We start from the raw sequence: 57,671 nt of genomic DNA, 5'->3' as shown, positions 1-57,671 counted from the left end.
TAGGAGGCAAGGGTGAGCAGACTAGTTCTTGAGATTTCAAACGAGGTTGCGGAGTCTCTTCAACTTCCACCTTCAGAACGCCTCTCTCGTGTGCAACGAGAATTAGCAATTCGATTATACCAAAAGGGATTGCTCTCTTTTGGAAAGGCGCGTGAGCTAGCACAAATGACAAAATGGGAGTTTCACTCGCTACTTGGAGATGAGGGAATCGAGCGTAGTTACGATTTAGAAGAACTAGAAAGTGACTTAAATACGTTGGAGCAGTTAGATTGAGAGCTATTAGCAACTCTTCTGTCTTGATTGCCCTGAGTAGCATTGGGCAACTATCTGTGTTAACACAGCGATTTCCAGACGGAATTCTGATTCCACGAGCAGTGTGGTGCGAAGTTGTGGAAACTGGAGCAGGGCGAACAGGAGCGGTAGAAGTTGCAGCAGGCTTAAACACTTGGCTGTCCATCCAAGAAGCGGAGAACAAGACGTTAATATCAGTGCTGCAACAAAATTTGGATCAAGGTGAAGCGGAGGCGATCACCTTATGGCTTGAGCAACCTTCAGAAGCTTTGTTGTTGGATGAGAAGAAAGCGCGACAAGTTGCACGACGCATGAATTTGCCGATACTGGGTACTTTAGGTCTCCTGATTTGGGCAAAACGGCAAGGAGTGATTTTTAACTTGCAAGAACAGCTTGATGCCTTGCAAACTGCGGCTAAGTTTCGCTTGAGTCAGCAGGTTTATAATGAGGCTCTGAGGCAAGTTAGGGAATTACAGTAAGCGTTTGTTGTCACCTCTGCATCGGACGCAATTCGCGATCGCAGTGACTGATGTGGCTTAAAGTCAGCAAAGGTGATCCCTTGACGGAGGTTACAGACAGGGTGAACTAAAATCCGGTCTCGCGATAATTAAAGACCCCAAATTTTGCGTAGTTGTCGTTGCTGCTCCCTGAGAATGCGCTCATATTGTTTGCGCGATCGCCTTTGATTGCGTTCTAATTCCCGTAGATAATAATTATACTGCGGTTGGGGTTTGAATATGTAATTGTAATTGGATGACCAGTTAATTTGGGAAGGGCGATAAATTGACGTTTGCTGCCATTGTTGTTGATTTCTGATCCATTGTCTTTGATGTTTTTTAAAGTTTTTTTGCCAATCTTTGTGACCGGATTTCGTCAGAGTTGGTAATGCCCCTATTTCATTTTCACATTCCGGTTGGCAAGTATTTTCCCTCGCATTAGCTGGTGTTGTTGTTGCGGAAATTACACCACCTAGGGCAAGGCAGGGAATTACAAATCCAGATAATTTATTGAATGTGTTAGAAGTGTTGATTGTTAGCATTTGTTTATGACTCAAACTCACCAATGAGACAGGATAATGATGGTTTGCACGACTGACAAATCACGTATAGACTCGATTGAACTTGAGAATAAACTTGATCAAGTAAGTGTTAATTAATAAACTCTACACAATGTTGGGAAGACGAAAAACCAGAAATTAACAGGAATTCCAAAATATACTGAGATAACCTGGAAACTGGGATATTAACCACTATCCTCGCAACCTCAAACTACGTAAAAACCCAGTTGAATCAGGGATTGAATGTAACCATAATAGTCTCAGGGCATACTTGGTGATAATCCACAATGTGCAGTTCATTTTCAGGCACAGTGGTTTTACGGTAACGGATTGGGATAGATTAATTGGTGTGCCACCTCGGCCAAATCTGTAAATTTGATTGTTGAAACAAGTTGATGGAGACAGCAATGAGTAAGGGTGTTCTCACCATAACGGATGCAGAATTTGAAACCGAAGTTTTAAAATCTGAACAGCCTGTATTAGTCTATTTTTGGGCATCATGGTGTGGTCCTTGCCAACTCATGTCCCCCCAGATCAATTCCATTGCCGATACCTATGCCGAAAAACTCAAAGTCGTCAAAATGGAAGTTGATCCTAATCCCGTCGCTGTTAAGCAATATCAAGTGGAAGGCGTACCAGCTTTACGACTTCTTCAGGGAGAAAAGGTTTTAGTTTCCTCTGAAGGCGCACTCACTAAAGATAAAATTATCAATTTGATTGCCCCCCATTTGGAGGGTTAATCAGGGATTTTTCTGATTGCAAGCGGAGGAGATGGGTAAAAAATAACATGTATACTTTGCACGCTGATATATTTCCTTTTTGGTTTGTTGATAGTTAATAGTAGAGAAATGGCAATGTGATGTCCCTTCCAGCGTTAACCATCTCAACAAAAAGCTGACCTATTGACAGATTAAAGTATACATACTTGATTTTGCGAATAATATTATTAGCTACCTGTATCCCCTCCGCCTTATATTTTCACTTTTGATTGAATACACCATTAAAAAAATGCAGTTTGCGCACCGTTTAGAACCCTTGCAGTCCAATGTTTTTGCCGATATGGATCGGGCTAAAGGATTGGCAAGAGCAGCAGGACAGCAAATCATTGATTTGTCTATGGGTTCTTCTGATTTGCCAGTGTCCAGTCATATAATTAACGCGATCGCCCAATCCCTATCAGACCCGACAACCCACGGTTATCTTCTGTTTAACGGTACGCAAGCCTTTCGTCAGGCGGTTGCCAATTGGTACGAACAAAGGTTTGGTATCCCTGTTGACCCGGAGACTGAAGTTTTACCCTTGATTGGTTCCCAGGAGGGTACAGCCCATTTACCCCTTGCCATCCTCAATCCGGGTGACTATGCCCTACTACTTGACCCTGGTTATCCCTCCCACGCTGGGGGAGTTTACCTCGCCAGTGGTTTAATTTATCCCATGCCACTGCGAGCAGAAAATAAATTTTTACCTGATTTAACGGAAATACCTGGGCAGGTATTAAATAAAGCGAGGATGATGGTATTGAGTTATCCCCATAATCCCACAACTGCGATCGCACCTCTGGAATTTTTCCAAACCGCCGTTGAATTTTGTCTACAACATAATATCGTACTTGTCCACGATTTTCCCTACGTAGACCTAGTATTTACTGGTGTCGCCCCATCCATCTTCCAAGCAGACCGGGACAAACAAACCTCGATAGAATTTTTTACCCTTTCCAAATCCTACAACATGGGTGGATTCCGAATTGGTTATGCCATCGGTAATGCAAAATTAATCACAGCCCTCAAACAGGTCAAAGCCACCGTTGACTTCAACCAATACCTCGGTATACTAAACGGTGCGATCGCTGCCCTCACCGGACCCCAAACGGGAGTTAGCCAATCTACAGCCATTTTCCGTCAACGTCGTGACGCATTCCTCAACGCTCTCCATCATCATGGTTGGAATCTACCCTCACCCCCAGCCACCATGTACGTCTGGTTTCCCTTACCATCAAAATGGTGCGATCGCTCCATCGAATTTTGCACCAACCTCGTCATAAAAACCGGTATCGCCGCTTCCCCCGGTGCAGGATTTGGCAAACACGGTGAAGGCTACGTTCGCTTTGCCCTCGTCCAACCACCCTCTGTTCTCGAACAAGCTGCTCACCAAATCAGCGAATTCCTCAAAACCCAATAAACAATGGTGGGTTAAGAACTAGCGTCCTCACCCACCCAACTGGTGTATATAATGTTTACATTTTGTATTGAAACCATAATCGTCGTAGAGACGTAGCGATGCTACGTCTCTACACAACGTAAAATTTTTAATTCATATTGTATTCAGCAGCGCCATAATTTATTGGGTCTTGTGAAAAGTGGAATAGTTGGGTAAAAACTATTCCCTACTTCCATCACGGACTGTTCCCTACCCTCACTCAAAGGCTTTTACAGCTAGGGCTGCGCTTCGCGAACAGCAGACCCTATTTAGAAACCCCTAATTTGAGAAACTGGGCTGTCACATGTAAACTTTCCTCAAATAAAGTTTCATGTCCCCAACGTTGCACCTGTTGACTTAACAAAGCTTCAGCTTTTTGTTCCGACAAAGATGTCACCTGCTGGAATAAACCCGCAGACTGGGCACCACCTTGGGTTTCCATGCGCATACAGCCACCGGTTTCTGAGCAAATCACCGTACTGCAATTCGCCTGGGAATTAGTCGAATTTAAACGTAATGCAGTCAAATCTCCAGGAATTTCCCCCGCATCACCCACGGGTACACCCACTAATTCCGCTTCAATCTGGCGTTGGTCTTTGGCGACAAAGCGGACACGGGTAATATCGTAATCACCGATTTCCCGCTCATAGGCAACCGGATGCCAATTCAAACGACTAGCCAACCAACCCAAATATAAAAACGCCTGGGCTGGATTACCCTTTTCGTAATCCAAATTTACCCGATCCACCTCCAATAAACCGGCTCGACGTTGGGGTGGGTCGTAAGCCTCGGCAGTTAATTCCTGCCAAGCAGCCAATCTGCGCCAATTCAAATCCGCCACCGGAATACCACTTTCCACTAAAGTCTGTAAATTAATTAAATCGCTTTCTGGTTCGTTGAAATTGCACGAATCCACAATCACGTTATTACAAACAGCCGCCAACCGCTTAAATAGGGGATTATTCGGATTGGGAGTCGCCTTCCACCATAAAAACTTCGGCAAACCACCAATCAACAAGGCTGGAACCATACCACCAATCCGTTCCAAAGCCGTTGCTGTACCAGTCAAGGTAATATATTCACAACAAATCAAAGTACTAGATTGTTGCTTTTGAATCGGACAATAGGCAGCAACTTGTGCCTTTACCCCTTCATCATCCCCCGCCATTGGCGATAGGGTGACAATTCGACAAGGGTTACGCAGGGCAATTTCGTCGGCAATTCGGGGACTTTTACTATCTGCACTCACATTAGTGGCAACCTTTCCCGCCGCTTTGAGTTTAGCAACTTCACCCCTTAACACCGTCACCGTATCCGGAGTTGCCTTACCCGTTTCAGGAATATGAAACGCTTTTTGAGCCTCCCGTAGGGCTGATTCTGTTTGTGGCCCGAGAATTCCATCAATTGGTCCAGTATAAAAACCTAGAGCCGCCAGCAATTGCTGGGTTTCTTCTGGCTCATAAACAATTAGGGTAAAAGTTGTTGCCCTAGTGGCAGCCGGAAGTGTACCTTCCTCACCTGCAATGCCATAACTTTGCCAAATTTGACTTAATTCAGCCTCAATATCGCTGAGAGAAATATCCTTGGGCGGTTGCAGTGAGTAAATCGTCGGAGCTTGGGAAACCATAATAATACGTCAATAATACAATACGTGAGTTTGCTGTGAAATCTTGTTAGTCAAAAAAATCAAATCCAATTTGGGGAGTAGGGAGAAGACAAACAGCAAAGAAGAAAAATAAATCTCTTTTTTTCTCCTGTTTCCGATCTCTTTTCCTAAAGTCTTCTCCACCGTCGTCCGTCTCGATTCAGTAATAACTCGGCTTCTACAGGTTCCCAAGTTCCAGCTTCATACTTAGGAATACTATTCGGATCGGCGGGCGCATCCCACACACTCAAGGCTGGGGTGACAACTTGCCATGCAGCTTCTACTTCGTCACCGCGTGTAAATAGGGTTTGATCCCCCATCATACAATCCAAAAACAAACGGTCGTAGGCATCTCCCGTAGCTTGAATCCCAAACGAACCATAGGTAAAGTCCATATCTACCGAACGGGTGCGAAATTCTGCTCCTGGCATTTTCACGTCGAACCGCAAGTTAATCCCTTCATTCGGTTGAATTCGCATGGCCAACACATTGGCATTTTTCTGTTGAGCCGCAGATTGGAACATCCTGGAGGGGACATCACGAAAATGGATGGAAATTTCGCTGACTTTTTTCGGCATTCGTTTCCCTGTCCGCAAATAAAACGGTACACCTTGCCAACGCCAGCTATCCACCATGAATTTCATGGCCACAAATGTCGGTGTTGTTGATTGGGGGTTAACACCAGGTTCTTCATGATACCCAGGAACTGGTTTCCCTTTCATCCATCCAGCGCTGTACTGTCCGCGAATTGCCGACAAATCTAGGTTATTTACATCTGCAAGTCTAGTTGCTTGTAATACTTTTACCTTCTCCGTGCGGATACTATCCGCGTCCATTGAGTTCGGTGGTTCCATCGCCGTCAAACAAAATAGCTGCATCAGGTGATTCTGCAACATATCCCGCAAAGCACCTGAAGTTTCGTAATATCCAGCCCGGTCTTCCACTCCCACTGTTTCGGCGACGGTAATTTGCACATGGTCAACGTAGCTGCGATTCCACAATGGTTCAAAAATCGCATTGGCAAACCGAAATACTAACAGGTTTTGAACGGTTTCCTTCCCTAGGTAGTGGTCAATCCGGTAAACTTGGTTCTCTTTACAGTATTTTTGCACCACCACGTTGAGGCTTTTCGCAGAGGCTAAATCTCGACCGAAGGGTTTTTCAATCACCAGACGATGTTTGTAGGGGTCTTCCAGCATCTTGGCTGTACCTAACTGACGAATTGCCTCTGGGAAGAAATTGGGAGCAACCGATAGGTAAAACATTCTATTTCCCCGCGTTCCCCGTTTTTCATCTAACTCAGCCAGGAAATTTTTGAGTTTTTGGTAATCTTCTGTGTTGTCGATGTTACCAGAACAGTAAAATAGACCTTGGCAAAAATCTTGCCACAGTTCTTCTGGGTGTACACCTCCGTGAACTTCTTCCATGCCTTTACGCATTTGTTCGCGGAAGTATTCGTGACTCCAATCACGACGAGCGACACCGACAATGGTTGTTTCGGGAGGGATGCGTCGTTCTTTGCGCAATTTATAGAGGGCGGGAACGAGTTTGCGCCAGGTCAGGTCTCCTGATGCGCCAAAAATCACGATTATTTGGGGTTCGGGCATCCCTTGTTGTTGTAAACCAACGCGTAGGGGATTTTCTAGCAAACTGACCATAACAATTATTTATTTGCGATACAAGGATTACATCTGGAAACTGAGTGAGTAAATTTACTGACTCAGGTTTGATCTACTGAAACTTGGGAAATGGGAATTGGGTAATCAACCGTTAACTATCAACTTTGGCAGTCAATTGGCAATTTGTATGCATAATTGCTCACATCAAGGGATAATTGCTGGCTGAGTTCTGTCAGATGCATTTTCTCAGAATGGCTTTCATCTCAATGTTAATGGTTGCCTTTTTCTCCGCATGGTGATGGGGACTACTAAGTAATCGGATTTATACTGGGAGTGGTTCGCTATGCAGCCTAACCCAAGGATATTTTCCATGTTTCCACCCTTTCATATTCAGGGAGGAATTTTACCTGTATTTCTCACGAGCGAATGGTAGGTCTGAAGTCAGGGCTTAATTATCTTTCTGTTCCCTACTCCTTGAAAGTTTTAGGAATTTGTGGGAAATCCGGGTTTACTGCTTCTAAATCTCTTCACTTTCTGAACTTTTTTAACTAGCTATGTCTAGTTCTTACCCCCAACTTGAACTTGGCGACATTTCCAATATCTTTAATGTCCGTTTTGAATAAATGATTCTACTTTGGCGACATCTTGCTTGCTACCAATAATTAACGGGGTGCGTTGATGAAGTTTTGTCGGCACTACATCTAAGATATTTGTATGCCCTGTGGTTGCCCTTCCCCCCGCTTGTTCGATGATGTAAGCGAGGGGCGCACTTTCATATAATAGACGTAGTTTCCCTTCGGGTTTTTGCCGGGTTCCAGGATAGAGAAAAACGCCTCCCTGTAGCAAAACGCGATGGATATCACTGACCATTGCTCCACTGTAACGGGCTGTGTATCCTTCGGTACGATGGACGTAACGGACATATTCGCGAATTGGTTCATCCCATTGCCAAAAGTTACCTTCATTGACGCTATAAATAGAGCCATGTTCTGGCATTTGGATGTTTTCTTCGGTGAGGATAAATTCTCCTAAACTGGGGTCAAGGGTGAAGGAATGAACTCCTCGACCAAGGGTGTAAACGAGCATGGTACTAGGTCCATATAAAATATACCCTGCACCGATTTGTTTGCGTCCTGGGGCTAGTAAATCCTGGGCTGTACCATCAATATCGTCACCTTCTTGGCGGCGAATGGCAAAAATTGATCCTAAACTCAGGTTGGTATCGGTGTTGGATGAGCCATCAATAGGGTCATAAAGAAGGGTATATCTACCAATTGGGCAGTTTTCTGGGATGTAGTAGGGTTTGTCCATTTCTTCGGATGCCAACCGACATACTAATCCGCTTTGTTCAAATACGGCAATAAATACATCATTGGCGTAAACATCCATTTTTTTTACGGATTCGCCTTGAACGTTAACCTCTCCAGTAAACCCTAGCACTCCTTCCATCAATCCCGCACGACTTAAATGACGGGATATTAATTTTCCTGCCAAGGCAATTCGATTCATTAAGGCGCTTAAATCTTGAGCATCACTAGCAAAACTTTGTAAGTGCTGGAGTACATGACGGGATAGGGTCATGCAATCCCTTTCTAGGCTTGGTCGTGTTTCGCGAATCGACTGTTGAGATGAATCGGACGTAGTGGTCATTATGTATTCCTCCGTCGCTATTGGCGCGAATGGTATTTTGTTCAGACTCGTGTGGCTGCGGTTCAATTCAACGTCGCTTCCCAATCGTCTGTTGCAGGTCGATGTGATTTTAGGTAAATTCTTTGACACCGTTTTGAGCCTGCCGACAGTAATAATCTGCTCATCTCTATCTTAGAAACCTAATCTCCCAACTTAAACGTGATTTTAGATAAACTAAAGAAATTAATCTGTAGCTTGTGTATGTTGCAATCCTAATTGCACGCAAAGCCGACACACCGCCATGACTATAATCATTGGCGACATGTCGGCGCTGCGGCTATTCAGTTTTTATAAATATTTCTTGCCTAAACTAGGCTTTATATTGTACTATAGCTTAATGCTATTCATCGAATGATTCTTGTTTTTTGACCCTGTTAATTCTTCGATTGCCACTTTCGTCCCGTGGTTTAGCTTTATTGACACGGATTTGTCTACCCATCCATTCTGCTCCATCTAATTCTGCGATCGCAACATCTTCGTGAGCTTCATCGCTTAAATCGACAAAGGCAAAACCACGCATTCTTCCAGATTCGCGGTCGGTGGGAAGTTCAACGCGAGTCACCTCACCATAATCAGTAAAAACTGCTTTCAGATCAGCTTCAGTCGCGCGGTAAGAGAGATTTCCAACGTAAATAGTCATGTGAATTGCATTAAATGTCAATTGAAGGCGATGATTTTGATTCGGCAAGAAACTTAGTTGCTTGTAATTGGTTGTTAATCAATTTAAGTAACTTTTGTTTCATGCAGTCTGTTTGACTCAGCCGAAACTGGTATCGCAATTAGCTCACAACTATTAAGTCGTATTTTTAATAGCTTAACTATCTAGTTAGGTTGAGCTTCGCATACATTCATAATCATAGCTGATGATGATGATTTTCAAGGTATGAGATTTTACAAAGGATAGGAAGTTGAAATCAGTGTCACTTATAGATTTAATATTCTTATCTTCAGTGGGAAATGTTGTATTTACAGCATAAATAATTTTACCGATTGGGAACTTCTATCGGCAGGAAAAGTCCTGAAGTTATTCACACGTATGGGATTTAGCTACTTAATATTTTGCTTTCCTTCAAGACAGAGATTTTACCTTGTAACTATATTTACTATGTACTTCCCTCAAGGGTAGACATAAGTAAAAAGTATGAAATGTGTCTTGGTGAAGAGGTTTATTTTATCTCTAATTAAAAAACATTTCAAAAATTCAGTTGCTTAAATGCCTTCAAGCAACACAGTCACGTTTATACTTTAAAAGACAAGTTTTTTTCGGTTATCGGGAGTATTCTCAGTAGATATACGTAGTCGTTACTAGTCAATCGAAATTGATTGTGGTCCACTACCTTTACCGTTATGGTGATCTTGGTTGTTGGAAGTAGAGTTAGTTGTCACTTTTTGACTTAACCAGGACTTAACAGGTTCATCTTTTAGACTTAAGCGTAATACACCGGAGACAAATCCACCCATAAATGAGGCTGGATGTTTAGTAAATTGCTGAAATAGGGGCTTTAGTTCATCTAAAAACATATTACCATCCTTGGCTAATATACAACTTTATACGCTGATATATTTCCTTTTTGGCTTTTTTGACAGCTGACCTTCAAACACTAACCATCTTAACAAAAAGCTCACCTATTGACAGTATAAAGTATATTTACCGACAATAAGATGGGTATAGAGCAATGTCCTTTAAGAACAGCTTGCTGATAGAATGGTAGGGCAGGCAGGATTGGTAGTCTGTCGGTCAAGATAAGTAAGACAGGGTAGACCTGCAACTGTATGTTTGAACACAGAATCTCCGTACTTCAGGATGAGGAGTATATCAACAGTCTATAATCTTTAATTGGAAAGTGAGTAGGGAAAAACCACTTCCATTGTTTCGGAAGTAAGTAGGACATGTAGGCTATTCACTACGCCTAATTATTATATAGCAATCCGATTTAAGTAGTGAAAATATAGTGTGCCGTTAACTGATGACTGGTGACTGTTAACCGTCAACTGTCAACCGGTAACAACCCTATATGTAAGATTTCACAAATTGTTTAACGTGAGTTCGATGATCTATAAAGCCTGAAACTTTTGTCCAGTATCATTCGTAGGAAATAAAAGTTTTTAAAAACCTCCAAGTATGATGTTGAGAAGAAAATCCTTAAACCTGGAATAAGTCAGTTATTGACTTTGTTCTCAACTAATGGATGAGGTTACTTTAAACCTTAAAGTTCAAAATCATTGATTCACAGGGGTTGTAGCGTTTACAATCCGTCAAATTCACGTTTATTTAGGACTGCGGTAGCTCTTTCAAGAAACTGAGTAGTTTTAGCTGTGTAGCAGTTTACCACCCTCTGGAGAAGAGTGGAGATAATGGCATTCATCTATTTATTTAACGTGAGTTCAACAGATTTTAGAGGCTAAAAGCCTTTTATATAAAGGATTATTTAAGCTAGAGCTGGTCGTAACTCTGAATCATTAGTTGATAATAAGGTCAATAATTATCAAAATTTACTGATTTTATTTTCAATCAGCTATTTCTTTTTCTTTTTAGGGGTTTTTGGTTTTTGATTCGTAATTCCAAATCCTTTAGTTGTTTTGTTGGCTTTTGTTTTTTCGGTGTCAGTTTGTGTCTGATTTTTTTGGGATGTTATATCTTCCTCTACGAATTTGATGGTGGGTTGGTGATGATTTGTTGTTTGAGGTGGAGATAATTCGATTATCGATTTTTCTGCTTGTGCTTCTTTGCTTTCTAAGGTTTCTGGTTGGGTTGCTTCGATTTCCTCAGCTATAGAAGATTCTGGTATTTCCCCATCTGTAGAAGATTCAGGTGTTGCTGCGATCGCAATTTCCCCATCTGTGGAAGATTCTGGTATTTCCTCACTTGTGGAAGATTCTGGTGTTGCTGCGATCGCTGTTTCCTCATCTGTAGAAGATTCTGGTATTTCCTCAGCTATAGAAGATTCAGGTGTTGATGCGATCGCAATTTCCTCATCTGTAGAAGATTCTGGTATTTCCTCACTTGTGGAAGATTCTGGTGTTGCTGCGATCGCAATTTCCTCATCTGTAGAAGATTCTGGTATTTCCTCACTTGTGGAAGATTCTGGTGTTGCTGCGATCGCGATTTCCTCATCTGTAGAAGATTCTGGTATTTCCTCAGCTATAGAAGATTCAGGTGTTGATGCGATCGCGATTTCCTCATCTGTGGAAGATTCTGGTATTTCCTCACTTGTGGAAGATTCTGGTGTTGCTGCGATCGCTGTTTCCTCATCGATGGAAGATTCTGCTATTTCCTCAGCGATAGAAGATTCGGGGGGTATTTTTGCTATTTGATAAAATTCCTCTAGATTTTCCCAGCTGAGTAATTCATCATCGGTATTAATTCCTAACTGACTACGCACTAATTCCCAGTCACCGATAATATCATCGGCAACACAGTGATTGTCAAAAGCGTGTTTAATAACCAACCCTGATTGAACTGCTTGCAAGTTGATTAATGAGGTGATTATAAAAGCATTTAATTCAGGGAGATAATCTAAACATTTTTGTAATTGCTGGACTAAAACAGCAGCTACCTTGGTTTCTTGGTCTGGATTTTGTCGAGCAATTTCTTCTAAACTGTTTAGGGCACTCAAACGGGGAAATAGCTGGTAAGCATTATTTCCTAAGTAATCCTGTAAAGGTAAAATTGCCTCCGCACCGATCATTCCATAAATTTTCGGTAATTCCTCATTTACCCACTCATTATCTTCAAGCTTGTGAAATAATTCCATTAGTGGTTCAATGGCAGCAGTTGCTTTTAGCTGACCGAGCGCTCGTCGAGCATGGATTGGTGCAGATGCTTCTAAATGCTCGATGGATAGATGATTTAAATCTTGATCGATGGCAATTTGAATTAAATCAGGAATATCCTCATCATTTAAGTGTAAATTAGTGCTATATTGGCTCCATGCGAACTCAGTCCCATGACATTCGCCAAGGCTGAGGAGTTTGGCTATTAGTGGTTGAGAAAGAGTACTATTGGCCATTTGATTTTGAATTATAAGTTACTTCAACAGAAGCACTCCTATGGGTGTATAAAGATTACCCTCGAACGATTTCTAAGGGTCGGATTGCTTCTATAAACGACGATCTACGCGCCGATGAATGATTTACACCCAACTATCAGGTATAACAGAATCTAGTCGGATTCTGCCAGGTTGACTGAAAATCTACATGTATTGAAATATCAATTTATCTGATGGTTGCGATATTTGTTTTTTATGGGCACAGATAGATTAATCGCGAGAAAATAGGAAATAGGGAGTGGTGGAGTCGTCATTTTTGGCTATGTCTAAAGGACATGGAGGACTGATTTACAGTTGCTCGAAGTTGACCACAAGCTGCATCTGCATCTAAACCTCGTGAATAGCGGACACTGACGGCGATGTGTTGTTGTTTAAGGATTTTGACAAAGTTATCGATGCGATCGCGTGATGGTCTTTGGTAATCGGCTTCACTAATTGGATTATAAGGTATTAAGTTCACGTGACTTTGGAATCCCCGTAAATGTTTGCTCAATTCGTGAGCATGTTCACTGAGGTCGTTCACACCTGCTAATAGAATATATTCAAAGGTGACTCTACGTCCGGTAATTTCTACGTATTCTCGACATTCGTTGAGTAAATCAGCAAGGGGGTAGGGACGAGCGCTAGGGATTAGTTGTTCGCGTATTGTTTGATTGGAAGCGTGTAAACTAACTGCAAGGGTGACTTGTAGGTGATGTTGGGCAAATTGACGAATTCTTCCCGGTATGCCTACTGTGGAAACGGTAATATTTCTCGCTCCAATACCAATATCCTGGTTTAGGGAACGAATTGCTGCTAACACCTGTTCCAGGTTGAGTAAGGGTTCTCCCATCCCCATAAACACGATGTGACTGACCCGACGTTGAAAGTCTTGTTGAACAGTTAAAACTTGATCAACAATTTCATGACGGGCTAAATTACGTTGAAATCCACCTTTTCCTGTTGCACAGAAGTCACAAGCCATTGGACAACCAACTTGGGTGGATACACACACTGTTAAGCGATTATCAATGGGTATACCTACGGTTTCGATGATTTGACCATCATCTAAACGCAATAGATATTTAATGGTTCCATCGGTTGCGATCGCTTTGTAATGGATATCCGCTCTACCAATTGGAACATGACTAAGTTGTTCACGCCAACTTTTGGGAAAAGCTGTAATTTCCGTCAACGACCTTACGCCTTTATAATAAATCCAATCATGTAACTGTTTACCCCGGTAACTGGGTTGTCCTTGGGTTTGCACCCAAGCGGTTAATTCTGGCAATGATGCGCCTAGTAAGGGTGGTAAATTTAATTTTGGCATCTGGGGATTTTGGATTTTGGATTTTGGATTGGGAATGGGGGAGGGGAGTGGGGATTTTGGATTTTAGATTTTGGATTGGGAATGGGGGAGGGGAGTGGGGATTTTGGATTGGGAATACGAGACCCGGATTTATTACAAGTAAGTTATAAGTCTTGAGTGACGGATTAATTTTCCTTCTACTCACTATTCCCTACTCCCCACTCCCTGTAAGTTTTAGAAATTTGTGAGAAATGTAGGGAGAGGGAGTGGGGATTTTGGATTGGGAATACAAGGGAGATATGGAGACAAGGTTGCTTTCCAGAAATACTCACGAAACTCGATCCAGTTTGATCAGGTATTTCTTGGTCACGATATAGGAAATTGCCTCCTTCTGAATCTGTGAGAAGCAACTATGGGTTTACAATGGGGAAGGAAAATTCCTGCTTTGATTACGGATGAGCTTGAAAACGCTTCTAAAACTTTCGTAGAGCGTCAAGCTTCCTTTGAAGGATATTTCTTCCTTGTTCTTTAATCCGTCAACATCAATTTTACAGAATACTTGAATTTGTGGGTAGAGGATGTTATTTCAAATTTCCGAGATACACCTTCTTGTCTTTTGCATCCTGCATCCTATCTCTGAGATTCTGAAATTGCTTGGGAATATGACTTATAAATTGCCGAGATATCTCATCCTTTTCCCCATCTCCTGTATTCTGTCTCCTGTATCCTACATTCTCAAAGATAATGAACTACTGGTTGATGAAGTCGGAACCAGATACCTATAGTATTACAGATTTACAACGACAACATCGAACTATTTGGGATGGTGTCCGCAATTATCAAGCGCGTAATTTTATGCGATTGATGCAACCTGGTGATTTGGCGTTTTTTTACCATTCCAATACCAATCCTCCTGGAATTGTTGGCTTGATGCGTATTGTAGAAAAAAATCTCCCTGACCCCACCCAATTTGACCCTAAAAGTGATTATTATGACCCTAAATCTACTCCCGACTCCCCTCGCTGGCAAACAGTTATGGTCGAGTTTGTTCAGATTTTCCCCCATATCTTGGAATTATCCCTACTCAAACAACAGTTCACAGAGGAGGAGTTAATGCTAGTCAAAAAAGGTAATCGACTGTCGGTGATGCCAATTATACCAATGGTTGCCCACAAAATTCTCGAACTGGTAAATCCCCAAACTAATTCTGAATAATTTTCCCATAAAGGTGGTAAATAAAAAGAGGGACAAGTCTGCTATACCTGCCGACTAATCCCATCTGCCGTTCCTTAAAGAGAGGAGAACACTAAATTTAAATATACAATTGATTGAGAATCTATGTCAACTATTGATGAGAAAAATTTTCGATAATTTCAGTGAATAGATTTTATGCTGTCGTCATCGACACAGAAGGAGTATGATGATGTTCTCGGTTAAATATTCTAATGAGGAGTGCGCAAAATTCTAGATTATGCCGCTACAATTAAAGGTCTATGTCCCCCCCCACCCCCTAATTCAGCATTGGCTTGCGGTTGCTCGTGATGCAGCAACTCCCTCAGTTTTATTTCGGAGTGCGATGACTGAGTTGGGACGGTGGTTAACCTATGAAGCTGTGCGTGAATGGTTGCCTACCTATGATGCGGTGGTTGAATCACCCTTGGGGCAATCTCCGGCGACTTTTGTGAATGCTGAGGTACCAATTGCGGTAATTCCGATTCTGAGGGCTGGTTTAGGGTTGCTGGAAGGGGCACAAACGTTGTTACCTTTGGCATCAGTTTACCATTTGGGTTTAGTGCGTGATGAATCGACTTTACAGCCATTATGCTATTTGAACAAGCTACCTGAACAATTTGCTCCCGGAACCAGGGTGTTGATAACCGATCCAATGTTGGCAACGGGTGGTTCAATGGTGGCAGCGATGTCAGAATTGACACAAAGGGGTGTAGACCCCAGTTTAACACGAATTGTCAGTGTCGTGGCTGCTCCTCCAGCTTTGCAAAAATTGAATAATGCCTTTCCTGGTTTGATAGTTTACACTGCGGCTATTGACGAGGTAGTCAACAACCAAGGGTTTATTGTTCCAGGTTTGGGTGATGCGGGCGATCGCACTTTTGGAACATGAGCTACCATGCAAGGGGTAGGAGACAGGATACAGGATATAAAACAGGGAGAAGATGGGGTCAAGGATACTGAAGTATTTACAGGATATAATGGTGATCTGAGCTTCCCTATCACCCCTCTTCCCTTTAAACCCCCTGTATTCTTGTCTGTTCAAATCCAAGTAGCTTGATACTGGAAGTTATGTTCAAGACCGAAAATTCGATTAATCGATCAAAATCGCAGCATTTTTAAGGCGGTAATTTTATGAGTCAACGTGATGGATTCGCTAGTGGTTTTTTTACTGGTGCTATTATCGGCGGTATTGTTGGTGGTGTATTAGGTGCGCTGGTGGCTTCGCGTCGAGATGGGGAACTGTCAAATGATGGGGATGGTCAACGAAATGGCCGTTCCTTGGATGGTAAACCAAGTGCTGGTAAACGCAAAACTGTCAAACTCAGCGATTCGGAAACAATGGAAATGGCTCGGCGATCGCTGGAGGATAAAATTGCTCAATTAAATGCCACAATAGATGAAGTACGGGAACAGCTGGGTAGTGTGAATGGAAATTCTAACCCCACAGTCAGCGATCGCATGTCTAATTAGTTGAGCTATGGTTCGGGTGGATCTTTATTTGCTAGGGTTGCTGGGTGTTAACTGTATCCTCTGGGAAAGCTAAAGTTTATGACTTGAGATAATTTCGATAAATATGTATTGTTTTTGGCCTTCTGATTGGGTACGGTGACTATCAACCCCCTAAAGTCGATAAATATCTCAAGGTAGGGAACAAGTAGATTAAACCTGTTTTTCTCTGGTATTGGCAGTTCTGGTAACACCCCAAGTGTGGTAATTCCCCGTTCCTGGATATGCCTCCTGATTTAAAATTAAATACAAGTCGCCAACGAAACACCTAAAAATATACCTCATCCATGAATTCAATCGTCCTATTAATCACAACCCTTTCAACCTTCATTCAACTTTATAGCGCTTTGTTAATTATTCGGATTTTGTTAACTTGGTTTCCGAATGTTAACTGGTATAATCAACCCTTTAGTGCCCTCAGCCAAATTACTGACCCCTACCTAAACATTTTTCGCTCGATTATCCCTCCTTTGGGTGGGATGGATTTCTCGCCTATTTTAGCGATTTTTGTGTTGAATATCGCGGGAAATTTGATTCGTAGTGCAGCTTTTGCTGTCGCTCCTTTCGGCTAAGTTTTTCGATAAATCCATAAATCAATAATTACCAACAAGCACGGTTTCAGCCGTGTTTATTTATGGCTGGTTGAAAAATAGTAAGGACGCAATATAGCAGTCCGGAATGATTCATGAGAAAACACCATATTCATTTAGCTTGGAGAAGTCAAAATTTTGACCATCACTTGCTAGCTCAAATAAAACCTTAACATTTGGTTTGTTTTAATCGAAGCTGTAACTAGTCACGGTCCAGTCAATTTAAAACGTCGCAATGAATTAAAAAAATTATTTCAATCCAGCCAAAAAGGATTAGTTTTTCTCACGGCTTTTCCTAATCGCAAACAAATGACCCGATATCTAGCGGAAATTGCTTGGGAAACAGAAGTTTGGGTTGCCGACCAACTTGATCACATGATTCATTTCAATGGAGAAAGATTTCTAAGTACCCATGAAATTCCAAACGGTAATCTCTAAACCTGCCAAAATTTAGAAGCAAATGCTAAATTTAAAATTAGATTAAAACCCACAGATATACCAAAGATATATCTGTAGGTCATAACTATAGTAATCGGATTTAAGTAGTGAAAAATCGCTTGCCGTTAACTGATGACCGTCAACCGTTAACAACCCTATATGTAAGATTTCACAAATTATTTAGGACTGCGGTAGTTACTCAGCAGTTGCTAATTCCCCTTCCGTACTACCCCGTGTCCGACGACGGGTTAAGGAATTAAATAACATTTGTCCAATTGCTTTAATCAGATTTCCTTCTAGTTCCTGGAACATCTTCATATTCATCCCAAAAGCTGCATTGGCTTCATCCACAATCCGGTCAGCCATTGCATCATCAATTGGTAATTCATCTAGGGTTTGTCGATATTGATTTTTAAAAGCTTTTTCATCGGGAATATCTGCAAACTCGTAAAATGCAGTTCCATTTCCATCGGTCAAATTCATTCCGGTGACAGCTATATTTCTTAGGATTTGTCCACCGGATAAGTCTCCTAAATAACGAGTGTAGGAGTGAGCTATCAGCAATTCCGGTTGAGTTGCAGCAATTTCGCGAATTCGTTGTACATAGGCTGCACCAGCAGGGGATAATTGAATTTGTTCGCGCCAATTAGAACCGTAATAGTAGGCTAAATCTTGTTCTAAACTGCGACCGCGATATAACTCTTTAAAATTGATTTGAGAAACAATTGGGTGGTGGCTGAGTTTTTCCATTTCCTCTTCCATCGCTGTGTAGACAAAGTAAAGATTTGCTACTAATTTGCGATAGGAGTTTTTCTCAACAACACCCTTTAAAAAGCATTTGACAAAACCAACATTTTCTGCCATTGTGTGCGCTTTTTTTGTACCCACACGTAATTTGCTTGCTAAATTGCTGCTCATGCTAAATTTCTCAACTGTAAAACCAGGCTAAGTAATTTTTAATTTTGAGGTGGGAGTTCTGTTGTTCAGGTTTTGACTTCCAAATACCGACACAGCCTCACCGGAAATAAACACTACTAAAAGGCTACAGTAAATCTATTTGCTAACAATTACCATCATTTATTGGAAAATTGCAACAATTTGTAATTTTTGACACTATTTTCTCAGCCTGTAGAACATAGAGTCCGTTTGTCAAGTCATTTTGACCTTAAAAATTAAGCAAATATCTTAAAATATTTTATTTTTTATGTAGATATGTAAACAAAGATAAGAGATTAGGTCATCTGATGTTGAATTTTGGATTACTTTGTGAAAAAGGCACGTAGTAATGCTGTAGCGCCTTATAGGAATCATAACCTATGGGATAGAACGGTAGGCACAGCGTTATCGTAGACTAGTTCTGGGGTCTATAGATTTTGGGGTGATTCCACGGATCAATCAGCTTGCTCTGGACTAATGTTTGTGGGAAGTTGCGCTAGGTGCATCTGTAAGAAAGGTTTGGTCAGGAATGGTAGCATTTAAGTGGGTACGCAAATTATTTGCGTCATTGTGAAGCAAAGCATGGATGGGTCTAGAGAAGCAATCCCAAGCGCTTGCATTTCTATTCCCCACTCCCTACTCCCTATTTATGAGTGAGTTAGTGAAAATGGTAAATTTGCTCCCAACTCAAGGAGAATCGAAGTTATATAGCTTTGATGAGTTCATTGCTTGGTATCCTCATGATGGTAAAAGGTATGAATTACACGATGGGATAATCATTGAAATGCCTAAACCAACTGGTATGCACTCTGATGTTGCAGGTTTTATCGCTGGTATTTTATTTATGGAAATTTTGCGCTTAAAACTACCTTTTTCGATTCCCAAAGAGTGTATAGTTGCCATTGAAAATTCGAGTTATGAACCGGATGTAATAGTGTTGGATAAAAATCAGGTTCAGCAGAATGAACCTCGGTGGCAAAAGGAATCAATTATTATCCGTGGCGATTCTATTCCTTTGATTATTGAGGTTGTTTTTACTAATTGGAGTGACGATTATGCACTCAAGATGGATGAATACGAATACCTGGGAATCAGGGAATATTGGATTGTTGATTATTTAGGTTTAGGTGGGAGAAAATTTATTGGCAACCCTAAGCGTCCTACTGTATCAGTTTACCAATTAATTAATGGTGAATATGAAGTTTCCCAATTTAGAAATGATGAGCGGATTATTTCTACTGTCTTTCCGGAATTGAATTTGACAGCACAGCAGATTTTTCTGGGAAGTTTATGGTCTTAGATTTGATGGTTTTGTTGGTTTTTAAAAACTAAGTAGTAATTCTCGCAGTCCGAGCGGGATTTGTAAAATGTTACATGTAGGTTTGTTGATTGTTAACGGTTGAGGGTCATCAGCACGCTATTTTTCACTACTTAAATCGGATTGCTATAATTATATAATATTCTTTTACATCCCTATAAAAAACCCACGCCAAGTCGCTTCATTCACAAAGGTTTTATGTTTCTGTTTATATCGCAATACAGTTCAGTTAGGCTTAGAAACCTGATTATTGGGTAGGTTGGGTTGAAGAATGTAGAGGTAAAGCCTCGTGGAATGCGTCCCCACGCGTAGCATAGGGACGAGATACAGCACTTTCGAGGTAAATGAGGTACACTTGTTATTAGTGCATCAAAAATTAAAATGAAACCCTACTCAATCGATTTACGAGAAAAAATAGTAAGTGCTTACGAAAAGGGTGATACATCAATTCGAGGAGTAGCTGTGCAGTTTGGTATAGCAAAAAGCTATGTGCAGAAGCTAATCAGGCAAAAAAGATTGGAAGGGCATCTAGAACCCAAAAAGCAAGGTGGAGCAATGAAGGGTAAGCTAGATGATTACGGTAGCGAATTAGCAGAAATGGTTCAAAGTTACCCGGATTTAACTTTATTGGAATATTGCGAGTATTTTGGAGAAAAATATAACATTTGGGTGTGTGCAAGTGTGATGTGTTGTGCATTGCAAAAACAAGAATTAACTCGAAAAAAAAGACTTTACGTAGCAGCCAAGCGAAAACAGAAAGAGTCCAAAAACTGAGATTAGAATATTGGGAGAAAGTAAAACACATAGACCCAGAAAACCTTGTGTTTATAGACGAAATGGGTGTTTTGCTTGGTTTGACTAGAACTCATGCTCGAAGCGATCGCGGGAGTAGAGCTTATGATTTTAAACCATATTACCGAGGTGCAAAAATAAGTGTAATTGGAGGAATTAGCTTCAAAAAAGTCTTAGCTGTGATGACTTTAAATGGCTCAATGAATGGAGAAGCTTATAAAGTTTTTGTAGAGCATTTTTTACTTCCACAATTATGGGTTGGTGCAGTCGTTGTAATGGATAATCTGCCAGCACATAAAGTCGAAGAGATTAAGCCTTTGATTGAATCTGTAGGAGCAAGTGTTCTTTATCTATCTCCTTATTCCCCTGAATTTAATCCAATTGAACATTGGTGGTCACAATTAAAAGCGTTCTTAAAACAGTTTTCTCCTAAAAGTGCATCTGTAGTTGATGGTTTAATTAAAATTGCACTGACATTAGTTGATCCAAAGCATCTAAAAAATTGGTTTACTAATTGTTGCTACTGTACCTCATAAACCTCGAATCTGCTGTATTCAATGTGTAGTAAATATACGAAAACTGTCCTCAAAGCCTTGAATATATGAGGATATGACAGCCAAATCGTAATTTATGAAAATCCACCGCATCCCAGACCCCCACCAATTTTACAAACATGTCCAGGATTACTTGTTGCGACAGGAAGCGACCCATAACCTGAATTTAGGGATATGCGATCGCTTAATTCGTAGTACTGACCAATACCCTTTAGATAACTATTTAGCTTCCATTGAAGATGACGATACCATTATTGGCGTGGTGATGAGAACACCCCCCTTTGGTTTGTTGTTGTCAACGATAACAAATCCCGATGCTATACCTTTAATTATTAGGGACGTGCATGATTACTATCAAACCTTACCAGGAGTCAATGCACCATCCCGTGAATCATTAGCATTTGCCCAAGCCTGGCGTAATTATACCGGTAATACCTATCAACCTAAAAGAGCTACCCGTATTTTGCAACTGACCAGAGTTGAAGCACCTAATTCTGTCCCTGGAGAATTATGTCTGGTTACGGAAGATGAAAGGGAACTACTCAAAACTTGGTACGAAGAGTTTTGTCGTGAAGCCTTGGGAGAAATAAATGTTGCATCTGATATTTGGGTGGTAAACCACTAAAGGTGCAATATATGTAAACTATCTCCCGGTTGGTATGGGAGCATAATTAATTGGTGCAGGTTCAGGAATCGGTTGGGGAGAATTCAGATTAACTTGGTTATTGTTTTGAGGATTAACCCCGTAGCTATCAAAATTTTGATAATTCGGGGAAACTGGATTTGGCTGTGGAATATTTGTCATCGGGTTTGAGTAATAGGTTTGGTTATTAATGGGGTTATTTTGATTGGGGAATGTTTGGGAGTCGCTAGAATAAGTGGTGTTATTGAAGTGGGTGTTACTAACTTGATTTAGGGTAGAATTATTCGTCAAGTTTGCTGGAGCAGTTGTGAATCCTGTTGCTGTTTTCCAGTTGGAATTTGAAGACTGATGGAGAGCTTGTTCTAGATAGGTTGGTGTTGTTGCTTTTCCGGTGAGTCGAGAGTATTGAGGATAGGCTGACGGATTTAATTCCGCTTCTAAGGGATTTACCGTAACTCGATCACCGGTGAATTGATTATTACTGCTTCTATTTATCCCTGTTTGGAGTGATTCTAATTTGAGGAGATTTTCTGCTTGCTTCAGGAATTGATTATCTACACTCACATTCACCGCTTTCCCCCCATCTCTGGGAATGGAACTAGTTTTCCTCTCTTGATTTTTTGACTCCTGTACTTTCCTATTCGTATTCTGACCACGTTGGTTGTTTTGAGCTTTTGCTGCATTTAGGGTCGGTAAAACAGCTTGCTCAAAGTCAAAAAACAATACCGGAAGATTATCTATATCAGCGGCGATCGCGCGTTCTTCTGGTGATAAGCGGGAATTGGTGTTTCCCGTTGTCTCCCTACCCCTGTTCCCCGTTAACACATCTGGATTAGCCCAAAATTCCCGAATTGCCAACCCCGTGATTGACAGAAAAATCGCTGTCCCCCAAAAAGCTGGACGTGTAAAGTTCAACATTCTAGCTTTAAAGTAGCGAAAATAGGCGGAAGAATAACGACGGTTAGGCATGACAATAGCACCATTTGTTTGAAAGTTAACCCCATCTACCCCCGATTGCATCTCGCAAATTTATTTACACTCGTCTCATCTTCTCTAGAAGCTGCCGGAGTCACATCAGTACTTACACGGGGATAAAAGTATCAAATAATCCGATAAACCTATCCTAACCTTGACTGTGCGATCGCGTCACCCTCTCGATCATGAAGCCTTGAATAATTTTTGAGCAGTGAATTGTATTAGTCTTTATCAGATAAGTAGGTGGGTGGTGAAAATTGTCGTTGCCGAATGATGGGTTACATTGTTGTTTTACGTTTAATTACACCTACCTACTTATTAGGACTTGTATTTCATTTCTGAATGTGGAGCTTCAAACTGTTCCACAAAAAAATTGTGACAATATGGCTAGTCCGATAAAATCAAAATGAATTCAATACCTAGATATTTCCCATGATGACAGATCAACAATTACTAGAACGTATAGTTGTTAACCCAAAAGTTCTCGCTGGAAAGCCTGTTATTAAAGGAACTCGATTAAGCGTTAAGTATATTCTCAATCTACTTGCTCATGGAGCAAGCAGTACAGAAATTCTCAGAGAATACAACGGGTTGAGTCCTGAAGATATTCAAGCTTGCATCCTATTTGCCAGTAAATCCCTCTCGAATATAACTTTTATGCCACTGCTAATTGAAAATACTTAAATGAAGTCTACGGGATTAAAGGTTTAAATGCGCTTTCTTGTAGACGAATGTACTGGTTCAATAGTTGCTGCTTGGTTACGTGAGCAAGGTGATGAAGTTTTTTCCGTGTATGACGAAGCAAGGGGTATTAGCGATGATAAAATTCTACAAAAAGCGTTGATTGAAAACTGGATTTTAATCACCAATGATAGAGATTTTGGTGAAAAAATATTTAGAGAAGGTTGTATACACAGGGGTATAGTTTTCTTATGATTAGAGGATGAAAGAGCTATCAATAAAATTAAAGGACTTCAATTCTTACTGACATATCACGCTGATAGACTCTCTGAGCAATTTGTTGTCGTGACGGAAAATAAAGTGAGATTCGCTTCATAATAAATAATCCTCGCTACTTCCCTAACCCCAAGTAATTTGTATAACTAGCGACAAACCATTTTTTGAAAATATTTATTAATATATAGATATATTACGTAGATTGCTGTATACGCAAATTTGTGATATGTAGGCTGGATATTTTTGCTTTTGAGCATAAACTACCAGTCAATCAAACACGTAAAAGTTAAAAGTCAAATCTAACACCAGTATTTAATGGTGAATTTTGTTTTTTGATTCGGTTTAGGCACACAGGAAAGAAAGTTATATCAGTAATTTTCTTCCCTCCATAATATTTTAGACCCATTTCAGTATTAACCAAGTCGAACAGGCACACAAAGATTATGAATAATGAGAAAACCTTAGACCGCAAGCAATTTGTCGGGAATCTGAAGCAAGGAGTATGGTTTTTTGGGGTTTCCTCCTGGATGTTTGGAATCACCGACCGCAGTATTGCTTCCTTTGCAGATGGGTATCTTTCCGCTCTTGATTTAACCCAGTTGTTTACTGCTGCAACATTTTTTGTCGCGTGGTTGTTTTTAAAACCAGTCAAGTAGGAGGATTTTTGATTTGAAAAACCGGTGTTGCTGAATACAAATATGAATTGAAAATTCGACGTTTTGTAGAGACGTAGCATCGCTACGTCTCTACTATAATTCATGTCCAAATTCAACAATGCCGGAAAACCTTTAGTATCAAATCAAAAAAGGTGGGTAATACCCACCTTTTTACTAAGTAAACTAAGATTCACCAGTTAACCGTAACAGTTAACCATCAAAATATCAAAACAACTTAAGCAAAAGAAGCAGTTTGTACATCATTACTTGCCAGTAATTCCTGTAATTCTTCCGCATCAACTGTTTCTTTTTCTACTAACATCTCAGCAAGTTTATCGAGGATATGTCTGTTCTTCACCAGAACTTCCTTCGCCCGATTATAGGCAATATCTACCAACTTGCGAACTTCCTCATCAATTGCTGCGGCAGTTTCTTCCGAAAAGTCCCTTTCAGACATGATGTCCCGTCCGAGGAACATATTACCCTGTTGACGACCTAAAGCAACTTGACCCAGGCGATCGCTCATCCCATATCGAGTTACCATTTGTTTCGCAACCCGTGCGACTTGTTGTAAGTCACCGGACGCACCGGTAGTCACTTCTTCCTCACCAAATACTAATTCTTCGGCAATTCGTCCACCTAAAGCAACCGCCATCTGATTTTCCAGATAGGAACGACTGAATAGTCCACTATCCATCCGGTCTTCGCTGGGGGTAAACCAGGTTAAACCACCTGCACGACCACGGGGAATAATACTAATTTTCTGCACCGGGTCATAATCAGGCATTAACGCACCCACTAAAGCATGACCAGCTTCATGATAGGCTACTAATTTTTTGCGGCGATCGCTCATCACCCGATCTTTCTTCTCTGGTCCAGCTAACACCCGGTCGATCGCATCATTAATTTCATCCATCGAAATTTCTGTTAAGTTGCGACGTGCTGCCAAAATTGCTGCTTCGTTGAGCAAGTTAGACAAATCTGCACCGGTAAATCCAGGGGTACGTCGTGCAATCCGCTCAATATCCACGTCTTTGGCTAAGGTTTTACCCCGTGCATGGACGCGGAGAATTTCTACCCGTCCACTGTAGTCAGGTCTATCTACCACTACTTGACGGTCGAAACGACCGGGACGCAATAATGCTGCATCCAACACATCGGGACGGTTTGTTGCCGCAATGATAATAATACCAGTATTGCCTTCAAAACCATCCATCTCCGTCAATAACTGGTTCAGGGTTTGTTCCCGTTCGTCGTTACCACCACCTAAACCTGCACCCCGTTGCCGACCAACTGCGTCAATCTCGTCGATAAAGACGATACAAGGTGCATTGGATTTGGCTTGCTCAAACAGGTCGCGGACACGGGACGCACCCACACCTACGAACATTTCCACAAATTCCGAACCAGAGATAGAAAAGAAAGGTACTCCCGCTTCTCCAGCAACTGCACGCGCTAGTAGGGTTTTACCAGTTCCAGGAGGACCAACGAGTAACACACCTTTGGGTATTTTCGCCCCTACCGCAGTGAAGCGATCCGCATTTTTTAAGAAGTCTACAACTTCGTTTAATTCTAATTTGGCTTGGTCAATTCCTGCCACATCCCCAAAGGTTACTTGGGTTTGTGGTTCCATTTGTACCCTAGCTCGCGATTTGCCAAAGTTCATCGCTTGGCTACCAGGCCCACTCTGGGCCCGACGTAACAAAAAGAATAAACCCACAAGTAATAATACTGGGAAAAAGAAGCTGCTTAATACCTTAAACCAAGCCCCCTCATCACTTGGAGGTAAAACACTAATATCAACCCCGTGCTTTGTCAAAGTATCAATTAAGGTTGGGTCATCTTCAATTAGGTTAACAAAAACCTGATTACCACTTTCAGTTTTGGCAATTGCCGTAGAACGATCGGCACTAAGACGAACCTGAGCAACTTTATTATTTTCTACCTGTTGAATAAATTCGCTGTAGCGCCATGTTTCCCGACTAGGGGCTTGTTTGTCAAAAAACGCTGTACCTAACGCAATGACAACTATAAATAATAGCGCATACAACCCTGCATTTCTCCATCGTTTGTTATTCACGCCCGATTAATCCTCCTGTGTTCTTGTCCGTTCGCTTCGCGTCTGCTTAGAGAAGGGTATTATTAAACATAATGTTAACTTATTTTAAGCTATTCTCATCTGCTTTGAATTCGATTTTCAGGTTGATGTAGTAAAAAATCTCCGTAAAATTTCCAGACTAGCATGGTGAGGATTATATTGTAGCTGTTGACAAGGGTGGATAACCGTATGGATGGGGATAATTTCCACAACGCTGTTAGTGTAGGCCAAAGTTTCCAGTTGATTGATAATTTCTGGTGTCCAGGGGTTTTCCCGGATGGTTTGGTTTTGGGTTTGCAGATAGGAATAGATATGCGATCGCCCAATTCCTGGTAAAATTTTCCCTGTGAGTGGAGGTGTCCACCAACAACCCTGACCCCATCCCCACAAATTCCCGGTACTAGTTTCTAGCCAATTACCCACTTCATCAATCAAAATTGCTTCTTGACAATTTGGCTGGGAATTGCAGACACTGATTTTTGCCCACCAAGCAGCTAAATAGTTACCTGTTTTATGCTGGGGAAAGGAACGGTATAGGCTCCCATCTACCATCCTAGCAGCGATACCATCTGTTTGCATTTGCGGTAAATTCTGGGGTAAAACCCGACCCGTAATCAGTTCCCCTCCATCGGGAAAGATGGTAATGCGCAGTACGGGAAAATATTCCTGTAATAATTTTGCCCCATTCCTTACCTGTTTCCAGTCCGGTTGGTTCCAACCAAAAAAATTTAAGGAATTTTTAATCCTTTCGCAATGACTAGACCAATCAGTGAGGTGGTGGTCAAGGTTATGTTCGTAAACTCGTAGGGTTGTAAATACCGTTGCTCCGTAGAGTAAACCGGGATTATCAAGGGAGATTTGGATCTGGGAAGAGTTAACAAGTTTGCCTTTGTACCAGTAGTACTGTTTCACGTGGGATTTTAGATTTTGGATTATTTTATTTCTGGGTATGTCTATTTGTTTGATTTGGTTGATTTTTTTTGTGGACAACAGTCATTCCCAAGTTGGTACGCATCTGATTTAATTCTTGTTCAATTAAATGCGAACTATCTGGATTTGACAACCTAGATTTCTTTGACTGGTTTTGATGATTTGTATAGGATTGAATCAGCAAATTCTTGTATAGGTATTCTACTTGGAATAAAAAAGCTGCACTGAATAGCCATAACAGAGGGAATATCATACCCAGTTGTCCTGAAATCAAACTGGAATCTCTAGATTCATTCAAGATAGGTACTGCGGGAATGACAAAAGTAAAAGTCATCAAAAAAGACATTACCATCACCAACCAAGAGTACAAACCTTCCCACCAACTCACTAGAGTGGGAAAGGTTCCCTTGACTCCCATCACTTCTGGTGCTTGGATTTTTGGTAAAAAGCGATTTAAAAGCAAATGAAAGTAGTGGTGGATAAAAGCTGTAACTAGTATGGGAGATAAAATTACTGATAAAAGCGCAACGTAACCGATAATTTGGCGTAGAGAGAACCCGTCGGGTCGTCTCTACTCCCTGACGGGTCGTCTGTACTCCCTCAACGACAATTTGTACGACCCACCTACTCACTTAACCGATACTTCCGTGCTTGCTGAATATGGCCCCAGAAGTATTAGCATGGGAGAGGTTGACACCTTCAAAGTTGGTATTGGTCAGGTTTGCACCCCGGAATGAGGTGATGCGAAAATGGCTGATTTCCCTATATGCTAATAACAGGTTGACAAGAGCGATCGCCATCAAAATTAAAGTCAGTAAGCTCAAGCAAATACCCCACAACCAACTTTGTCCGCTCAGGTGTATAATTGCCCAAACACCAACAAAAAAGGTTAATCCATAGGAAGCAACGCAACCAGCTACACTAACTGCGATCGCCACTAATCCACTACCAAAATAACTAAATACAGCGATGATAATCGCCGAAATAGCCGCAGTAATGGCCGCAATTTGCAGATTTTTGTTGCTGAAGACACCGCCATAATAAAATCCTAGCAAAGCACTAGATGCAGCCCCTGATAAAATCGTCGCAATCCGGCGATATTCTAACCAGTGTCTCATGGCAGCAAAAATAACTGCGATCGCTAAACTAATTATGAGGGCTAAAACATATTTCCATGAATCATCTTCAGGGGTGAGTCCCATTACCGCAAATAACATTTGACTCATCGCGTGGAAAGCCGCAATCACCACAATTAGGGTTATAACTGTAACCAACAGAGCATCTGCGGGGGTCTTACCGACACGAACACGACTCAAATTTGCCCCCGTTAAATTACAGTAACTAAAATCACAACCCCGCAAATCTGCACCTCGAAAATCAGCATTGCGGAGATTTTCCCCCCGGAAAGAACGACGACGTAGGTTTTGATTTACATATCGTTCGGGTTCTGGACTATTCATAATCGATTTTACCTGCACTCCTTACACTTCAACTAACTACATAGTTTGAGCAGAATACAGGATACAGAAGACAAGATACAGAATACAGGATACAGGAGGAAAGTAAAAGCGTAATTAAAGGAAACCGAGTATATTACCTCGCTAGAAAATAGAGAGTGGGGAGTGGAGAGTCGAAATAAACTATTTTCTGTTTAAGTAGGTAGGCAGCAAAAAAGTCAGCTATGTTAAGATATATAAAAAATCGGAGTTATCTGGTCAAACATTTGATGATGAACTAGACCTTGCTTAGGCTGTAATCAATGGCGTTCAAGCTAGAGGGGAAAAAAGCAATCATAGTACACTGCGTGTAAAATTTAACTCTAATCCATCAGGTTAAGACTTTGTTACATAGCGGAAAATTTCCGTGCTTACCTACTTAGTTGTGTCCAAACGACATGGTGGGTCGTTTCTCCCTACTCCCTCAATTTTCAACTCAAGGGTGGAATTGAGTCGAAGGGAGTACCTAAACCGCAGACAACCCGTATCAACATGAAAATTAACAAAGCTGCAATATAAACCAAAGTACTTTGCATATCCTGACGGAAACATGATAACTTTTCCCGCCATAGTCCGTAATTAATCGCCAGATATAAAGGAAAATCACTCAACGCAATGGTGGCGATCGCGCCTACTACACCCCATTGTGTGTATGCTAATGGTAAACCCACACTAATCATCAAAAATCGCATCAGGTTACTTTGAGCAACATAAACAGGTTGTCCGAGAGCAACGAGGGCAGGACTGAGAGTATAAAACAAAACAGAAAACCAAATTCCACTACATAATATAGGCATCATCCAAATAGCTGCGGTATAGCGCTGGTCATAGAGGAAGGCTATCACCCCATCACCGATATTTACTAATAATGCCAAGCCAATTGCTACCGCAAGTAAAGCTTTTTGGCGTTTTTGAGCAATTTTTGTCCGTAATTCGCTACGGGATAAATCTGTCTGTGCAGAAATTGTCGGAAAAATCACCCGGTAACTTAGGGATTTAATTACTTCCCTGGGCATATTGGCCAAAGTTGCGGCGATTGAGTAAACTCCTAAAACCTCTAATGAGAGTAATTTCCCTACAATTAATTTATCTGATTGTTCAGCTAAAAACATTAAAGCTGTTGCCACAAACATCCATTTTCCAAAGGAAATTAAATCCCTCAAAGCATCTTTTTCCCACGCAAAACGAGGTAATTTACCAGCAATCATCCAATGACTACCCAGAGTTCGCAAAATATTTCCGGCTAAACCAGCAACGGCGAAAATCCAAATATTTTTAAAGAAAAATGCCAGTATAATTAAAATCCCCAAGGATAAAGTTTGTATTGTAATGTCAAAAGAGACAACCTTGCGTAAATCCATGTGACGATTCAGTTGGACATAGGCTGTAGACATAAATCCTAAAATTACTGAACCCAAACCCATCAAAGGAAACATCCACAATAACCGTCTATCTCCATAGTAATTTGTGACCGGAATTGTCATGGCTAAACACAATAACCAAATCCCCACACCACGGACTATTTGTAGCGTCCAAGCAGTATTTAAAAACTCCGGGTCATCCCCCCGTTTATGCTGAATAATACTTTGACCAATTCCTAGATCCGATAGCAATTCAATCCCAATTAGCAGAGTATTCACAACTGCCATAAATCCAAAATATTGGGGTGCAAGTAAGCGGGTGAGAATAATATTTCCACCAAATCTAATCAACTGACTTGTACCATAACCGGCAATTGTCCATGCAGCACCGCGAACTGTTTTAGATTTAAGTTTTGTGACCATATCATTTGGGATTGTGGATGTTTGATTTTAGATATAAGATACAGCTGAATTTATATCAGATTAACTTGACTATTTTACTTATTTACGCCCAAAAAACTTGCATAATGCGTCTTGGTATGAGATTTTATTACATATATATAATTGAGTGTTCAAACATAATTATTAAAATAAATAAGCAAAAGTAAATTATTAGTTCCTTTTAAATTTTGCTTTTTCACTTGTTCGATAAAAGCAGCTTCTCACAAGCTTTGAAAATTTCAACAACACAACCCTGAAAAACGACAATCTGTTGTAAATCATTGTCTCTCATCAGCCGAAAAAAGTTTTCCGTATTGTTTGAATGCGACCTATCGACTTATCATCTATTTTCCCCCCTTTTAAATAATTCAATCAACTGTTTAGCTGTATGACGAATATCATGATTTTCTAACACAGCTTGCTTACCCATATTCCCCATTTTTTGTAATTCTTCGGGAGATGTGTTTATTGCTTTTTTAATTGCATCCACCAATGCTGTCACCGAACCAGGGGGAACTAACCAACCGTTGAACTGATTTTTGACTAATTCCGGAATTCCCGCAACATAGGTACTAATCACAGGACGTTCCATCAAAAATGCTTCCATAATGACAACGGGAAGTCCTTCCGCAAAACTGGGTAAGACAAATACACGACTATCTCTGATATATTCTTGCACTTGAGTTTGATTTGCCCAACCAGTAATTTTCACTTGTTGTTGTAAATTAAGAGTCATAATCAATGCTTCGATGGGTTGACGCATTTCCCCATCTCCCACTAAAGTTAGGTAAACAATTATCCCTTGCTCACGCAATTTTTGGACAGCATTTATTAATAATAATTGTCCTTTTTGTTCACATAAGCGTCCAACACAAACAAGGTGATAATTATCCGGTACAGGAGTAGCTGATGTTTGGAATAATTCTGAATTTAAGCCACATCTAATTACGTGAGTTTTCTCCCATTGGGTGTAATCACAGTAACGATACAGTTGGCTACGACCAAATTCGCTAATGGCGACAACAAATCGGGCATCATGTATTTTTTCCGACAAGCTAATACTCCGGGCACGGTCAAATTCCTCTGGTCCATGAGCTGTAAAACTATACTTTGGACCACCTAATCGATGACATAATAGAGCAACGGTGGTGGAGTTAGTACCAAAATGAACATGTAAATGACTGACTTGAATCGGTTTTAACCACCGGAATAACACACAAGCTTCAGCGAAATAGATGAGGTGTTTGAGAATACCAACATCTGAACGCCAACCTAATTTAACTGCTAGTTGCAAAGCTGGAAAAAAGGCAAGAGGACGGGTGAGAAAAACAAAAATAAAGGCGGTGAATAAGCCCCAAACTCCCCGTTCTAAAATAACCTTAGTTTTGCTTAACTCTTCTTGGTCTAAAGGGTCAACTAATTCGGTCGCACAGGAGCGAATAGAAAAACGGAATACCTCAACATTATGGGTTTCAATCGCTTCAATTTCCCGACGAATAAAGCTGTGGCTAACTTTCGGATATTGATTCACTAAATAGGCAATTTTCATGCAAATCTGAATAGCTGTGAGGAGTGATTAAACTAGAATATTTATCAGTAGAGGATGGGTGAAATTTTGGTGATACTGCAAACGGTTCTAAGAGGATGTTTTACAAGTCGATTTTAAGATTTTAATACTGAACAATCTCGTTTTTTGGGAGTGGGAAGAGACGATACATGTCGCGTCTGTAAGGGAATCGGGAGTAATCGATAACAACAAATATACTGTAAATATACTGTTAACCTATTGTCTGTCTTCAAGAGGTGGTTAATGTGGTTAATAAAGTATTTATGGAAACTTGACAAACATCCTCTAATAGTAGTGTACTTGGTTTTGTTGAACACAGGCTACACAAAAAAAATCAAACATAACACCCATAGTCTCTAATCCAATAATTACGAATTACGTAGGCGTAGCCTTACCACAGGCTATTACAAATTACGTAGCTTGCTTCCCGCGTAGCGGGTATTACGAATTAAAAATAGATTCAAGAAGCACTTTTATACTCAACTAAGGTGTTTTGACGATTGAGAATACGAGATAGGAAAAATTGAATTTGTCCTTGGATTTGGGGAAATTTACCAACCGTACAGGCGATCGCATAATAACATGCATCGGTACGGTTAAAGCTGCGATCGCGGGTGGAGCGATAAACTTTGTACCCTAACCAGATGTAGGCTACTAGTAGTAATACCAAGCTCCATCCCTGAGTCCACCAAGCTGTGATCATGGCTAGACAGGGAATCACAAACCCCCAAATCCAAATACTCACGGTTTCCTTCAGCCAGTGACGCTGGGAGGTGTTACCATGTAACCATGCTCCCTCGGCATAGGCATGACCAGCCCGCAGCGATCGCTTCCACCATTGGGAGAATTTTGTCATTTGTGCGTCATGGTAGGTCATATCCCCATCAATGCGCCAAATTTTTCCCCCAGCTTCCCGCAGACGTACACACAATTCCGGTTCTTCTCCCGCGATTAAACTGGGATTAAAGCCTCCTACCCTTTGCAAGGCTGTCACTCGCATCATCGCATCACCCCCGCAGCTTTTTGCTTCACCGACGGGTGTGTTCCATTCAATATCGCATAAACGGTTATAAATCGATTTTTCCGGGTATTCTTCCCGTCTGCGACCACAAACAACCACTATTTCGGGATGCTTTTCTAACTCTTTTATACCCCGTTCTAACCAACCGGGTGCAATTCGACAATCCCCATCGACAAATTGCACAAATTCCAACTGGGGATGGCGACAAACTAAAAATTCTAATCCGGCATTCCTTGCTCGAGCGGCGGTGAAAGGTATGGATAAATCCAATTCAACCACTTCGACCCCTAAACTTTGAGCTTGGATAATACTACCATCGGTGGAACCGGAATCCACATAGACAATGTGTAGATTTAAATTCGGGGAATTTTCCGCTAACAGGGATTCTAAGCACCGGACTAATCGCATCCCCTCATTTCTGCCAATCACAACCACACCCAGCGATTTCATTTATACTCCTAATCCTTGATCAACGGCTCAGAATTTTCCGGCAATTACTCTGTGATTTTACGGTATGCTTTTTGTGGATTATGCCAACCCAGCAACATCATCACACTAATTATTTGTGATGATATAAAAATTTTGTAAAGTCATTGTATAAATCCAGTAAAGTTATTTTGCACCAGGGTAAATTATGACAACACATCAACATGCAATTGTTTGTTGCGTGGAATCAGGTTGGTTAGAATGCCAAACAATTAGGATGATTGAGAGTTTGCGTCGCTGGGGGGGAGTATTTGCAGATGCACCAGTTTTAGCCGTGATACCCCGTTTTGGACCACCCCTATCCCGTAGCACCTTAGCAGCATTTGAGCAGTTGCAAGTCGAACATGTGTGGTTAAAAAACCGCGATCGCTATCCTTGGGATAAGTTTCTCAATAAACCCTATGCTGTCCTCACCGCAGAAAACCATTTCCAAACTGATTCAATTATCTGGTTAGACGGCGATTTGTTAATTGTGGATGAACCCCATTTACTCCACTTGGGGGAAAATGAGGATTTTGTCGCTTGTGCATCTGACCGCAATATCGGTACAACCGGTGTCAATGACCCCAATGAACCCTATTGGCGCAGCGTTTGTCAAGCGACCGGAATTGATATCGAAGCCTTACCCTGGATTACCACCGAAAGGGAAGGAGCCAATATCCGTCTGTATTGGAATGGTGGTGTATTTGCTTACCGTCGTAGTTGCCAATTTGCCCAGCATTACTTAGACACCTGTTTACAAGTTTTTGATGCTCAAATCGCGTCCCAAAATTCCGGAGTGTTCTTTAATGAGCAAATATCCCTGGGATTGGCGATGTTTAAGGCTGGTTTAAGGTGGCGTAGTCTTCCCGAATCCCATAATTACGCGATGGGTAGCAAAACCCATGATACATGGTATGTGCAGGAATATCTCCAAGCGGCAAAAATTATTCATTACCATGATGCCATGTGGCCGTGGTTTTGGGACACCTTCATCAATTGCTTAGAGCAAACCCATCCCGATGTGGCAAACTGGTTAAAGCCCCAGGGAGCCATGTCTAATCAAGCTCCTTTACAATGGCGAATCCTCCGCAAAGCTTTAGATTCTATGCGTAAGGGTAGGCAAACAGCTTATTTGCGTAAATGTAAAGTTGTTTGACTAATTCCTAATTCCTAATACCCGCTACTTGGTGTGCAAGCTACGTAATTTGTAATACTACTACTTGGTTTGACCATGAGTTCGATGAGTTATAAAGGCTGAAGTTCTTACCCAGGATCTGCGGAAACGGATTCCACTTCTTTTCACAAGGTCCAAAAAAACTACAGATGTTAGGTTCTTGAGCTTCTAGCACTTGTTTATTTGCACTTTCTGGAACTAAAATACCTCTAAATTTTTCAGCAAGCCCTGCCGAGAAGTTTTGATGAGAAGCAAGAGTTTCCTCAAAAGCTCTGAGCTAATTCAAAATATAATCAGACAAACGGGTATTTATACCAGGATTTTTCCCAATCATAAACCTGAACTCATGACAATAACTCTGATTTTCACCGATTCCTAGGAGTGTCCTCATGGTTCATAATTGCTCTGGGAGAATATACACTTAGTTTTAAAATGAACTTGAATCTCCGTAACTGGTTAGGCGAACATTATCGTCCTAGGGCAAATTTATTATTATTCTTATCGGCAGATGCCTCCGGAGTCTCTATACGGATTATCCGGGATATGGAGGCGAAAAGCTTAGTGATATTTGATATCTGTAGTTTTGCGGAAGTTCTGGAACAACCTCTGGAATTGGCTTGGGCTGAAATTCCTGCCTACACAGAGTTAACGTTGCAATTATTACGAGCATTCAGTCGTAAAAAGACTTTAACTCGGAATGAGGGGACTTGGTTAGCCTTCCAAATAGCTTACCTCAAAGCCTTGGCAGAAGTATTACAGGTGGAAATCCAGCAGCAAAAATCCTGGTTGGATCGGGCTTTATTTCCTAGGGAAGTGACGAATGCAACAACTACGGGAATTAGTTTACAACCACCAGTCAAGTTAGAACATCCCCGTCTGGTGGCGGTATTAAAAACCCTGTATCCTGGCAAACTCACCGATACCCAAGCCGAACAAGCACTGGAATTGCTATCCGATTCTCTTTTAGCCCAGCAGATGCAAAATGCTGTCATCACTTGGTTAATTGCCAATGGTGCGGAGGAGATGGAGGCAAAACTAATTAGTCAACGAATTGCGATCGCGCTGACTGGTCATTTATTAACTGTTGTTGCGGAAAATGCGGCTGCTTTACCGCAGTTGCAGAAGTTTTTACGCTTAGGTAATATCTGTCCCCGAAACCAAGTCCCTGTAAACTTTATCGCCAAGGCTAACCGCAGGGTTCAACCTGGGGGAATGCAGGGTGATTGGATTGATTTACCACGGGAGCGCTACCGTGGTCAATTAATTCGAGATTTAGCTAAACCTTTGTACGGGGAATTTTTCGCTTTACCAGATATCTACGTTCCTCCCAAGGGTGTACCTATAGGAGAAACAACCATTTCTGGTCTGCCAATTTCGTCTGTGGATTTGTTTGCGTGGTTGCAAGGGGAATTGGCTGATTTTCGCAGTATTACTTGGATCGAAGCAGAATCGGGATGCGGGAAAACCTCTTTCCTGCGGATGTTTGCAGCTCATGTCGCTCGCCATCTCTATCCCGAATGGATGCCGATTGTGGTACGATTACGTGATATACAGATTGGTACTGATTTTCTGGCAAGTATTGCCTCTGGATTTCCAGAAACCCTGGCTGAACAGGTGCAATTTTGGCTAGATTCAGAAAGTATCAAGTGTTTAGTATTACTTGATGGTTTAGAGGAATTACCGAAAAAACAACGACAAATCCTCGTTAGACAGCTATTGCAATTCCAGTCCCATTCATTACACAAATTTGCAATTACCGCCCGTTGTGGAGAATTTGAGCAACTGGAACAAACAACTAATTTGACCCTGGTAAGGCGAGTTTTGATCCAGCCATTTCAGCAAGAAGAGTGGAAACAGTGGTTTCAAAATTGGGCTAAGGTGCAGTCGTTGAATATTGCTCAAGGTTTTTTTGGGTTTTTAAAAACCGTTGGCGCTTTTACCAGTATACATGCTGAACGTTCTTCCCTACCACAAATAATGGTTTTCGTTTCCCAACCCTTGATGTTGTACCTGTTAGCGGTTTTACATCGGGAAGGTTTACTAGAAGAAACTTTGCTGCAAACAGCAACCACCACAGCCAAACATCGCGGTGGATTTTTCCTCTGGGAAATAGGGATGAGATTACAACGTTGGTTATTAGGCTATCCGGAAAATGGGGGAGTGAAAACGGCTCTAGTTCGGGAAGGGATGGCCCATATCTACGGAAACACATATCCTCACAACAGGTTATATAATTATTCCCAAGCCCGTCAACTCTACAGGTGGATTCAGCAACTAGCTTTACAAAATTGGCGATCACAACGTTACATTACCACCCCTGACCAACAGTTTCTCCTTCCCAACTTCCTCCTACAGCATTCTCCCACCCATCCCCAACAGATCGAATTTAGCCATCCTTACCTGCAAAAACTAATTACCGCAACCGCGATCGCCAGTGAATTATCCACCACTATCCATCCTCAAGCTGACCCCAAGGACTACGCGCAATTCTGTTATGACCTATTTGGTTGTCATCTCATTGATTGGGAATTGCAGGAATTAATCCTGGAAACATTGCGTCGTCAACCACCACGTCACGGTATTTTGGCGATTTTACGGGAAAAATTGCTAGAATTTTGGCAAGAATATCAACGTAGTACCTGGTTAGATCAAGGAATTGCCCATAGAACCCTGGAAAAATATCACAAATACGGTAATTCCACCCAGATCGAAGCCATCCATGCTTATGTCGGTATTAATACCTTCTTTCTCCTGAGTAGTCTACACCAGGAAACAAAAACCACCTTTTTCCCTGGGGGAATCCCCAACACCAGCGACTTTAATCCCCACGCGATCGCTGAACTAATTGCTCGTACAAACTTAATTGCGATTCACACCTTTAGCGATCGCACCCATGCTAATGGTTTGCAAGCAGTGGATTTATCCCACATGAACCTATCGGGAACCCTTCTGAATTTTGCCCACCTCAACTCCGTAAATCTATCCAATGCCAATTTAACCGATACCAACCTCACCGGAGCAGACCTCACCGGAGCAGACCTCACCAACGCTAACCTCACCGGAGCCAACCTCACCGGAGCTAACCTGAGTCACACAAACTTGATTGGAGCTAACTTAAGCGGAGCTAACCTCACGGAAGTCATATTCAATACAACGAATCTGACAAATGCCTGTTTAGCAGGAGCAATTCTGAGTGAGAGCGATCGCGAAACAGCCCGTCTTCAAGGTGCAATTTTTTCTCAAGAAGACTTCTTTGTCATCAAACGCCTACTTTCCCAGCATGAGCTATCTTCCTACGCTTCCGAATACGGCCATAGCACCTCCATCTGGATGGGTGTATCCGGTATGGTTGCCATTGAAACCAGTGAAGGGGAAATCCTCAGCGAAGAAGAATATGAAGACGAAACTGTCGTTAATAACTACGAGCAAGAAGTGTGAAGTAAATATCAAAACAGGTAGGGATGCCTGTTCCCCAAGGGAAAATGGGATAATTATGTCGGGTCTGCGGCAAAAGTCTTTTCGTGAGGGTCGGGAACAGGGAGTAGGGAATAGTTTTAACCTATGGTTTATCAAATTTTCAGCAATCCCTATGTAAAGTTGGATCATTCTTCTCCCCTCCTGTCTCCTACTTCCCCATGATACACAACTTCACTGATTCAGAGAAAATGGGATAATTATGAAAGTTGGATTACCCTTCCCCTCCTGTCTCCTACCTCCCCATGATGCACAACTTCATTCCCCCTCACCGTTTCTTCCCCTACCTGACTTGGACAGATATTGACACCATGTCAGACAAGGAAAATGTTGTCATCATTCAGCCAGTCGGTGCGATTGAACAACATGGACCCCACTTACCGATTATCGTCGATGCGGCGATTGGTATGGGTGTACTAGGGAAAGCCTTGGCGAAACTACCTCCCCACATTCCTGCCTATGCCCTACCTTCCCTATATTACGGAAAATCTAACGAACACTGGCATTTCCCCGGTACAATCACCTTAAGTACAGAAACTCTATCCGCGACACTAATGGAAGTTGCTGATAGTATATACCGAGCCGGATTCAGAAAACTAGTATTAATGAACTCCCACGGTGGTCAACCGCAAGTTATGCAAATGGTTGCCCGTGATTTACACATTAAATACGCCGACTTCACCGTATTTCCCCTCTTCACCTGGCGCGTACCAAATATTACTAAAGAATTACTCACAACCCAGGAAGCTCAAGAAGGAATGCACGCTGGAGATGCAGAAACTAGTATTATTATGTCCCTACTACCAGAACAGGTACGGATAGAGAGGGCTGTTGCTGAATATCCCCCTTCCCCTGGCAAATTACTGAGTTGGGAAAGAAATTTACCTGTATCCTGGGCAACCCGTGACATCAGTAAAAGTGGGGTAATTGGCGACCCAACCACAGCTAGTAAAGAAAAAGGCGATCGCATCCTTGAGTCCGTCTCGGATGGGTGGGTACAGGTGATTGAGGAAATTTATGCCTACCAACCATTTACCACCTGATGGTTCAAAAAGGTTCGTAGTCGCGCTTTTGTCTCTCAAGCCACTTTTGACCATGAAAACACCGGGGAAAAACCCAATTTCAGCCATTGCCAGAAGCGATCGCAAGACTAATCAAAACGCTCAAACTATTCAATTATCTTTTTTCTTGTTTGGTTGTGTACAAAAGTTTTCTACGAGAAGGCTGCACCTACATGTAGACGCGTAGCGGTTTGCTGTAGGCTATGACTAAATTGGTCATAACACCACAACTCAATCATGTTCGCAGGCGATAGCCGATTCCGCGTACTGTTTCAATTAAATCGTTACCTAATTTTTTACGTAGATATCCCACGTAGACATCGACGATGTTGGAACCTGGGTCGTAATCATAACCCCAAACCCGGTCTAGTAATTGTTCTCGACTGAAGATTTGTCCGGGATGACGGAAAAATGTTTCTGCAAGGGTAAATTCTCTTGCTGGGAGTTCGGTGCTGCGTCCTTTGATTTTGACTTTGCGCGATCGCACGTCTAATATAATATCTCCAACCCTTAATACTAATTCTTCCTGTCTTTGGTTGTCGTTATGGTTGCGTAACCTGGCTTTGACCCGCATTAATAATTCTTCAAATCGAAATGGCTTAGTTAAATAATCGTCTGCACCAGCTTCAAAACCAGCAACTTTGTCTTGGATGTCGTCGCGAGCTGTTAATATAATTACGGGTATTTTTTCCCCTTGACCGCGTACCTCCTCTAACACCTCCAAGCCATCTTTGCCTGGTAAACCTAAGTCTAAAATTAATAGGTCAAATTCCCCACTCATGGCCATATTACTTGCAGAGTCCGCATCCTCCGCCACTGTGGTAGTAAAATTGTGCGATCGCAATCCCTTTTCCAGAAAAGCAGCAATTCGGGATTCATCTTCTGCAATGAGTATACGGTTCATAACCTTAAACCTCCGGTGGTGGTTCCACTGGCATCACAATCGTAAAAGTTGAGCCTGTGCCTAACTGGCTTTTTAAATACACTTGACCTCTGTGTGCTTCCGCGACAACCTTAACAATAGCCAAACCTAAACCAGCCCCTTCCGAACGACGACGACCACTAGTTCCCCGGGCAAACCGTTCAAAAATACGTTTCTGGTCTGCGGATGGGATACCAGCCCCCGTATCTGCGACCCAAAAACGAACTTTTCCCTTAGACACCCCTGAACCAATGGTAATATTATCGTCCTTACTGGTGTACTGTGTCGCATTTTGTGCCAGATTCATAACTGCCTGCGTAATTCGTTGTCGGTCAATCACCACATTACCTCTACCAATACCACCTAGTTTCCAGTTGCGAGGTGCAAGGGCTGTGGCTTTGAGAAATAATTCCTCCGTAAAATTTGCCACATTCACCGTTTCTAGCTGGAGAAAGTCGGGACGTTCTGCTTTTGCCAGTAATAACAGGTCATCCACAAACCGATTCATGCGGTCGAGTTCATCCATTACCAAAGCTATGGTTTCCCGTTGTTCCTGGGGGTCATCCCCCATCAATTCCAGATGACCGCGAATAATGGTAATCGGGGTGCGCAGTTCATGACCCGCGTCATTAATAAAGTCCCGTTGAGCGGCAAAGGTTAATTCCAAGCGATCCATCATCCCATTGAAGGTTTTAGCCAGGTCAGCAATTTCTCCTTGACCGTGAATTGGGATGCGTTTAGTCAAATTTGTTTCACTAATGGATTGAGCAGTTTCCCTTAAAGTCCGTAATGGTTTTAATACCCTGCCTGCCACCCACCAAGCCATAAAGGAAGCCAAAATAAACACTATGGCCACGACCTCCATCATCACCTGGAGCGCTTCTCGAGCTTCTTTCCGTTCCCCAGCAGTCACATGGGCAACCACAAACACACCCGTAGTTCCATCGGGTATACGGAATGGATGGGCAATGTAAAGAATACTCTCTATCTGAGGGTCATTAACTTGAATTTCATTTTGCGATCGCTGTTGAAGTCGTTTCCATTTTTGCATAAAATCAGACCTGCGATCGATTATTTCCGGCAATGCGCGGGGAGTAGATTTATAGAATTCACCGTTGATAATAGCAATAAAATACACATCATCTTCCGGCAATTCTTCCGCAAAGTGAATATCAAACACTTCCCGAAGTTCTTCTTTATTTTTAGGGGGAGTCCAAATAATTTTATCCGCTCTTAACCTTTTTAACTTTTCGATATCTTGCTCGTCTTCAGCCTGAAACCCATTCTTGACAACATTCTCAAAATCTTCAATTTCGTCTCTCAAATCATGCTCCACCCGCTCCTGCACTTTGAGATACAATCGTTGACGAATCGTGGGGATGGCAATGCCAATAAAAACCGACATCAACAACAGATACCATAATAAAATCCGTGTTCGGGCTTCTACCAAGATTTTCATACAGTACTTAGGTTTTTGATGTAGATATTATTTTTGCATAAATTTGTATTAAAACCAAAATAATCGTAGAGACGTAGCAATGCTACGTCTCTGCACTGTAATGACACAACATCAAATATTCAATTCGTATTTGTATTTGTGTTCAACACCCTAATTTTCCGGTTGTGCAGGTGCAACAGCGACATTCAACGTCACATTATTCACACCTTTAATTTCCTTGGCTAAATTGGGAATACGCTCATACTGTTGTTGAGTTGGCACTGTCCCACTAATGGTAACATTACCATTTTCCGATTCAACCACCAAAGCACTAGCAGGTAGATTTGCTTCTAATTTACTGCGAACTTGGCTAGCTAAGTCACTATCACTACGATTGGTTGCAGCACCATCATTCAGAAGATTATTACGTTCTTCCCGTGCTTGGATATCTGCATCTAATTGTCTACGACGGGTTTCGCTAGTTGCATCAGCTTGTGCATCTTGAGCTTCCTGTGCTGTTGGTGCTTGGACTTCATCGGTGACGCGATCCGGTGCATTGGTAGCAGTTCTGAAGGTATCACAACCCGCAAGACCAAGGAATAAAAAACTGCTAAAAATTAAAATTATTGATTTTTTCATAATTTGTACTCCGATAAAATTAAGTGTATGGGGAGTAGGGAAATGTTGACTGTTAAGTGTTGATCGTCAACGGAAGAACTCTGACAAAAAAGTCCGTAAACGGGGAGAAGGGGAAATGTTGACTGTTGACTGTCAAAGGTGTTGCGGTTAATTGTCAGCAATGGGTGGATATACAATTTCAATGCATGACGGCTTATTTCACCCTGTATTCTCTTCCTAAATAGTTCCTGCGGGAGCAGTCTGATTAGTCACTTTAGGAGTGAAGACTTCGTAATTTTGAATCCCGTTTCTTTGGAGAATATTTTGAGCTGCGGCTAACTGAATATCCGTACCGTGTAACGCTAGTAAATAATCACCTAATTCCACACGACGCTGGTAATTTTCAATCTGATGATGGGGGATTTCCAAGACAGCAAAATCGTAATTAGAAGTAGTTATAGGAATCTCGTGAATCTCACTAACTCCCACAGAAGGTTTGGCAAAAATGCTGACATTTTGCATCGGGAAATCGTTCATCCGCAATTCTGTCACAGCCTTTTCTGCATCTTGACGCAGGAAAAAATGTCCGACAGCATACTTATAACGACCATTCAAAGTAGCAGATGAATTATTTGCATTTGCGGAAGGAACCGGATGAAAAGTATCCCAATGTTCAATACCGCGATTGCGTAGAATCATTTCCGCGATCGCAATTTCCCGACTGTCACCATTCACAATGATGAGATAATAACCATTATCAACCAAATCGCTGTAAACCTTCGCTTTATCATCGGGGATACCCAAACCGATTAAAGCACCAGTCAAACTACCCGCAGCAGTACCAATTGCACCACCAGCTAAAGCAGATGCGATCGCGGTAGCTTCAGCACCAGCTAACATAATTGGACCAATTCCCGGAATTGCCAAAAGTCCCAACCCAACCAGCAAACCAGTTACACCACCAACGGTTCCCCCAGCAACAGCACCAGCAACAGCACCCTCATCAGCTTTATTTCCGATATGCTCCTTCACCTCCACCCCAGCAATATCGTCTTTGTTTTTCGCATCCTTCGCAATTACGGACACCTTATCCATTGGAAAATTAGCTTGCTGTAATTCCGTCAAAGCTAATTTTGTGTCTGTATGTCGTGCAAAAGCTCCCACTGCTCGTTGATGTTGTTCCATTTTTATCACCTTTTTTGATAGTAAAAAAAATACAGGAGCCACATACCTCAAGTTGCCAATTTAATCATGAAAATTTATGGATTAAATTTACCCAAAGATGGCTTATCCAGTATTACTGACTTGAGGCTATAAATAACCGTCTATTTGGGCGTTTTGGCTCCACCTGTCACTTTCAATTAATTAGATAAACTCCAATTAATTGAATTGATAATACTCTTCCATTGCAGGAAGAGATACCATTAAACTGTAGTCCGACGGGTTAATAAACCCCAAATAAAGATGAGTAACATCGCACCTAAAACGGCGAAAAAGATACTACCAAGGGACAATGCCCCAGCTGAAGCTGCCGCCGCAGCGCCACTTCCAAACAGAACTTGACCTAAATAACCACCAATTAAAGCTCCAAAAATACCGAGAGCGATTGTGGAGATAATGCCACCACCCTGACGACCGGGATAAAATAATTTAGCCAATGCACCAGCAATTAAACCTAACACTAACCAAGCGATGATATCCATAATTTATTTCTCCTTTCTTGAACTTGCACTTAAGCTGAAAACTTTAGTTTTTCTTGTTTTCCGATTGCAATTAAGCTTATAGTAAAGGCAGTCAGGAGATTATTTGCTCTACCCAGAGAACCAAGATGGATTATCTCAAGGGGTCAGTGTTATAGTTGGAATTAACTCTGGAGATTATTTGTGTTCTATCAACAGATATATATCCTAAATAGGGTTTTGAATTGAAAACCTCTTGTGATGTGTAGCGTTTCCGGTGTTGCTGAATTTGAACATGATTAAAACCAAAATTAATCGTAATGTAGAGACGTTGCATTGCAACGTCTCTACTATAAATATTCCCTGCGCCAATTTGCATCAAATTTACCATTAGTGGGTAACTCTAACACACGTATTCCTTGGGTTGGTAAAGGGTTTAATTTGGTTTGAAAATCTGACCAAGATGTAATGAGGTGATACTCGACCCCGTAGGTTTGACAAAGTAGGGAAAAATCAATTTGTTGCGGGGTGAGAAAATAATCGGTAAAGGGGGGGTCGAATTGGGAAATAGGTAGCATTTCAAAAATACCTCCACCGTTATTGTTAATCAAAATAATTGTCAGATGACCAATAAATTGGTGGCGAATTAAAAACCCATTGGTATCGTGTAATAGGGCTAAATCACCAGTTAATAACACACTGCTGGATTGACGGTGAGCAACACCTAAAGCTGTGGATAAAGTCCCGTCAATCCCATTAGCACCGCGATTAAAAAAGGGTCGCAAGCGGCTGGAATTCGGTTGCCAAAAAAACTCCACATCCCGCACAGCCATACTATTGGCAATAAAAATATTTGTGTTTGGTGGTAAATATTGGGATAGTAACCAAGGGGCTTTTCCTGCAAATAAATCTGTGGTTTGGGAGATAATTTGCTGAAGATGTTGCTGAGTTTTGAACTCTAATTCTAACCATTTTTGTTGGTAATCAAAGTTATCAGCACCCGAATTATCTGTGTCGATATCTGGTAATGCAATCTCCTCTACATGAATTCGTAAATGGGTGGTGGGATTATGTAAAGCATCTAAATTGTGATAGGTTGGGTCAATTACCCAGGTTCGACATTGATGTTTTTGTAACCATCCACGCAACACCTTACTAGTTGGTAACTCACCAACCTGAATCACCACATCTGGAACTAACGAATTGGCAAAATCGGGACGACGGAGAATTGAATCGTAGCTACAAACTAGATGATCAAACAAATCTGCGTGATTGCGAACTGGAGACAAACCCTCAGCTAAAACCGGAAAATTCAGAAATCGAGAAAAACCCGCGATCGCTTGGCAATATTGTTCCGGATGTTGGGGACGCGCTACTCCGGCAATAATTATACCTCGCTGAACTTTTTTCCACTCCCCAACTACAGATAGGGGTAATTTAGTAGGAAAGTTAACGGGAACATCCTGTAAATTTAAATGCTGAAAAAAGTCATCATCTAAAACCTTTTCCACCCCTCTTAAATCCACCCCATCTCCAACGGGTGCTAAGGGGTCACGGAAGGGAACATTTAAATGTACCACCCCCGGAATCGGCAATAAACACCTTTCCCAAGCATAAACCAACGTCTGACGTAAACAGGTGAGATTCTCCCGGTCAACCCCTGGGATATTTAACTCCCCATACCAATTCGGATAATTACCGAACAATTTTACTTGATCAATGGTTTGTCCAGAATGACAAAACCGTAATTCCGGGGGACGGTCAGCAGTTAATAACAACAGCGGAACCCGACTTTCAGACGCTTCAATCACCGCAGGATAAAAATTAGCTCCCGCGGTTCCCGAAGTACAAACCACAGCTGTTGGTACACCCGTCACTAAACCCCGTCCTAAAGCCAAAAAAGCCCCAGAACGTTCATCTAACACAGGAATAGCCTCGATTTGCGGATGTCCAGCGAAAGCCATCGTTAACGGAGTGGAACGCGACCCAGGACAAATCACCACAGTTCGCAAACCCAACCGAAACAACACTTCCGCAAAGACATATCCCCAAACTTCGTTGACATTACGAAAATTCATTTGAGAGTACAGGAGACAGAAGAAGCGACTACTCTAGGAGAAGCCGCGTTTAGCGCGTCTACGGGTCGTATTTACTGGATATTTGAAAGGCGTTGCTAAAAATATGAATTGAAAATTGGACATTGTGTAGAGACGCGATATATCGCGTCTCTACGGTATATATCGCGTCTCTACGGTATATATCGCGTCTCTACGGTGATTTTGGTTTTAATACAAAACCTAAACAAATATAATTCATGCCCAAATTCAGCAATACCTAAAAATGATTGAGGCAGATTTCGATATAACAAGGTTATACAGCAAATCTTTCACAATCCAAAATCGTATTACTCTTTTGACTCAGTTGCAATCGAGTCGTAATTAGCAGTAAAGGATGCTGGGAGGGATTGGGGATTGGGGTATGCATTATTACCCATACCTTTACGGATTTGCCGCATGAGGGTTGCCATTTCCAAGGCGGTCATGGCATAATCCCAACCGTGATTACCTTTAATTCCAGCCCTTTCTAGGGCTTGTTGCATGGTATCTGTGGTGAGGACACCAAAGACAACAGGAACCCCTGTCTGAAAGCTCGCTGCTGCAATTCCCTTGGAAACTTCCGCCGATACGTAATCAAAATGGGGTGTTTGTCCGCGAATCACCGCACCCAGACAAATGATTGCGTCGTATTTTTGGGAAAGGGCTAGTTGACGCGCAACTAGGGGAATTTCAAAGCTACCGGGAACCCAGACATAATCTACCTGTTGACCGTGGGGATTGACATCAACGCCGTGGCGCTTTAAACAATCTTGACACGCTTCGAGTAATTTTGTGGTGATTAAATCATTAAAACGACCAATAACCAGGGCAAACCGTAGTGATTGACTGGAAGTAAAGTTTCCCTCGAAAACTGCCATGACTGCCTCAAAATAAATTCTAGACTTTCTGCAACTATATATTTCTATCAATAAGGAAAAAACCGGGTGGATTTGTAAATTTTCTGGTTTCGTGTTTGTGAGGGGAGGAGACAGGGAACTAATTCGTAATAGTATAAGGCAAGCTGCTACGCGTTTACCTAGATACCCTTGGGGAGAAGTAAGCTACGCAATTCAAAAAGCTAGATATAGTAAGGATTTTGTCGATTCTATACTATTGCCTAATTTTAAATAATTGGTATTACTCAACTACTTTGCTGTCCACAAGGGGATTGGAAATCCCTGTCTAGTAGATTTAACATGTTATGTCTCTGTACTAACTGAAGACGTAACATGGTTATGTCTCTGTACTAACTGAAGACGTAACATGTTACGTCTCTACTACCTACTACCTACTCCTATCTACTGTGTTTCCTGTAACTCGAAAACCATCGCTGCGATTTAGCATACTCATTTTGCTGACTATTTTGCTAATTTGGTTGTTGTCTGTGAGTGTAGCGCGATCGCAAGCCAAGCAAAGTAATTACGCTGTACATATTGCTAGGGATTTTAATCAATCTGGTTTTTATCCCCTGAATCAAAATCCTGGTTCCCATTATAAACCTGTTGCTGACTGGGTTGGTCGTTTGATTCTCCCCACAAGGGAAGAATTAGGGGATGGTTTGGATTGGGTGTGGATGGAGGTGGAATCTGCTCCAGGGTCTGCAAGCGGTTTAGTGGGGAAGGTGGTGCGGTTGCAATGGCAAAAAAATCCGGATTTGGAGACCTATTTACAAGGGGTGAGGAGGGATATTAATTTCTCAGAGTCGGTAATTCAAAGTCAACAACAGGGAATTATTCACCCTTCCCGATTAAATCAGGTGCGAAATGTGGGGGTATTACGTTCCCTTGCTGGTGCAAATCCCCTGGATGATGCAATTGTCGCTTTCAGGGGAAATACGGTTGTAATTCAGGATGCAGAGTCGAAAACGAACACACCCATCTTAGAAATTGATAGTGAACCTGTTTTAGTAGCAGCAAGATTTTATGGTTTAGTCAAAATTATTAAACCTGTTCCATCACCAGTTTTCCAGAATTCTGCTAAATCCCATCAAAAGCCATCCCCGGAATACTTTCTTGTTCAACATTACAACCCCACCTCCCAAAAATTTGACGGAACTACAGAAATCATCCGCATACCCCAACAAACCATCGATACCAGGGGATTCGCTCCTTCCACACCTCGACAGATAGAAAAATCCCCTGGGGGTACGGATGGCTGGTATATCTACGGAGCTAAGGATGTCAATAATATTTTTGTTGCTAGAGCGATCGTACCTGCTACTTTGTTTGCTCTTTCACCCCGGCAAACCATTGTCGGTACGGAAGCAGGCATTAATTATATTAAACACCTCAATTGGCGCAATACTCCTAATCAAAAAGGAAAATTAAATACAGTCCTGGTTTTACCCGACGACCAATCCGCAACTACTTGGCAAGAAGGTGATAAAGCCATTGTTCTGCACCTATTTGGAGGAATTGGGGGAGAAAAAGCCGAACCCTTGGGGGTAGTGGAAACTATTACTGGACACTTTGCCTTTGGGATTGCTGAGGTGATTCGGGATGAATTTACCAATAAGTTACGTTTTGATATTAAATATTATCAAATCTATGCCCATAATCCCGATGGAATTATCTCCGGAATCCACAACTGGGATTATTACATGGGAAATCTACAACACGGATGGTTACATACCCGTCCCGTCTCCGATGTTCTGATTAAATTTGCACCAGTCACCCAAGATTACGATTTTGACGGAGTGAAACTCTCACCCATCCAAGAATTCCAAAAACAATTACAAATTGCGATCGCCCGTTATCGTACAGGTGATGGTACGGGGGGAGCAACGGTATCACCAGCAACTTCCTGTGTTCAAGATTCTAATCAAGCACTATATGCCACCATTCAGGTGATTAAACAGCAAATCGCTACCAACCCCCAAATTCAAACCTGGTTACAAACCAATCCTGACCACCCGCAAACTCAACGCTTCCAACAGCTAGTCCAATTAGGTCAATCCCTAGAACAACAACTCACACCCCTAGGAATTATCCGTGCAGATTGGCAAAGTCAAGCAAGTATGCTTGCAGGTACGGGTAGGGGAGAAGACATTCAACCCTTTCGCGATGGCAGTATCTGGGCTGGTTTGACCACATGGCGAACAATGATGCCCCGTCAATCCCATGATGACATTGCCCGTATATTTCTGCAACAGGGAGCCACCCTCCAATTCCTCCGTACCAATCAGGTGGGTGGTTGGCAATCAACCATCAAACCCCTCGCACCAACGGTATTTTTTGGACAAATTAAAATACCACAAACCGATATTTCCCCCTTACCAGTTCTTCTCAATCGTTTGTTAGCCTCCCTATTAATTCCGACAACCAGGGACTTGGGAATTGTTGCGATCGCGTTAATCTTTTTCTCTGTTATCACCATTCCCATCGGTTTTAAATTTAACTTTCTCCACCTTCAATATTGGTCAGGGAATTGGCTACAAAAACTTCTACTTAGTCTACGTTGTCTCTTTTTACCAGCTTTATTAGAAGAGCTATTTTTTCGAGTTTTATTACTACCCCACCCCATCGAAACCACCAACTGGTATATATGGGGAATGTGGGGGATTTTCGGTTTATTTTTATTTATTATTTATCATCAAATCACCGCTAAATATTTATCTTTAGCAGCTAGAGCGATATTTTCTCACCCGATATTTTTCAGTTTAGCAACATTATTAGGAATCACCTGCACCATCACCTACGCACTCACTGGTTCCCTCTGGACAATCGTTTTCATCCACTGGATTGTTGTTATGGTTTGGTTAGTCTTTATGGGAGGGATGGGAAAATTTTCCAATTCCTAATAGGAATTATTTGGGAAGACTATACAAATTTTGTAGAGACATAGCATTGCTACCTCTCATCTTCTAAATGTGTCGCCAACATTTTGACATCGGTTTGAGATAAAAAAAATATTCATTTTTAGTTTCAATCCTGAATATAGGAATCCGCTTTGATTTGGAAAATTATTTGTACAGGTAGGGAGTAAGAAAAAACTTCGCAGCAAAACCTTGCATCTGTAATTTTTGGGAACCAATGAAAAGTAGAATTGATGGGTTAAAACTACTCCCTACCCCTTGAAAATCACCGATTCGCAATTCTCACCAATAAAAACAATCCAGCAGTTAACCCAAATACATTTGGACTCCAAGCAGCAACAATCGGGGAAAGTATACCCCCATCACCCAAAGCACGGGTGGTGACTAAAGCTAAATAGTAAGTAAAAATTACCACCAAACTTAAACCAAAACTAGCTGCTCTCCCAGTTCTTTGGGGAATTGTTCCCACTGCGGAACCCACTAAACCAAATACCAAACAAGCAAAGGGAAGGGCCATTTTTTGCTGAATCCTTACCTTGAGTTTGCGAATTTTTTGTTCGTCACCAGCTAACCTTTCCAATTCTAACTGCTCCAGGGATTGGGCAATATTCATTTCTTCATAATCACGACTACGCTGGGCTAAATCTAGAGGTGCGGAGGGTAATTCTACTTTTTGATGTTGGAAGCGAACGATATTGCGATAGGAACGATCTGGAGACACAAGATAGGCTGTACCATTATAGAAATCCCAAATATTTTCCGTAGGGTTCCACTCACCGGACTCCGCAACAATAATCTGATTTAAACCTTCCTGGGAGCGGTCAATAATTGTTAAACCTTTCATCCGTTGACCATCAAATTGGTCAGCATAAAATAGACGGGTAAGAATCCTTTGTTTATTACCTTGTTCATCGCGAAATTGCCGATATTCGGGATAATAAATATTTTCCCTTTTAAAACTTGGTCGCTCTGATTTTAAAGCTGCATCCAAAGTTGTCGCAGCTTCAAAATTAGCCGCAGGAACAATTTGTTCATTAAAAACAAACGTTAACCCCGTAACCATTAAACTTAACATCACCGCCGTCACGACCATGCGGTAAACACTAACACCACAACTACGTAAAGCAATTAATTCGCTTTCGCTAGAGAGTTTACTATAGGTCATCAAAGTTGCTAGCAGTGTGGACATGGGAAAGGCAAATACCACACTTTTCGGCAGTTGCAAAAACACGACTTTAACTGCTACACCAATAGGTAAACCAGATTCCACTAGCTTACGCATTAATTCCATTAAACTATCGATTGCCAAAACCAGGGAAGCAAATGCACCGACACCGAATAAAAAAGGTGGGAGTAACTCGCGTAATAAATATCGATCCATTCGCGAGAAGGGAATTAGGGAGTTAAGGGTATATAGCGACTTGAACTTTGCCATTGAAATTTGGTGTGAGCTGAAGTGGGAAAGTTAGAGAAAATGAGAAAATAAATAAAGTGAATAAAATAAATAAAAGGTATTCAGGGTCATAAATTTTGTCTTGACCGAATTATTACTCCTCCTTAATGGGTATCAGATTCAATTCACAGTTCTCAGTATTGGTGGTTGATGTTACTGCAAGCGGTTAGCTATATCAAATAATCCCAGGGGAATTTGGAAAGTCTAATTTCTCACCCTTTTTGGTATATATAAAATTCAAATATTAAATAAAAATTAAAAAAATCATCACGAAAAACCAACCGTTCCCAGTATAGCAATCTGGGAAGTAGTTGATTTTCCCACTCCCTGAAAGACGACCCACCGAGTCGTAAGATGACCCACCGAGTCGTCTCTACTCCCTCTTCCCAGATTAAGCTTGGAAATTATCACCTAAATAGTACTGACGCACAAGGGGATTAGCATACAGTTCGTCAGCACCACCGGATGCAAGAATTTGTCCTTCCCGCATGATATAAGCGCGGTCTGTGATGGCTAAAGTTTCCCGCACATTGTGGTCAGTAATGAGAATACCCATATTGCGATCGCGTAATTTATCCACTATTTGCTGAATTTCGGCCACCGCAATCGGATCAACCCCAGCAAAGGGTTCATCCAGCAACAAAAATTTTGGACCTTCGCGACCAGCAGCTAAAGCTCTCGCTAATTCGGTACGTCGTCTTTCTCCTCCGGATAGCTGTATTCCCTTACTATTAGCCACCTTTTCTAAGCGGAATTCCCGCAATAAATTATCCATCCGCATAGCCCATTCCCACCGCGGAACCTGGGTTTGCTCCATCACCAATAGTAAATTATCCCGCACGGTCAACTGCCGAAAAACGCTAGCTTCTTGAGCAAGATAACCAATTCCTAGTCTTGCTCGTCGATGCATCGGTAGGGAGGTAATATCCAGATTATCTAACCACACCCTTCCCTGGTCAGGTTTTTCTAACCCGGTGGTAATATAAAAGGTGGTGGTTTTCCCCGCCCCATTGGGACCGAGTAAGCCAACCACCTCCCCCTGACCAACACAAACATTGACGCGGTTGACAATTACCCTTTTACCGTAGGATTTTTGAATATTTTCTAAAACAATCTTCACGGTTCACTGTTTATCTTCAAAGTTAACGTCGTAATTGGGGTGTTTGGGGGGGAGTGTTGTTTCCAGTGGGAGCAATATTGGCATCATCCACGAAATAAATCGATTCCACTTGTTGATTTTGCCGAGGTTGAGCGATAAATCGACCTTGGTCAATCAAATATGTCACCCGTTCACCGCGAATACTGTTACCTCCCGCTTGAAGAATATAAACATTCCCACTCAGCACAATTTGTCGTTCTCGGCTAAAATATTGAGCTTGGGCAGCTGTAGCTTTTATTCCTCTTGCTGCATACAGCATTTGTACATTACCCCGTGCTGTGACTATTTGGTTTCTCGCGTCGTATTCTTGAATATCCGACTTGATTTGTAAGGGTCTCCCCTGATTTGCCGTTTGTGCATGGACAGGTTCTGATTTCGGTTCCATTGCGATCGCACCAATCATCACTGCTGGTACTAATAATCCTAAACTCAGACGGTATAGGGACTTACGAGTAATTTGATACCAGTATTTCATATTTTTTTATATATCAGGAATAGAATACAGGATACAGAAGACAGAATACGGTTGACAGAATACAGGATACATACTGCTTCTGAATACATTTGTGATCTTGCCATCCTTTAAAACAAAACTTCACCATCTTTAATAATAAGCTGTTGCCAATTTAAGTTGTGTATTCACTACTTTTGATGGATGACTGTACCCGATAGGAAGGCTTCTCTACAAGAAGCCGCACTACCCACATCTACGTCTATAAATGTTAACTGTTAGCGGTCAACAAGCTCGTAATTATTATCGATGGTCGATTTAATGGCTAAATCATCAAGCAGAAACGACGCATCACTCAAAGCAATTGTTTCGTCTGCGCGGGTTTCCCTCTAATACCGTTTTACTTTGAAGTTGATACGTTGAGGAGAGCTTTCGAGAGCAGGGGGAGAAAATGTATCAAAATGTGAGTGAAATGGTATAAAAGAATGTTTTCAAAGCCGAAGTAGAGACGACCCGTCGGGTCGTCTGTCCAGGAAGAAGAAAATCGAAGGAGACGTGACCCGTCGCGTCTGTACAGGAGCAGTTGATAACGACCAGTATCACATTTGAGCCTATTGACTGTCTTCAAAAAGTGGTTGATCAAGAATTTACTAATACTTGACCAATATCCTATCGGGGGGGAATGGAAATTAGGGTGAAAACCTCTTCTCCAAACCACCTCGGAACCATTATTTGCGTCTTGGCTTCTTGGTTGGTAATGTAGATAAACTTGCGTGGTGTTTCAATACTTGAACAAAATGCGAAAAATCAAGGTCTGGTAAACCACCAGATTCATCAAATAGGACTTGCTGAAAAATAGTTAAACTCCTATACTGTAAGCTTTTGAGACTATTTTGGCTGCATCTGTCACTTTTTGGAGTCTGCTCCAAATGGGAATCAAGGTTAAGGCTATTCTTTTTCCTCTATTTCCCGTTCCCGAACTCCACCAAAAGATTTTTACAGCTAGCACTGCGCCAACAGCAGACCCGAAATTAAGTAAAATCGCCTATCAAAGCGTATTTCAGCAAACAGCATCCGACACCAGATTTCATTCAAAATCCCAATAAACCCAATCTCACACCCAATCAAGAAAGCCAAGCTAAATCGAAAAGTTATGACTCAACATCTCAATTCCATCCCTGCGTTTGATAATCGTCACCAATATGCGGTGATTGAACCGGAAGTTAGTGCTGTAGTTCTGGATATTTTGGCATCAGGACGTTATATTGGCGGGCCAATTTTAGCAGAGTTTGAACAAGCATTTGCTACCTACCATCATGTTTCCACGGCGATTGGCTGCAATTCTGGTACGGATGCCCTATTTTTGGCTTTGCGGGGATTGGGTATTGGAGCAGGGGATGAGGTGATTACGACCCCATTTACGTTTATTGCGACTTCAGAGGTTGTCAGTGCAGTTGGTGCGACTCCAGTGTTTGTTGATATTGATCCGATTACCTACAATTTGGATATTAACCAAGTTGCAGCCGCAATTACACCGCAAACCAAGGCAATTATTCCTGTGCATCTATTTGGACAAGCGGTGGATATGGATGCACTTATGCAACTGGCTACTACCCATAATTTAAGTATCATTGAAGACTGTGCCCAAGCAACGGGTGCAACTTGGGGAGGGAAAAAAGTTGGGAGTATTGGCCATGTGGGTTGTTTTAGCTTTTACCCAACTAAAAACCTGGGTGCTTTTGGAGATGGGGGAGCAATTACCACCAATGACCCAGAATTAGCAGCCAAAATCCGGATGATCAAAGAACATGGACAGCGTAACCGTTATTACTACGAGGAAGTTGGCATTAATAGTCGTTTGGACGCAATTCAAGCTGCAATACTCAAAGTCAAACTACCCTACCTAGATAAATGGAACCAACAACGTCGTGCGATCGCCCAGCGTTATCAAGAGTATCTCCATGCAGTTCCAGGTATTATCTTACCGCAACAACACCCCGGTGGAGAAAGCGTATGGAATCAGTACACCATTCGGGTAATCGATGGTCAACGGGATAATTTCCGCCAAAAGCTACAAGACCAAGGTGTAAATACAATGGTTTATTATCCCATGCCTTTACATCTCCAACCTGTGTACCAACACTTGGGATATCAACCCGGACAATTACCTGTATCGGAACAAATTTGTCATGAAGTGGTTTCTTTACCGATGTTTCCCGAATTGTCGATGGAGCAACAAGACCGGGTAATTTCGGCGATTAAAGGTTTTTCCAGGGAGTAGAGACGACCCGATGGATCGTCTCTACAGGAAGTAGGGAGTTATTCTAGTGTAAGATTACATTCAGACTATTACCTATCTCCCTACCTCCAAATCCAAATCTTGACGAAGACGAATCAAAATAAATTCCGTATTATCAACCTGCTTTGGGTCGCGACCGACACTATCCGCATAGTTATTGTCATTAATTACCAATAAAGTCCGTCGGTCAATGGGAAGAACGCTTTCAATGGTGACGAAGGGAAAGGTAAAAATACCGTTTTTCGTTGCTCTCCCTCCAATACCCCTGGGGTCAGCAATTCTTAATAAATCCACTAATAACTTTTTACTGACATATCCATCTCCATCCCGTTGATTCAGATTAATTTTGTAAATACGTTTAAATTGGGCTGGTTGTTTAAATCCTGGATGGTTCGGGTCTCCCTGTCGATGGTCTCGCTCAATCACCAGAAATTCCCGGTCGTTAATGGCAGTAATTTCACCGATGGCATAGTGGGGCTGCTCTAATTGATACTGAAAAACCTGACCTGTAAATTTTTGTGCTGTTAAATCAAACTCGTATATAAGTAACCTTTTCGGTTTATCTCCCACTAAAGTTTTTTCTAACATCAAGTACAATTTTGTACCCGCCGGATTAATTGCCATCCCTTCAAGTCCTCCGGAACCAGGTAAATTTGCTTGTTGTTGACGTTGTTCTCGACTCAAGTTGACAAAATCCGGATGGTCGGGGGAGCGAATTGTTGTAGCTGTACCAACCTGGGTTAAATTGGGAATGGGGATTGGTGGTTGTAAAAGCTCTCCTCTGGGGTGAAAATGGAGCAGAAAGGGACCAAATTCATCGCCAACCCAAAAGCTACTCTTCACTCGACGGAAGGATTCTGGGTCAAAATCTCCCCCAGTTAACACCCGTTGGTTGCGAATCCAGGGACTCACAGGAATTTGACTTTGGGGATAGTTGGGAGAATCGGCAATAATTCCCCAGGATATTTGCCGTTGGGAATCCCGAAACTCGATAAAACTATCGTGATTAAACCGAGGTAAACGGTCTCCGGTTTTCACATGTACTGGGTACACTTGTCCATTGCGAAAATCCGGTTCCACTGCATAAATTCGCAGATGGTAATCGGGAGAATTGGCTTTACTACCGAAACCATTATCCGACAACACAAAATATGTACCTGGACGCGGACCCGGTTCCACACTCGAAAAACCCTGTACAGGTTGAGCATGGTGAAAAGGGAGCGATCGCTGGGTTTGTTTAAATTGACCGGAGGTGCTACCAACGGCAAAGGTGTCAGCGTTTAATATAGCCCGTCCGATCAACTCTCCGGCTTTGGCTGAGACTTGAAATAATAACCAGAAAACACAAGCAAGGGTGAGTTTTGTCGGAAAACGTAGTACCATTTTGAATTTGGGATTGTGGATTTTGGATTGCTCGTGTAGACGTGCTACATACGGCTTCCCAATTTTTACCACGTTCCTACTCCCGATTCCCGATTCCCTATTCCCTTTATTTCTCAGGAAGATACGGGTTCAACCCGTGGTAAACCCATACTGTAATTGTTGACGCGGGCGTTGAGATTATAACTAATTTCCCCCGCTTGCAGAAGCGATTGCACAAAGTGTTCTAAATCGGAACCAATCCGTCGCAGGTTGTAGTCAGTTAGTTCAACACCATCGGAAGCTTCGACCAAATCATTAAACCGACTTTGAACCTGACGCAAAGCATCCTCACTCCAGTTAAATTCGTTGTCGGGGTCAATATCCAGGGTTAATACCTGATTGCTGGGAATGAGTTCTCCGTCTGCATCCAGTTCCGCAGCGAAAATATGAATGTGTCGGGTTGTTGATTTGAGCAGGGTTGGATTATCCATAGCTGAATCGGTTTTTTGTATTTAAATTGCTAGATTTGACTGAAATTTTGTCGCACTCTCGATTATTGTAGACTTTCCCAGCCTAGATAATCAGCCTTGGTTTTGCTATTTGTCAAAAATTTTCACCAGTCCCAGAACAGGGAACTTGAAGGATTGCGATCGCTGTCTCAAAACTAAATGCCCTTGTTTGTAAAAATCACAGTCATTTGCATGGGTGAGAAATGTTTTTAGTAGCGCCTTAGCCCTTTAATCTTAAAGCTTTTTCCAGACTCCAGCCACAACTACAAACCCGTCTCCCTCAGCTTTACCCACCGCTATTCTCTATATATTTCAATTTTCCACAGCTAAATTCTTCTTTTCCTCAGT

The 57,671-nt window shown here is 41.8% G+C and carries 51 protein-coding genes; 22 read left to right on the top strand and 29 right to left on the bottom strand.

Features of this window, described 5'->3' with window-relative positions; translation table 11 throughout:
* The first annotated feature begins 12 nt into the window (after nt 1-12).
* Both CDC37_RS00465 and CDC37_RS00460 read left to right on the top strand, forming a co-directional pair.
* Complete coding sequence (locus tag CDC37_RS00465; protein ID WP_096619953.1) at nt 13-273, top strand: UPF0175 family protein; 261 nt, start codon at nt 13-15, stop codon at nt 271-273.
* A 56-nt stretch (nt 274-329) separates the two neighbouring features.
* Nucleotides 330-770: a DUF3368 domain-containing protein gene (locus tag CDC37_RS00460; protein WP_231943171.1), complete on the top strand. Its 441-nt coding sequence runs from the start codon at nt 330-332 to the stop codon at nt 768-770.
* Between the two features lie 128 nt (nt 771-898).
* Here the strand turns inward: CDC37_RS00460 and CDC37_RS00455 are convergent, their stop codons facing one another.
* A complete protein-coding gene (locus CDC37_RS00455) occupies nt 899-1,330 on the bottom strand; it encodes a hypothetical protein (protein WP_096619949.1) in 432 nt (143 codons plus the stop codon).
* A 425-nt stretch (nt 1,331-1,755) separates the two neighbouring features.
* Here CDC37_RS00455 and CDC37_RS00450 point away from each other — a divergent pair, with 425 nt between their 5' ends.
* Both CDC37_RS00450 and CDC37_RS00445 read left to right on the top strand, forming a co-directional pair.
* Nucleotides 1,756-2,088 (top strand): thioredoxin family protein, encoded by a 333-nt coding sequence (locus CDC37_RS00450; protein ID WP_096625761.1) that lies wholly within the window; start codon nt 1,756-1,758, stop codon nt 2,086-2,088.
* Between the two features lie 268 nt (nt 2,089-2,356).
* A complete protein-coding gene (locus CDC37_RS00445) occupies nt 2,357-3,526 on the top strand; it encodes an LL-diaminopimelate aminotransferase (RefSeq protein WP_096619947.1) in 1,170 nt (389 codons plus the stop codon).
* A gap of 283 nt (nt 3,527-3,809) precedes the next feature.
* Here the strand turns inward: CDC37_RS00445 and opcA are convergent, their stop codons facing one another.
* The 7 genes from opcA to rlmN all read right to left on the bottom strand — a co-directional run bounded on the left by opcA (nt 3,810) and on the right by rlmN (nt 13,855).
* The gene (gene opcA, locus CDC37_RS00440) at nt 3,810-5,171 is read right to left on the bottom strand and encodes a glucose-6-phosphate dehydrogenase assembly protein OpcA (protein ID WP_096619945.1); all 1,362 of its coding nucleotides are present in this window, start codon (nt 5,169-5,171) and stop codon (nt 3,810-3,812) included.
* 146 nt (nt 5,172-5,317) lie between these two features.
* Nucleotides 5,318-6,847 (bottom strand): glucose-6-phosphate dehydrogenase, encoded by a 1,530-nt coding sequence (gene zwf / locus CDC37_RS00435; protein WP_096619943.1) that lies wholly within the window; start codon nt 6,845-6,847, stop codon nt 5,318-5,320.
* Between the two features lie 564 nt (nt 6,848-7,411).
* The gene (gene fbp, locus CDC37_RS00430; protein WP_096619941.1) at nt 7,412-8,458 is read right to left on the bottom strand and encodes a class 1 fructose-bisphosphatase; all 1,047 of its coding nucleotides are present in this window, start codon (nt 8,456-8,458) and stop codon (nt 7,412-7,414) included.
* A gap of 379 nt (nt 8,459-8,837) precedes the next feature.
* Nucleotides 8,838-9,137 (bottom strand): RNA recognition motif domain-containing protein, encoded by a 300-nt coding sequence (locus CDC37_RS00425; RefSeq protein WP_096619939.1) that lies wholly within the window; start codon nt 9,135-9,137, stop codon nt 8,838-8,840.
* Nucleotides 9,138-9,802: 665 nt separating this feature from the next.
* Nucleotides 9,803-10,018: a hypothetical protein gene (locus CDC37_RS00420; RefSeq protein WP_096619937.1), complete on the bottom strand. Its 216-nt coding sequence runs from the start codon at nt 10,016-10,018 to the stop codon at nt 9,803-9,805.
* Nucleotides 10,019-11,013: 995 nt separating this feature from the next.
* Entirely contained in the window at nt 11,014-12,507 is a 1,494-nt protein-coding gene (locus CDC37_RS00415; protein WP_096619935.1) for a hypothetical protein, read from the bottom strand.
* A gap of 289 nt (nt 12,508-12,796) precedes the next feature.
* Entirely contained in the window at nt 12,797-13,855 is a 1,059-nt protein-coding gene (gene rlmN / locus CDC37_RS00410; protein WP_096619933.1) for a 23S rRNA (adenine(2503)-C(2))-methyltransferase RlmN, read from the bottom strand.
* Nucleotides 13,856-14,578: 723 nt separating this feature from the next.
* Here rlmN and CDC37_RS00405 point away from each other — a divergent pair.
* The 5 genes from CDC37_RS00405 (at nt 14,579) to CDC37_RS00385 (ending at nt 17,601) form a co-directional block, all read left to right on the top strand.
* A complete protein-coding gene (locus tag CDC37_RS00405; protein ID WP_096619931.1) occupies nt 14,579-15,049 on the top strand; it encodes an EVE domain-containing protein in 471 nt (156 codons plus the stop codon).
* A 256-nt stretch (nt 15,050-15,305) separates the two neighbouring features.
* Nucleotides 15,306-15,956 carry a uracil phosphoribosyltransferase gene (gene upp / locus CDC37_RS00400; protein ID WP_096619929.1) on the top strand — a complete coding sequence of 217 codons (651 nt, stop codon included), beginning with the start codon at nt 15,306-15,308 and terminating at the stop codon, nt 15,954-15,956.
* Nucleotides 15,957-16,198: 242 nt separating this feature from the next.
* Nucleotides 16,199-16,537, top strand: a complete 339-nt coding sequence (locus CDC37_RS00395; RefSeq protein ID WP_096619927.1) for a hypothetical protein — start codon at nt 16,199-16,201, stop codon at nt 16,535-16,537.
* Between the two features lie 332 nt (nt 16,538-16,869).
* Nucleotides 16,870-17,145: a YggT family protein gene (locus CDC37_RS00390; protein ID WP_096625759.1), complete on the top strand. Its 276-nt coding sequence runs from the start codon at nt 16,870-16,872 to the stop codon at nt 17,143-17,145.
* A gap of 192 nt (nt 17,146-17,337) precedes the next feature.
* A complete protein-coding gene (locus CDC37_RS00385) occupies nt 17,338-17,601 on the top strand; it encodes a BsuBI/PstI family type II restriction endonuclease (RefSeq protein WP_197707061.1) in 264 nt (87 codons plus the stop codon).
* 195 nt (nt 17,602-17,796) lie between these two features.
* Here CDC37_RS00385 and CDC37_RS00380 read toward each other — a convergent pair whose 3' ends face one another.
* Nucleotides 17,797-18,519, bottom strand: coding sequence for a biliverdin-producing heme oxygenase (locus CDC37_RS00380; RefSeq protein ID WP_096619925.1), 723 nt, complete (start codon nt 18,517-18,519; stop codon nt 17,797-17,799).
* 685 nt (nt 18,520-19,204) lie between these two features.
* Here CDC37_RS00380 and CDC37_RS00375 point away from each other — a divergent pair.
* The 4 genes from CDC37_RS00375 (at nt 19,205) to CDC37_RS00360 (ending at nt 21,826) form a co-directional block, all read left to right on the top strand.
* Nucleotides 19,205-19,837, top strand: coding sequence for a Uma2 family endonuclease (locus CDC37_RS00375; protein WP_096625757.1), 633 nt, complete (start codon nt 19,205-19,207; stop codon nt 19,835-19,837).
* A 399-nt stretch (nt 19,838-20,236) separates the two neighbouring features.
* Entirely contained in the window at nt 20,237-20,629 is a 393-nt protein-coding gene (locus CDC37_RS24825; RefSeq protein WP_096619923.1) for a helix-turn-helix domain-containing protein, read from the top strand.
* Complete coding sequence (locus tag CDC37_RS23820; protein WP_330220810.1) at nt 20,527-21,183, top strand: IS630 family transposase; 657 nt, start codon at nt 20,527-20,529, stop codon at nt 21,181-21,183. The genes CDC37_RS24825 and CDC37_RS23820 overlap by 103 nt, the downstream gene beginning before the upstream one ends.
* Before the next feature lie 94 nt (nt 21,184-21,277).
* On the top strand, nt 21,278-21,826 hold the full coding sequence (locus CDC37_RS00360; protein WP_096619921.1) for a hypothetical protein: 549 nt from the start codon (nt 21,278-21,280) through the stop codon (nt 21,824-21,826).
* Nucleotides 21,827-21,844: 18 nt separating this feature from the next.
* Here the strand turns inward: CDC37_RS00360 and CDC37_RS00355 are convergent, their stop codons facing one another.
* Entirely contained in the window at nt 21,845-22,864 is a 1,020-nt protein-coding gene (locus CDC37_RS00355) for a hypothetical protein (RefSeq protein ID WP_096619919.1), read from the bottom strand.
* 390 nt (nt 22,865-23,254) lie between these two features.
* Here CDC37_RS00355 and CDC37_RS00350 point away from each other — a divergent pair, with 390 nt between their 5' ends.
* From CDC37_RS00350 to CDC37_RS00340, 3 genes are all read left to right on the top strand, one after another.
* A complete protein-coding gene (locus CDC37_RS00350) occupies nt 23,255-23,503 on the top strand; it encodes a DUF433 domain-containing protein (RefSeq protein WP_096625755.1) in 249 nt (82 codons plus the stop codon).
* 27 nt (nt 23,504-23,530) lie between these two features.
* Nucleotides 23,531-23,755, top strand: coding sequence for a DUF5615 family PIN-like protein (locus CDC37_RS25060; protein WP_231943170.1), 225 nt, complete (start codon nt 23,531-23,533; stop codon nt 23,753-23,755).
* Nucleotides 23,756-24,219: 464 nt separating this feature from the next.
* Entirely contained in the window at nt 24,220-24,432 is a 213-nt protein-coding gene (locus CDC37_RS00340; RefSeq protein ID WP_096619917.1) for a hypothetical protein, read from the top strand.
* Nucleotides 24,433-24,667: 235 nt separating this feature from the next.
* On the opposite strand, the gene ftsH3 is transcribed toward CDC37_RS00340, so the two are convergent.
* The 7 genes from ftsH3 to CDC37_RS00305 form a co-directional block, all read right to left on the bottom strand.
* On the bottom strand, nt 24,668-26,512 hold the full coding sequence (gene ftsH3, locus CDC37_RS00335; protein ID WP_096619915.1) for an ATP-dependent zinc metalloprotease FtsH3: 1,845 nt from the start codon (nt 26,510-26,512) through the stop codon (nt 24,668-24,670).
* A 117-nt stretch (nt 26,513-26,629) separates the two neighbouring features.
* Complete coding sequence (locus tag CDC37_RS00330; RefSeq protein ID WP_096619913.1) at nt 26,630-27,442, bottom strand: aminotransferase class IV; 813 nt, start codon at nt 27,440-27,442, stop codon at nt 26,630-26,632.
* Nucleotides 27,443-27,467: 25 nt separating this feature from the next.
* Nucleotides 27,468-27,923: a hypothetical protein gene (locus CDC37_RS00325; RefSeq protein WP_157780603.1), complete on the bottom strand. Its 456-nt coding sequence runs from the start codon at nt 27,921-27,923 to the stop codon at nt 27,468-27,470.
* Nucleotides 27,924-28,092: 169 nt separating this feature from the next.
* Nucleotides 28,093-28,920, bottom strand: coding sequence for a pentapeptide repeat-containing protein (locus CDC37_RS00320; protein ID WP_096619909.1), 828 nt, complete (start codon nt 28,918-28,920; stop codon nt 28,093-28,095).
* A 467-nt stretch (nt 28,921-29,387) separates the two neighbouring features.
* The gene (locus tag CDC37_RS00315) at nt 29,388-30,740 is read right to left on the bottom strand and encodes an oligosaccharide flippase family protein (RefSeq protein WP_096619907.1); all 1,353 of its coding nucleotides are present in this window, start codon (nt 30,738-30,740) and stop codon (nt 29,388-29,390) included.
* A gap of 358 nt (nt 30,741-31,098) precedes the next feature.
* Nucleotides 31,099-32,307, bottom strand: a complete 1,209-nt coding sequence (locus tag CDC37_RS00310; protein ID WP_096619905.1) for a glycosyltransferase family 4 protein — start codon at nt 32,305-32,307, stop codon at nt 31,099-31,101.
* Nucleotides 32,308-32,785: 478 nt separating this feature from the next.
* Nucleotides 32,786-33,796: a glycosyltransferase gene (locus CDC37_RS00305; protein ID WP_096619903.1), complete on the bottom strand. Its 1,011-nt coding sequence runs from the start codon at nt 33,794-33,796 to the stop codon at nt 32,786-32,788.
* Nucleotides 33,797-33,980: 184 nt separating this feature from the next.
* On the opposite strand from CDC37_RS00305, the gene CDC37_RS00300 reads away from it, so the two are divergent.
* The 3 genes from CDC37_RS00300 (at nt 33,981) to CDC37_RS00290 (ending at nt 39,505) form a co-directional block, all read left to right on the top strand.
* Nucleotides 33,981-34,970: a hypothetical protein gene (locus CDC37_RS00300; RefSeq protein ID WP_231943169.1), complete on the top strand. Its 990-nt coding sequence runs from the start codon at nt 33,981-33,983 to the stop codon at nt 34,968-34,970.
* Nucleotides 34,971-35,420: 450 nt separating this feature from the next.
* Nucleotides 35,421-38,426: a pentapeptide repeat-containing protein gene (locus tag CDC37_RS00295; protein WP_096619901.1), complete on the top strand. Its 3,006-nt coding sequence runs from the start codon at nt 35,421-35,423 to the stop codon at nt 38,424-38,426.
* Nucleotides 38,427-38,710: 284 nt separating this feature from the next.
* Nucleotides 38,711-39,505, top strand: coding sequence for a creatininase family protein (locus CDC37_RS00290; protein WP_096619899.1), 795 nt, complete (start codon nt 38,711-38,713; stop codon nt 39,503-39,505).
* A gap of 253 nt (nt 39,506-39,758) precedes the next feature.
* On the opposite strand, the gene CDC37_RS00285 is transcribed toward CDC37_RS00290, so the two are convergent.
* The 7 genes from CDC37_RS00285 to ribH form a co-directional block, all read right to left on the bottom strand.
* On the bottom strand, nt 39,759-40,427 hold the full coding sequence (locus tag CDC37_RS00285) for a response regulator transcription factor (RefSeq protein ID WP_096619897.1): 669 nt from the start codon (nt 40,425-40,427) through the stop codon (nt 39,759-39,761).
* A gap of 4 nt (nt 40,428-40,431) precedes the next feature.
* Complete coding sequence (locus CDC37_RS00280) at nt 40,432-41,904, bottom strand: ATP-binding protein (protein ID WP_096619895.1); 1,473 nt, start codon at nt 41,902-41,904, stop codon at nt 40,432-40,434.
* A gap of 150 nt (nt 41,905-42,054) precedes the next feature.
* Nucleotides 42,055-42,522, bottom strand: a complete 468-nt coding sequence (locus CDC37_RS00275) for a BON domain-containing protein (protein WP_096619893.1) — start codon at nt 42,520-42,522, stop codon at nt 42,055-42,057.
* 216 nt (nt 42,523-42,738) lie between these two features.
* Entirely contained in the window at nt 42,739-43,686 is a 948-nt protein-coding gene (locus CDC37_RS00270) for a hypothetical protein (protein WP_096619891.1), read from the bottom strand.
* A gap of 239 nt (nt 43,687-43,925) precedes the next feature.
* A complete protein-coding gene (locus CDC37_RS00265) occupies nt 43,926-44,204 on the bottom strand; it encodes a GlsB/YeaQ/YmgE family stress response membrane protein (protein ID WP_096619889.1) in 279 nt (92 codons plus the stop codon).
* 326 nt (nt 44,205-44,530) lie between these two features.
* Nucleotides 44,531-46,258 carry a 2-succinyl-5-enolpyruvyl-6-hydroxy-3-cyclohexene-1-carboxylic-acid synthase gene (gene menD / locus CDC37_RS00260; protein WP_096619887.1) on the bottom strand — a complete coding sequence of 576 codons (1,728 nt, stop codon included), beginning with the start codon at nt 46,256-46,258 and terminating at the stop codon, nt 44,531-44,533.
* A 326-nt stretch (nt 46,259-46,584) separates the two neighbouring features.
* Nucleotides 46,585-47,154: a 6,7-dimethyl-8-ribityllumazine synthase gene (gene ribH, locus CDC37_RS00255; protein ID WP_096619885.1), complete on the bottom strand. Its 570-nt coding sequence runs from the start codon at nt 47,152-47,154 to the stop codon at nt 46,585-46,587.
* 473 nt (nt 47,155-47,627) lie between these two features.
* Between ribH and CDC37_RS00250 the strand changes: the two genes are divergently transcribed.
* Entirely contained in the window at nt 47,628-50,075 is a 2,448-nt protein-coding gene (locus tag CDC37_RS00250; protein ID WP_231943168.1) for a CPBP family glutamic-type intramembrane protease, read from the top strand.
* Nucleotides 50,076-50,355: 280 nt separating this feature from the next.
* On the opposite strand, the gene CDC37_RS00245 is transcribed toward CDC37_RS00250, so the two are convergent.
* From CDC37_RS00245 to CDC37_RS00235, 3 genes are all read right to left on the bottom strand, one after another.
* Complete coding sequence (locus CDC37_RS00245; protein ID WP_231943167.1) at nt 50,356-51,525, bottom strand: LptF/LptG family permease; 1,170 nt, start codon at nt 51,523-51,525, stop codon at nt 50,356-50,358.
* Between the two features lie 409 nt (nt 51,526-51,934).
* Nucleotides 51,935-52,663, bottom strand: coding sequence for an LPS export ABC transporter ATP-binding protein (gene lptB, locus CDC37_RS00240; protein WP_096619879.1), 729 nt, complete (start codon nt 52,661-52,663; stop codon nt 51,935-51,937).
* Between the two features lie 22 nt (nt 52,664-52,685).
* Complete coding sequence (locus CDC37_RS00235) at nt 52,686-53,177, bottom strand: LptA/OstA family protein (protein ID WP_096619877.1); 492 nt, start codon at nt 53,175-53,177, stop codon at nt 52,686-52,688.
* An 869-nt stretch (nt 53,178-54,046) separates the two neighbouring features.
* Between CDC37_RS00235 and CDC37_RS23815 the strand changes: the two genes are divergently transcribed.
* Together CDC37_RS23815 and CDC37_RS00230 are read left to right on the top strand one after the other, a co-directional pair.
* Nucleotides 54,047-54,259, top strand: a complete 213-nt coding sequence (locus tag CDC37_RS23815) for a hypothetical protein (RefSeq protein ID WP_157780602.1) — start codon at nt 54,047-54,049, stop codon at nt 54,257-54,259.
* Nucleotides 54,260-54,306: 47 nt separating this feature from the next.
* Nucleotides 54,307-55,434, top strand: a complete 1,128-nt coding sequence (locus CDC37_RS00230; RefSeq protein WP_096619875.1) for a DegT/DnrJ/EryC1/StrS family aminotransferase — start codon at nt 54,307-54,309, stop codon at nt 55,432-55,434.
* 72 nt (nt 55,435-55,506) lie between these two features.
* Here CDC37_RS00230 and CDC37_RS00225 read toward each other — a convergent pair whose 3' ends face one another.
* A complete protein-coding gene (locus CDC37_RS00225) occupies nt 55,507-56,835 on the bottom strand; it encodes an esterase-like activity of phytase family protein (protein WP_096619873.1) in 1,329 nt (442 codons plus the stop codon).
* A gap of 113 nt (nt 56,836-56,948) precedes the next feature.
* On the bottom strand, nt 56,949-57,305 hold the full coding sequence (locus tag CDC37_RS00220; protein ID WP_096619871.1) for an NAD(P)H-quinone oxidoreductase subunit M: 357 nt from the start codon (nt 57,303-57,305) through the stop codon (nt 56,949-56,951).
* Between the last annotated feature and the right edge of the window lie 366 nt (nt 57,306-57,671).

Origin of the sequence: Calothrix sp. NIES-3974 (assembly GCF_002368395.1) — a bacterium.
Classification (GTDB): domain Bacteria; phylum Cyanobacteriota; class Cyanobacteriia; order Cyanobacteriales; family Nostocaceae; genus NIES-3974.
The sequence above is the reverse complement of the archived record's forward strand: the minus strand, read 5'-3'. Positions and strand labels throughout refer to the sequence as shown.

What these genes read in the sequence shown, in the direction of transcription:
- CDC37_RS00455 (WP_096619949.1), bottom strand. Translation starts at nt 1,330, where the DNA reads ATGCTAACAATCAACACTTCTAACACATTCAATAAATTATCTGGATTT.
- CDC37_RS00450 (WP_096625761.1), top strand. Translation starts at nt 1,756, where the DNA reads ATGAGTAAGGGTGTTCTCACCATAACGGATGCAGAATTTGAAACCGAA.
- CDC37_RS00445 (WP_096619947.1), top strand. Translation starts at nt 2,357, where the DNA reads ATGCAGTTTGCGCACCGTTTAGAACCCTTGCAGTCCAATGTTTTTGCC.
- opcA (WP_096619945.1), bottom strand. Translation starts at nt 5,171, where the DNA reads ATGGTTTCCCAAGCTCCGACGATTTACTCACTGCAACCGCCCAAGGAT.
- zwf (WP_096619943.1), bottom strand. Translation starts at nt 6,847, where the DNA reads ATGGTCAGTTTGCTAGAAAATCCCCTACGCGTTGGTTTACAACAACAA.
- fbp (WP_096619941.1), bottom strand. Translation starts at nt 8,458, where the DNA reads ATGACCACTACGTCCGATTCATCTCAACAGTCGATTCGCGAAACACGA.
- CDC37_RS00425 (WP_096619939.1), bottom strand. Translation starts at nt 9,137, where the DNA reads ATGACTATTTACGTTGGAAATCTCTCTTACCGCGCGACTGAAGCTGAT.
- CDC37_RS00420 (WP_096619937.1), bottom strand. Translation starts at nt 10,018, where the DNA reads ATGTTTTTAGATGAACTAAAGCCCCTATTTCAGCAATTTACTAAACAT.
- CDC37_RS00415 (WP_096619935.1), bottom strand. Translation starts at nt 12,507, where the DNA reads ATGGCCAATAGTACTCTTTCTCAACCACTAATAGCCAAACTCCTCAGC.
- rlmN (WP_096619933.1), bottom strand. Translation starts at nt 13,855, where the DNA reads ATGCCAAAATTAAATTTACCACCCTTACTAGGCGCATCATTGCCAGAA.
- CDC37_RS00405 (WP_096619931.1), top strand. Translation starts at nt 14,579, where the DNA reads ATGAACTACTGGTTGATGAAGTCGGAACCAGATACCTATAGTATTACA.
- upp (WP_096619929.1), top strand. Translation starts at nt 15,306, where the DNA reads ATGCCGCTACAATTAAAGGTCTATGTCCCCCCCCACCCCCTAATTCAG.
- CDC37_RS00395 (WP_096619927.1), top strand. Translation starts at nt 16,199, where the DNA reads ATGAGTCAACGTGATGGATTCGCTAGTGGTTTTTTTACTGGTGCTATT.
- CDC37_RS00380 (WP_096619925.1), bottom strand. Translation starts at nt 18,519, where the DNA reads ATGAGCAGCAATTTAGCAAGCAAATTACGTGTGGGTACAAAAAAAGCG.
- CDC37_RS00375 (WP_096625757.1), top strand. Translation starts at nt 19,205, where the DNA reads ATGGTAAATTTGCTCCCAACTCAAGGAGAATCGAAGTTATATAGCTTT.
- CDC37_RS24825 (WP_096619923.1), top strand. Translation starts at nt 20,237, where the DNA reads ATGAAACCCTACTCAATCGATTTACGAGAAAAAATAGTAAGTGCTTAC.
- CDC37_RS00360 (WP_096619921.1), top strand. Translation starts at nt 21,278, where the DNA reads ATGAAAATCCACCGCATCCCAGACCCCCACCAATTTTACAAACATGTC.
- CDC37_RS00355 (WP_096619919.1), bottom strand. Translation starts at nt 22,864, where the DNA reads ATGCAATCGGGGGTAGATGGGGTTAACTTTCAAACAAATGGTGCTATT.
- CDC37_RS00350 (WP_096625755.1), top strand. Translation starts at nt 23,255, where the DNA reads ATGACAGATCAACAATTACTAGAACGTATAGTTGTTAACCCAAAAGTT.
- CDC37_RS25060 (WP_231943170.1), top strand. Translation starts at nt 23,531, where the DNA reads ATGCGCTTTCTTGTAGACGAATGTACTGGTTCAATAGTTGCTGCTTGG.
- CDC37_RS00340 (WP_096619917.1), top strand. Translation starts at nt 24,220, where the DNA reads ATGAATAATGAGAAAACCTTAGACCGCAAGCAATTTGTCGGGAATCTG.
- CDC37_RS00320 (WP_096619909.1), bottom strand. Translation starts at nt 28,920, where the DNA reads ATGAATAGTCCAGAACCCGAACGATATGTAAATCAAAACCTACGTCGT.
- CDC37_RS00315 (WP_096619907.1), bottom strand. Translation starts at nt 30,740, where the DNA reads ATGGTCACAAAACTTAAATCTAAAACAGTTCGCGGTGCTGCATGGACA.
- CDC37_RS00310 (WP_096619905.1), bottom strand. Translation starts at nt 32,307, where the DNA reads ATGAAAATTGCCTATTTAGTGAATCAATATCCGAAAGTTAGCCACAGC.
- CDC37_RS00305 (WP_096619903.1), bottom strand. Translation starts at nt 33,796, where the DNA reads ATGAAATCGCTGGGTGTGGTTGTGATTGGCAGAAATGAGGGGATGCGA.
- CDC37_RS00300 (WP_231943169.1), top strand. Translation starts at nt 33,981, where the DNA reads ATGACAACACATCAACATGCAATTGTTTGTTGCGTGGAATCAGGTTGG.
- CDC37_RS00295 (WP_096619901.1), top strand. Translation starts at nt 35,421, where the DNA reads ATGAACTTGAATCTCCGTAACTGGTTAGGCGAACATTATCGTCCTAGG.
- CDC37_RS00290 (WP_096619899.1), top strand. Translation starts at nt 38,711, where the DNA reads ATGCACAACTTCATTCCCCCTCACCGTTTCTTCCCCTACCTGACTTGG.
- CDC37_RS00285 (WP_096619897.1), bottom strand. Translation starts at nt 40,427, where the DNA reads ATGAACCGTATACTCATTGCAGAAGATGAATCCCGAATTGCTGCTTTT.
- CDC37_RS00280 (WP_096619895.1), bottom strand. Translation starts at nt 41,904, where the DNA reads ATGAAAATCTTGGTAGAAGCCCGAACACGGATTTTATTATGGTATCTG.
- CDC37_RS00275 (WP_096619893.1), bottom strand. Translation starts at nt 42,522, where the DNA reads ATGAAAAAATCAATAATTTTAATTTTTAGCAGTTTTTTATTCCTTGGT.
- CDC37_RS00270 (WP_096619891.1), bottom strand. Translation starts at nt 43,686, where the DNA reads ATGGAACAACATCAACGAGCAGTGGGAGCTTTTGCACGACATACAGAC.
- CDC37_RS00265 (WP_096619889.1), bottom strand. Translation starts at nt 44,204, where the DNA reads ATGGATATCATCGCTTGGTTAGTGTTAGGTTTAATTGCTGGTGCATTG.
- menD (WP_096619887.1), bottom strand. Translation starts at nt 46,258, where the DNA reads ATGAATTTTCGTAATGTCAACGAAGTTTGGGGATATGTCTTTGCGGAA.
- ribH (WP_096619885.1), bottom strand. Translation starts at nt 47,154, where the DNA reads ATGGCAGTTTTCGAGGGAAACTTTACTTCCAGTCAATCACTACGGTTT.
- CDC37_RS00245 (WP_231943167.1), bottom strand. Translation starts at nt 51,525, where the DNA reads ATGGCAAAGTTCAAGTCGCTATATACCCTTAACTCCCTAATTCCCTTC.
- CDC37_RS00235 (WP_096619877.1), bottom strand. Translation starts at nt 53,177, where the DNA reads ATGAAATACTGGTATCAAATTACTCGTAAGTCCCTATACCGTCTGAGT.
- CDC37_RS00230 (WP_096619875.1), top strand. Translation starts at nt 54,307, where the DNA reads ATGACTCAACATCTCAATTCCATCCCTGCGTTTGATAATCGTCACCAA.
- CDC37_RS00225 (WP_096619873.1), bottom strand. Translation starts at nt 56,835, where the DNA reads ATGGTACTACGTTTTCCGACAAAACTCACCCTTGCTTGTGTTTTCTGG.
- CDC37_RS00220 (WP_096619871.1), bottom strand. Translation starts at nt 57,305, where the DNA reads ATGGATAATCCAACCCTGCTCAAATCAACAACCCGACACATTCATATT.